Source organism: Acinetobacter sp. CFCC 11171, from assembly GCF_003268405.1.
Taxonomy (GTDB): domain Bacteria; phylum Pseudomonadota; class Gammaproteobacteria; order Pseudomonadales; family Moraxellaceae; genus Acinetobacter; species Acinetobacter amyesii.
In genome coordinates, this window is the sequence record NZ_LQXP01000020.1 from 1 (window position 1) to 57671 (window position 57671).

Here is a 57671-nt window from a genome sequence, read left to right on the forward strand (position 1 = left end):
ATTCTATAAATATTTTTTTGCAATAAAAAAGCCCACTTTTACAGTGGGCTTTAATGTGTTGACTTAACAACAAATCTTGGTAGGTATATCCAGACTCGAACTGGAGACCTCTACGATGTCAATGTTCTGGAAAAATTGAGAATATCAACAAAAGATTAATTAAAGTGAGATACAAGTTGTCTACAACGTAATTCCAAAAAAACAAATCTCTCATTTGAAAAAGATGAATTTCGTCTGCTCAGGCAAAAGCTTATATTTTTTCCATCATCATTCCCCCAAGTTTTGATGATAGGCATATAGGTATTTACTTCTCAGGAGCCGTTCATGTTCAAAGAAGAGCAGCAAATATTTGCACGAGATGGCGTAGTGATTCTGCGCGGTCTTTTTAAAGATTGGATAGATGTTTTGGAACAAGGCGTTGCCGTCAATGAACAAAACCCAGGTCAATGGTTTCGTGACTATACGCCGGGGCAAACAGAGGGCCGCTTTTGGGCGGACTACTGCAATTGGCAGAGAATTGAGGCTTTTGACCAATTTATTCGTAAGAGCCCCGCGGCCGATATTGTAAAAAACATTATGAATGCGCAAGCGGTACGTATGTTTCATGAGCATGTTTTGGTAAAAGGTACTGGCTCAGCAAAAGTGACACCTTGGCATCATGACGCGCCTTATTACCCTGTAAATGCAAAGCAAACCTTAAGCTTATGGATTCCGCTTGATCCGATTTCACGCGAGTCCAGTATTGAGTTTGTGGCGGGTTCACATCTCTGGGGCAAACACTTTAAAGCTCAGGGCTTTAATGGCGAATATTATGAACATGAAGGCGCTAAAGAAGAGATGCTGCCAGATATTGACGCTCACCGTGAGGACTACAGCATTCTCGGCTGGGAACTGGAACCCGGTGATGCGATTGCCTTTGACTTTCGGACTATACACGGCGCACCAGGCAATAGCTCGAAACAGCATGCACGCCGTGCGGTCTCTTTCCGCTGGTTAGGCGATGATGCCGTTTATGTCGATCGAGGCGGAAAAACCTCTCCACAATATCCGCATTTGATCGACAAATTACAGACGGGCGATGCCCTGCCTGAGGATGAATTTCCGTTCGTGGCTTGACCATTAATTTTTAAAGTTCCCTCCTGATACCAATGCTGACCCATTTTCAGCATTGGTTTTTTTATGCGCTTATGAACTTGCGAAAAATGTGTAAAAAACTTAAAAATAAATCTCATATATAACAAGATCAGCAAAAACATGAGCTATAACGGCAGCTGCCTATGCGGCGATGTCCAATTTCAGGTACTGCAAGACATCCATACCATTTATCATTGCCATTGCAGTTTATGCCGTAAACAAAGCGGTACGGGTGCAAATGCCGCATCACTTATCCACTGCAGCGCTTTTCAATGGCGCCAAGGCCAAGAACAGATTCAAAGCTATTATAAAGCTTCAGGTTTTACTTCTTACTTTTGTTCTCACTGCGGCTCTCCACTTCCAAATACTGTACGCAATACCGATTGGATCTGGATTCCACTCGGCCTATTAGCTCAAAGCCCTGCCATATCAACCCGCTTAAACTTTTGCCTCAGTTCTAAAACTGCATGGCAAATACCCTCTGAAGCGGATCAAAGCTTTGATCACTTGCCGAAAATGAGTGAACTCAATGCATTTTTTAAAAGACAGTTGAATCCACAATCAAAAAAGCCCTGAATCATTCAGGGCTTTTAGGTTGGACTGAAGCTTTATTCACTAAAATGAATTACGGTACGAATCGATTTTCCTTCGTGCATCAAATCAAAAGCTTCATTAATTTGTTCTAAGCTCATAGTGTGCGTGACAAATGGTTCGAGCCGAATCTCTCCTTTCATCGCATCTTCTACCATGCCTGGCAGCTGACTGCGGCCTTTTACCCCGCCAAAGGCTGTACCTTTCCACGTACGTCCCGTCACCAGCTGGAATGGGCGTGTTGAAATTTCCTGCCCTGCACCTGCGACACCAATAATCACAGACTGTCCCCAGCCACGATGTGCAGACTCAAGCGCCGAACGCATGACATGGGTATTGCCGATGCATTCAAAGGAATGATCCACCCCCCAGCCTGTCATTTCCACAATCACCTGCTGAATCGGCTGTTCATAGTCTTTAGGATTTAAAAAGTCTGTTGCGCCAAACTCTTCTGCAAGCTTGAACTTTTCAGGGTTGGTATCCACCACAATAATACGGCCTGCTTTGGCTTGGCGTGCACCTTGCACGACTGCCAGACCAATACCGCCTAAACCAAATACAGCAACTGTGTCTCCTTCTTGCACTTTCGCGGTGTTATGCACTGCGCCAATACCTGTTGTTACTCCACAGCCAAGCAGACAAACGTGTTCAGGATTCGCTTCAGGATTGATTTTTGCCAGTGAAACTTCGGCCACAACCGTATATTCAGAAAAGGTTGAACAGCCCATATAATGGTATATAGGTTCGCCATTATATGAAAAACGCGTTGTACCGTCCGGCATCACGCCTTTGCCCTGCGTTGCACGTACCGACACGCATAGGTTGGTTTTACCTGATTTACAGAACAAGCACTCGCCGCATTCTGCTGTATACAATGGAATGACGTGATCACCGGGTTTTACACTGGTCACGCCCTCACCGACTTCAACCACAATGCCCGCACCCTCATGCCCCAGCACCGCAGGGAAAATACCTTCAGGATCTGAACCTGACAGCGTAAAAGCATCGGTATGGCAAACACCAGTATGGGTAATTTTAACCAAGACTTCTCCTGCCTGCGGCGGAGCAACATCCAGTTCTACAATTTTCAGTGACTGGCCTGGACCAAATGCGACAGCTGCGCGTGATTTCATTTTGTACCCTTCTTTACCGAATGATTTACTGCCCAACCAATGTTTTAAAACTGCTTTTTTTGAACAATAAATCAAAATTACAAACTTAAATTTCTTGTGACTTTTATATGAAAATCACGCTGTGCAAGCAATTCGGTTTTTTTGATGCACTTGTTTTGCTTATATGATTTTCTCTTTTCTTTACCACTATCTATAGTCAATTCATCGAAACAGATGTCTAGGTATGAAACGGAAAAAGTTTCAGCACTGGGCTAAATACAGCGTACTTACACCAGCGTGCATGTAGGAAGGATGAATAATATGAAATTAAATAATTTGACTGTGGATACGGTTGTAGTGGGTGCAGGCCAAGCAGGAATTGCGATGAGTGAGCATTTAAATGCGCTAGGCATTTCTCACGTCGTTTTGGAAAAAAACCGTATTGCTGAAGCTTGGCGTACACGCCGCTGGGATTCATTAGTCGCAAATGGCCCTTGCTGGCATGACCGCTTTCCAAATATGGAATTTGACGCAGACCCTGACAGCTTTATTCATCATGACCAAGTCGCAGACTATTTCCAAAACTATGCAGAAAAGTTTAACTTGCCGATTCATACCGGTGTTGAAGTATTCAAAGTTTATAAAACCGATCAGCGCCTTGGGTTTACAGTAGAAACCTCCGAAGGCACGATTTATACGCAGCGCTTAGTATCAGCAACAGGCGCATTTCAAAAAGCAGTGATTCCTCCCGTCGCTCTGCAAAAACCTGAGTTTTACCAAATCCATTCAGACCAATACAAAAACCCGCAGCAGCTGCCTGAAGGTGCTGTTTTAGTGATTGGTTCAGGTTCTTCTGGTGTGCAGATTGCAGATGAAATCAACCGTTCTGGTAAAAAAGTTTATCTATCTATCGGTCAACATGAACGTCCGCCGCGTACTTACCGCAACCGTGACAATGTATGGTGGCTAGGCGTACTTGGCGGCTGGGACTTTATGCGTACAGATAAAGGGCCGCTCAAAGGTTTAGCCGTAAGCGGCGCGCATGGCGGTATAAATATTGATTTCCGCGCCTTAGCAAAACAAGGCATTACCCTATTGGGCATGACCGATTCATTTGACGGTCAAAAAATTCAATTCAAAGCTGACCTGAAACAAAACCTTGAATCTGGTGATGCTGCGCTGCATGCCTTTTACGACCAAGCAGATGAATATGTGCGTGCCAATGGCCTCGACCTGCCTGCTGAACCGCAAGCGCGTCAGCTGCTGCCTAACCCAGAATGCGTAACGCAGCCGATTTTAGAGCTGGATATGCAAGCCGCCAACATTACGAGCGTCATTTGGGCTTCAGGCTTCAGTTATGACTTTGACTGGCTGCAAGTCAATGCCTTTGATGAGCAAAAAAAACCGAAACATAAACGAGGCATTTCAGATGAGCGCGGGATCTATTTCCTTGGTTTGCCCTATTTGACTGGTCGCGGTTCAAGCTTTATTTGGGGCGTTTGGCATGATGCTAAATACATCGCTGAACACATTGATATTCAACGTAAATACCAAGAATACCAAACCGATAAAAATCTACTCAAAAACACCGCCTAATTTCTACCTTTATGCACACATGAATCTCTCTCCATTTATGTGTGCATTTTTCATTCAATCTCTGTTCAGTTTTGCTCTGACCATTTCAAAATTGAGGATATTATGACCACCATTTTAAAATCAAAAATTACAGATAAGTGTGCATGGATCGGGGCAGAGATTGCCGAAAAAACCGATTGGATCTACCACTTATCACCACATGTATTAAGCATTTTTGACCACAGCCTGCAAGTATTGGCGGCAAAAAAACTTAGCTGCGCCCAATTTTGTAAAATCGGATGTCGTCATTCAGGATGACGCTTTTTTAAAGGAAATTGCCTATATTTCTAATGAATTGGAAAACGGCTATGGTTTCATTGTGATTCGCGGTTTAGACCCAGAAAAATACAATGAACTTGAAATGAGCAATATTTACTATTTGATGGGTTTATACATGGGAAACAGCGTGACACAAAATGCACGCGGCGACCTCATTGGTTATGTCGAAAACATAGGTGATAAAAGCAAAAAAATGACCCGTGTTTATGAAACCAACAGCTATTTGCCCTACCATGCGGACTTAAGTGATGTCGTTGGTCTGCTCTCAATTCGTAAAGCTAAAACTGGCGGCCTCAGCAGCATTGTCAGCTCATCTACGGTTTATAACCGTATTTTAGAACAATATCCCGAATACTTAGGCTATTACTATCACCCAGCTTGGTATGACCATTTGGGAGAAACCGAACCTTCACTGAGTCCGATTTTCAGTTATTTTGACGGTAAATTGGCCTGCCGCTACTTACGCTATTATATTGAATTAGGTCATGACCGCAGAAACGTTCCACTGTCCCAAGTACAAATGGATGCCCTGAATATTTTTGATGAAATTAGCCATGATCCAAGCTTAAGGCTCGATATGATGTTAGAACCGGGCGATATTCAGTTCTGTAATAACTACTGTGTCATGCATTCGCGCACTTCATTTGAAGATTATGATGAAGCTGATAAGCGCCGCAAACTTTTACGCCTCTGGCTGCAAATGCCAAATGCGCGCAAGCTTGCGAAAGACTTCCCAGGTCGTAACGGCATACCGAAAGGTTTAGGCGAGGTAGCTTAATTTATAAAACTGAAAAGAGGCGTTGGTCGCCTCTTTTTTATTCCTTCATTTTAGTGTTAACAGCTTTGAAACTATTCTGCATATTCTTCTAATGATGGACCTAAAATCTAACAAATTAATGGCAGTGAATCATATCTAACTTGTCCCATTTAAATTGGTTCTAACTTCCGCATTTCGTATAATCGCCATTATGTTCAATCGATGATAAAAGGCTCGATTCATAGAATTATTCATTTAGAAGTTATAGGGGGTTCATCATAAAACCGTAAAATAAAGTCATTAAAATCAATTAATTGATATATCCCCCTCTGTTTGTAGAAGAAAATATTTACTTCTAAATATTCAGCTTTATAACATTTTGTTCTATCCATTTTTTTTATAAAATTTGGAAATTGCTTTTTAAATGGAAAATAGGGTCTAACGAAGTTCTGGCTCTTTAAACCATCAACTAAAAAATAATAACTATCTATCGAGGTATATGCTCCTGTAGATTTTCTTGAATGAGGCTTATAACCGAGATAACAAATTTCTCCGACTTTAAAGTTTCCTTGTTCATATTGTTTATCTACCATTTTTGATACAAAGATAGAAAATAAAATATTAAAAATTAATAATAATAAAAATAGTAAAAATCCTCCAATTAAAAGCACTCTTCTATGATAAAGATCCATTAAAAATCCCTTTCAAATTAGTTATTTCCCTAAAATAAACATAATACACGTTATAAGAAATCAATTTATTTTATCAATAAATTTCAAAACCTTACACAAATACAAAGAGCACTATTCTACTCAATGGTGCTTTTTCCATGGTTTTTACTGTTATAAGCCTAATTTTAATCAATATTCCACAGTTTTGTGTAATCCCATTCAAAGATAAAGCAAACAAAAGTGTCCAGATAAAATAGTAATCGATATCCAAGTAGTTATTGATATTGCAAACTCTCCCGAAACCATTTTAATTTGCGCAACAAAATTTAATGCAAATTTTCAGATAAAGTCTGATCCCGTACTTCGTGATATGAAGCTTTTCAAATACCTCCTGCCTCATTTCTGCTTGTTCGTAATTCATCATCGAACTCAATATTCAGCGATTGAAACAAAATTCACCAAACTTGATACGTCAATTCCACATGTATCCTGAACAGCACTGCAAAAACTAAATTTCAGGCAGATAAAAACACCGTATAAATTGCTTTATACGGTGTGAGTTTAATCGAAAGTATCTGACTTAGAAATTGTAATAGAACTGCAGATTCAACAGTTCATGTGTATCATCATCGCCGCCTTGCGCATACGAGCTACTCGGGCCGCCAATCAGGAAGTCATTTTTACCCATAATATATTCAGCCACAAAGCTCATGTTTTTATAATAAGCCGCTACTCCCAGTAAATTACGCGATGAATCGTCATAACCGTCTTCAGACTTCACATAACTGCTGTACATGGCATACGGCATAACCGCATCCAGTTTGCCTACATTCTTAAACTTATAGCTGACATCTGCGGTATAGAACATCCCCTCATTTGCCACCATAAAATTATCATCAAATGAACCCATTAAAGATGTTTTGGGCGTCAGCGGATCTTTGTTATCCATTTCATTTTTACCCAGTGTTAAGCCAAACCCCAGATTGTTATAGCTCACATTGCCAAATACCGCCCATGCTTGACGGTCACCCGTTTGGCCATTGGTTTTGTTTTCAATATCCGACTGCCAATACGATGCACCAATGTTCCCTTTCATCGGTTCCGGCAGACTTCGGATTTCCTGCTTTACACGGCCAATAAACATATTTTGTTCATCTAAATGTGTCAGGCTTGAATCTTCAGGTTTAACGAAGTTTGTAGTGTAACGGCTGGCATCTTCTGAATAAGGGCCGCTGTAGCTGCCGCCATCTCCAGTAAAGTAAGCCAATTCCACTTGCGTGCCTGTATCAAACTTGCCTTGGTATTTCAGCCCGACATTATGTACGTCTTCTAAGCCAATCTGTGTAATGACACCGCCATAATAGTTGCTTTCCCAAAAGCGCCCCGGCCCAAACGGCACAGGCTGCAAACCTGCTTGAATCAAATGACTGTCGTTAATGTTATAACCCACATAAGCATCGACCAATGTGGAAAAATCGCACAGCTTATTATATTGATAGCAGCGATACTCTAAATGACCAAAAATTTTCGGTGAAGTATAGTCCAAGTTGATACGCGCTGCATCGAAGGTCAACTTATGATCATTTTCCGTCCAGCTTTTGTCTTGGTATTTCACTCTTAAAAAACCTGAGAGTTTTAATTCCCCTAAGTCAGTTTTTGGATCCCCAATGGATAAATCTGCAGCTATAGCAGGTGTAGCCGCACACCCCAACAGCAACAATGAAACACAATAATTTAAAGCTTTCTTTTGCATTATTTAAATCTCTATACCTGTTGTTAAGTCAAGTGTGTACTGCGGGCTTTTTTGCAAAAGCCCCTGCAGCGCTTCGTTTTAAACGAAGCTAGGAAAATAGGAGAATGAAAATAGAGGATCGATCTATGCCTATTTCGGCATGTATTTCGCAATTTCTTCAGCGCTAGGCGCTTGCAAGTTGTACTTCACCAGCAGCTTGTCAAATTCACCAGACTGTTTCATGGCATCCAAACCTTGGGTGACTTTTTCCAGCATGGCTGTATCTCCCTTACGGATCGCAATACCGCCTAGAACTGGGAAAAATTGCTCTGTCGAACTGATTTGAACACGGCCTTTCAGCTTTTCTGCAGTGCTCATCGCTACACTGGTATCGTCATAATGCGCATCCACTGCTTTAGACAGCAGCGCCTGCACTGACTCAGGCGAGGTATCAAACTCACGTATGGTGATGGCCGCTTTACCCTTCGCTACACAGCTTTCTGCAGACATTTGGCGCAGCTGCTCAGGGAACATTGAGCCTTTTTGCGCAGAAATTGTTTTACCGCATAAATCATCACGGGTTTTCGGCTGATATTCAGAATCCGCCAATGCGAGCAAAGCCTCTGTCGTCATGTAATACGGAACCATATCCACTTTTTCTAAACGCTCTTTGGTGATGTATAAACCTGACATCACTAAATCAAATTTTTTCGCTTCCAAACCCGTAATCAAGTTAGAAAAACGGCTGTCGATAAAATTTGCTTGAGCATTTGAATGTGCAAAGATTTGATTGGCTACATCAATGTCAAAACCAGCAGGTTTGTCATTTTCCATATATTCAAATGGCGGGAATGTCATATCACTGCCTATCTGATAGGTCTGGCCTGCAGCTGCCGCATCAGAAGCCGATGCCGCTGATGATGCCGTATCCGCACTTTTACTGCATGCAGTTAACCCCCAAACCAAACATGCCGCTGCTACTAATGGTTTCACTTTTAACATTACACTCACTGCAATACTCCTTGAGTACTTTATGTACGTTTTAGAACTGTTATACGTGAGATTTTTCGAGATTGTAATTTTGAAATTCCTACGCAATACTCCAAAAAAAGCGATGCAAGCTTTTGATTAAACAGTAATAGACTTTTCTCATATTCTAAGCAGAGCAATATGATGAAAACAGAACAGCAAATTCGTATAGACCTCGCAGCAGCACTGCGTTTGAGTGCAAAATTAGGCATGCATGAGGCAGTCGCCAACCACTTCAGTGCCGCTGTTTCAGAGGACGGAAAATCTTTTTTACTAAATCCGAAATGGGTACATTTTTCTAAGGTAAAGGCCAGTGATTTAATCTTGGTCCATGCTGATGATGCAGGCAGTTTTGAAAAAGGCAAAATAGACTCAACCGCATGGGCCATTCATGGCCAAATTCATAAGCTGCGCCCTGATATTAAAGTCATCATGCATTTACACCCGATTTATGCAACTGCGCTTTCCTGCCTAAAAAATCCGACCTTGCTGCCGATTGAGCAAAACAGCGCACGCTACTTTAACCGTGTTTCTTATGATTCACATTATTCAGGCATGGCAGATCAGATCGCTGAAGGTCAGCGTCTTGCTCAGCTGCTGCAGACCAATACCCGACTGCTGATGGGCAACCACGGTGTACTGATCGGCTCACATGATATCGGCCTTGCTTTTGATGATATGTATACCTTTGAGCGCTCAAGTCAAATCCTGATTCATGCCTATTCCACTGGCCAAACCTTAAATATTTTGGATGATGCTGTGGCAGAAAAAACAGCGCAGGATTGGGAAAAAATTGAAGATTTCAGCATCGCACATTTCGAAGAAATGAAAGAAATTTTGGCAGCTGAAGATCCAAGCTTTATGGACTAAGAAAACTTAAACAATAAAAAAGAGCTTCAATTGAAGCTCTTTTTTTCACTCTCGTTCTAAATTCGTTAAGCCATTTCTAAACCGGCTTGTTGTACAAAGAAAGAGGCCCCCTTGGGCTTTTGCGGCATTTTCAAATGATTCGCTGTCATACGTACTTGCCCGCTTTCTTGTCCATAAACCAATTGCCCTTGGTGCACGCTTGGCAGCGGGTTATCTGACAATGCAACCGCATCTTCTGCTGCATATACCGTAATGAATAAATAACGCGGCAACTCAGTATTATTTGCACCAGATGCATGCAGCAAACGGGTATGCATGAAACAGACTGAGCCTGCAGGGCCTGTGCAAGACACAAATTTTTGGCACTGCTCCGCCTCGACTTCATCTTCCACTTTGCCTGTGAAACGGCCATCTTGCCAATGGTTATACAACTCGCCCTTTTGGCTGCCCGGAATCACCTGCAGCGGGCCATTGTCTTCTGTCACCTCACCCACCATCAATAACGCTGTGATCATGTCATCATTAGTATGCGGCGTGAATGGAAAATCTTGATGCCATTTCACAGTGGTCGCTGTATGCGGCAGTTTAGCATTTACTTTACTGTGGTGAAAACGGGTGCCGCTGCCTCCAATGAGCTCTCCAGCCATTTGCGCCATATTAGAATGAATGGCTGTTTCAAAATATGCATCTGAAATTTCCGTCGGAGAACTAACACGACGCAGTGCAGGATGTTCTGAGCTGTGATCCGCAGGATCGACATCAAAGCGCGAGCGTCCATCAATGGTTTCTCCATAAGCTTCTGCAAAGCCTCGGCTTTCGTCAATCCATGCTTCCAACTGCTGACGTAAACCCTGTAATTCCGCAGCATCTACGACATTTTCGACAACTAAAAAACCGTCACGGTGAAATTGTTCAATTTGGTTTTGATTTAACATTTGCTCATCCTATTCGCTTTTATTTATTCATGACTGCTGCAATGTCTTCTTCAGTCGGTGCTTTTAAGCCATATGCAGTCAAAATTTCTTCATATTCGCCTGAGGCTTTAATACGATTCAAACCTTCCTCAACGAGCTTATACGTTTCGGTATCACCTTTACGGATGCCAATACCTCCTACTGTCGGGAAGAATTGTTCTGTCGACGTAATCTTCACTTTGCCAGCTAAGCTAGTTTCAGCCGCTTTCATGACTGCGGCATCGTCATATTGGATTTCTACAGCATGCGCTAATAGCGCCTGCGTGGTTTGCGGCGATGTTTCAAACTCACGGATCATCAGCGCTTTCTTACCATTTGCTACACAATTTTTCGCTGAAATTTCATGTGCCTGAGTTGAGAACGCAGTACCTTTCATTACGCCCACTACAGCACCGCACAAATCATTTGGCCCTTTAGGTGCAAGCTTGGAATCATGACGCACCAGCAATGAAATATCTGTTTTGTAGTAAGGGATCATATCAATCTGTTCAAGACGCTCAGGCGTGATGTACATAGATGAAAATAAAATATCGTACTTTTCGCCTTTCAAACCAGGGATCAGATTCGCCCAGCGTGTATCCACCCAGTCGGCCTTATAGCTACCGTCAACTTCAGCAATCTTTTCCATGATTTCAACGCTGACACCGCTTGGCACGCCATCTTTCAAATACTCGTATGGAGGGAAAGTCAGGTCTGAACCTACAGTGACCAAACGTTTTTCTGCTACCGGCGCTGCCGAATCTGCAGTTGGTTCTGACTGTTTCGAGCAGCCAGCCAATAGTAAACCGCCAACGATAGCCCCAATGAACATTGATTTATTTTTCATACCCCATCCACCCAACTCTTTATGTTTATCTGTCATTTGAAGATAGAACAAACATATACAGAATCCGATTTGGATTTTTTTATGCAAAGCTTTATAAAAATAGAATTTAAAATTTAGCGATTAAAATATGAAAAAAGCAGCCAATAATGACTGCTTTCTTTAATTTAAATAGAAATACTACTTAGAGGTTTTATAAAAAGTTAATCCTTGGCAATAAATTTTTGGAACCGCTCATTATCAGACTGCATTAATGCTTCTGGTGTATCATTTAATACCACATGACCGTTTTCCATAAACATTACACGATCAGATACTTGAAAAGCAAAGCGCATTTCATGGGTCACAATAATCATGGTTAAGCCTTCTTGTGCCAATTCTTCAATCACTTTCAGCACTTCATTGACCAATTCAGGGTCTAATGCTGAAGTTGGTTCATCAAACAGAATAATCGACGGCTGCATGGCTAGCGCACGGGCAATCGCCACACGCTGCTGCTGACCACCTGAAAGCTGGTGCGGAAACTTATTGGCATGCCTTTTCATACCGACTTTTTCCAACATCGCTAAAGCCGTAATTTTGTTATCCAGCACCGTACCGCGCTTGTGATACAGCGGTGCAAGCATGACATTTTCCAAAATCGTTTTATGCGGAAACAGGTTAAAGCTTTGGAACACCATTCCGACATTTACAATTTGCTGTTTATATGCAGGCGATTCATCAGTTAATTCCTGATCTTTTAAGAAAGGCTGACCCAATAAATTGACTGTGCCTTTATTCAAGCTTTCTAAGCCATTTAAAGTACGGATAAATGTCGTTTTACCTGAACCCGATGGCCCAATAACGGAAATGACCTCACCCCATTTCACTTTTAAATCAATCCCTTTCAGGACTTCATGCTCACCATAGGCTTTATGAATATCAATAGCTTCCAATGCATATTCGCCATTGCGTTCAGTATTGATCTCTTTACGCGCACGCACAGAAGCTTGCGGCAGCTGCAGCAGCGGATCATTTTCTGCCAGCATCCCTGGTTTACGGTTCGTAATATCTATACGGCGTTCAAACCAGCCGAGCAACCAGCCAAAGACAGTCACGATCAGCACATAATAGAATGCTACGGCCAGCATGGTTTCCATCACCAAAAAGTTTTGGGTATATAAACGCTGACCGACCAATAAAATTTCAGTGAGTGAAATGACCGAAACCAAAGATGTGAGTTTTACAATGGAAACATATTCATTACCCAGTGCTGGAAGCGCAACACGAAAGGCTTGCGGAATCATCACTAAACGCTGAATGCCTGAATATTTCATGCCTAGCGCCTTACCCGCTTCAATTTGCCCCTTATGCACCGCTGTTAGACCGCCACGGTGAATCTCTGCAATATAAGCCGCTTCACTTAAAGTCATAGCAATCAGACCTGCAATAAATGGCGACGCCAAAAGCACACTCGAAGCTGGGAAAATTTGCGGCAGGTTATAAACAAAAACCAGCAGCACCAGCAGCGGTAAGCTTCTAAAGAACCAAATATAAAGATCACTCGACCATGCCAAAGGTTTGAATTTAGACTGTTTGCCCAACGCCAGTACAAAGCCCAATACAATGCCGACCACCCAAACCAATACGCTGAGTTCAATGACGGTCCAAGTTGCGGCCCAAAAGTTTTTATGTGAAAACAAACTGAATGTATAAGACCAATTAAAATCCATTCAATACCCCACTCGCATGATTCTGTTCTATTTCCTTTGTTATAGCGAACTTTGAGTGAATAAGTAATTTTGAAAAATTGAGGTCTTAATACAGAAATAATTAAGCAATAAAAAAGGCCAGATAACTGACCTTTTAAAAATTTGCACATCTACGGCATTTATAATAAACACTGTAGTTACCTTTTTATAATTATCTAAAAACAAATATAAATACAAGCTTTATTTTTAAATAACTTAAGCATTATAAATCAAAGCTGATTATACCCTTAAACTCATATAAAGCTTTTCTAAGAAAATATCACACTGCTGCAGCTGATCTATATCTACATATTCATTCGGTTTATGCGCTACAGCGATATCTCCCGGGCCACAAACCATCACAGGACAATGCAGCGCCCCTTGGAACAATCCGCCCTCAGTACCAAAGGAAATATTGCCTATAGAGGTTTCTTCTGGCAACAGGCTTTGAATAAACTGAACCGCCTCAATGGTTTTGGAGGTTTTCAGCCCTGGATATTGGTTGACTTCTTCAACCTCAATGTGACTGCGGAAGTCATCCTGTATTTGACTTAATATCTGCTCTTGAATAAGACTGCTGCTGTCCTCCGCCAAATGACGGATTTCATAATCCACCACACAGCTGTTCGGTACAATATTCAGCGCTGTCCCACCATTAATCTTACCCACATGCACCGTGCTGTAAGGAATATCATAGCCAGCGTCCTTATGTCCTTGTTGACGGAGGTTCTGCTGAATGGTTTGCAAAGAAGTCACCAGCTGGCTGGCCACATGGATCGCATTGACATAATTAGGCGCTAAAGCCGAATGCCCCTCTTCACCGCAGCAGCGGGCGCGGAATACCGTTTTGCCTTTATGCGCCAATGCCAACTGCATCATGGTCGGCTCACCAATCACACATAAGATAGGGGAAATAATCGTGGAAGCCAGTTGATCTAAAATCCCACGTACACCAATACAGCCTATTTCCTCATCATAAGAAATACACAAATGCAGCGGACGTTTGAGCTCTAATTTTGAAGCTTTCAACATGGCGATGATGGCACATGCTAAAAAGCCTTTCATATCCGCTGTTCCGCGGCCAATAATTCTTCCGTCTTTATGCGTCGCTTCAAAGGCTGGCGAATCCCACTGCTGCCCCTCTACCGGCACAACATCTGAGTGGCCAGACAAAAGAATACCCGCCTGATCACGCGGTCCCACACTGGCCAATAAATTAGCCTTGCTCTGTTCTGCATTAAAATTCAGTTCTGTAAAAATACCGTTTTGCTCAAATAATTTTTGAACATAAAAAATAAACGCTAAATTGCTTTTATAAGATGTTGTATCAAAAGAAATAAATTTATCTAACAGCTGTATGCTGTTTACATCAGTCACTATTTATGCCTCTTCCAGTACAGGCTTTGTCTTAATATGCGGATCAAAGAAATGCGCATCGCCCATACCGGGTATGTATTGATTGGATAGGAATGCACGGCAGCGGCTGATGAATGCCTGCGACACCGTATTCAGATTTGCATTTTTTGCAGTCGCCAAACCAATTTTCATCGGACGGTTATCGCCTGCTATACGCAAGCGGACGAGTCGTTTGCCGTCTAATGAATAATTATTTTTCGGGCGCACATTTAAAATGGTATAGCCCAGATTATTGGCTACCATCGAACGGACGACATCCACATGGCGCGAAGTATGCGCCACCAACGGGCTTAACTTATGCTTACGGAACAATGAAATAAAGTAATCATTACTGAAAGGCATATCTAAAAGCACCATCGGCAGTTCTGCCAGTTCTTCTAAAGTCACCGCCACATTTTTTGCTAGAGGATGCGCTTCACTGACCAAAACATGCGGCGGCAGCACGGCCAAAGGTTCGAAATTAATCAGGTCATGATCAATATTTAAATCATAAGTCAATGCGACATCCAATTCATTACGCGCCAACTGGCTCAACAAAATCTGCTGATCATCCTCACTTAGCTCCAAAGTGACATTTTTATATAAATTGGCAAAGCCATGAATGATTTCTGCATAAATCATGGGTGAAAATGCAGTAAAGCAGCCGAGCTTTAAGGGCCCACGGATAGAACCTGAAAAGTCAGCAGCCAAAGCATATAAGCTGCTGGCCTGACTTAAAATGAATTTGCATTCCTGCATGACTTTTTCGCCAATGCTGGTCAGCATTAAGCCTTTTGCATGCTGGCGAATAAATAGCTGTACTTGCAATTCAGATTCTATGTGGGCTATCGCCGCTGAAATAGAAGGTGAAGAAACGTGAATTTTTTCAGATGCAATAATAATGCTGCCGCTTTCAGCTGTCGCAACAAAATATTGCATTTGACGTAAAGAAATTCGATTTAACAATGCCGCGTCCTTTTCAGCGCAGGCTAAGCATTATTCATCGCCCGGTACACCATAACTTGGAGAGCTGGATGGATCTAAAGCCCGTGCAACATAATCCTCAACTTGCGGTTCATACACTTTCCAAAGCTGATACAAGTCCTCAATTGGAGTTTCAGACCAATCAACCCGAAGATTAATCACAGGCCATTCCAGTTTATCGACTACTAGAATACCTGCTGAATGAACTGGGCCAGCTTCGCCGCCTGCATCTAAACCAGCTTGCAGCGCTATAAGCAAACGCTCTGCCAAACTGCCGGATGCCTGATGAAAAGCATCAACCATGGCCTGAGGAACATCTTCATTTGCAAGCAGATTTCCCGCACCAACAGCATGCTCCCCTACGCACTGAGAATGAACACCTAAGGTATATTTGCCGCTAAATGCAGCAGGCTTTTCATCAAAATTTAAAACCGTCAGCTGTCGATACTCAATAAAGTCGGTATTTTTGACCAATTCAGCAATCGCATCGTCTGGCGCCAGATCATATTTGGTCATATCTAGCAAAATATTTGCCAAGTATGGATCTGTAATGTTCTGAGATGTTGCAACACCCACACCGGCCTTGGCTTGAATGCACCGCGATGCAACAGCTGGAGAAGAAGAGCTGATCGCTCCTCCAAATTGCCCCGTTTTATGACAGCGAGCAATAATTGAAAATGTCATAGGCTGCGTTGCTCCTTTTACTTAGTCAGGAATAACTGCAGTTGCATCAATTTCAACCAGCCATTCAGGACGGGCAAGTGCCGAAACGACAATACCTGTTGAAACTGGGAACACGCCTTTTAGCCATTTGCCAACGACACGGTAAACATCTTCACGGTAGCGCGGATCAATAATATAGATTGTGATTTTGCAAATATCTTCAAGTTCACCGCCAGCTTCTTCGAGCAGCATCTTAATGTTATACATGGCTTGTTCTGCTTGGCCCGCAGCATCGCCAATGCATACGCTTTCAGATGTATCTAGGTTTTGTCCAATTTGACCGCGTAAGAACACTGTGCTGCCGCGTGCGACAACTGCTTGGCATAAGTCATTATCTAAATTTTGTTCTGGGTAAGTTGCTTTTGTATTAAAAGTTCTAATGCGTGTATGTTTCATCTGAAGTGTCCTCTGTTTACTACAGTTTCAGTATGAATCAATCACTTGTGAAGGCAATTTCCCTTTTCCGTGTTAGTGCTTCAAGTTTTCCTTACTAGATATATTTTATTAATTAGCCATATAAGATGTATTTTAAATCTTGAATATTTTTATTTTATAAAATTCACCACTGCATGAAATTTTTATTTTTTTATGTGATACATGCAGTGATACAAGATGTAGTCTTTTAAGTCGTAAAGAATTTATAAACTGGCAATAAAAAAGCCTTAAATCAATAAGATTTAAGGCTTTTTTTAATTTTGGTGGGATGGCGTCAATTGAACTCAGCTCATAACCTATTCATTCTAAAGCTATTTTATTAAATAAAAAAAATCTTTGACCCAATTTTGACCCAAATTAGATTTAGTGCATTGAATCACTTTTAAAATCTTATTCAAATCCAAATTCAGGATTTGAAGTGGCGTACTGATTATACCAACATCGAACACGCTATAAAATGATATATTATAACATATCATTTCTTTGATTTTCTTTTTTGATGTATCATTCTTTTAGATATATTCAGGGACAAGGTAATGTTTAAAATTATTGATGATTTAAAAAATAAATTAGATCAGCATCGTCCCCTATCACCTGCGATAGTAAAAAATTTACAAGAAGACCTTATTGTACGATGGACTTATCATTCCAATGCTATTGAAGGCAATACACTTACTCTATTAGAAACCAAAGTTGTACTAGAAGGCATTACTGTCGGTGGAAAAGCTTTACGAGAGCACTTCGAGGCAATTAACCATAGAAATGCCATTTATTACGTTGAAGACATTATTAGAAAGGAAGAACCTTTTTCTGAATGGCAAATTCGCAATATCCATCAACTCATTTTAAAGAATATTGACGATGATAATGCTGGCCGATATCGCCAGCAAAACGTATTGATTTCAGGTGCTACAACTACACCACCCGACTATACCCTACTCAATGATAAAATGGCTCAATTGATTGATTGGTATAACAGTGAAGCACATGCACTTCACCCTATCGAACGTGCTGCAAAAGTACATGCTGACTTTGTTGGCATTCACCCATTTATCGATGGCAATGGACGTACCTCGCGCCTCTTAATGAATCTTGAATTATTAAAAGCTGGCTATCCACCTTGTGTCATTACTGTTGAAAATCGATTAGCTTATTATGAAGCTCTTGATCAATGGATGGCTTATGGGAAAACTGACGCATTTAACCACTTGGTTTCCGATGCGGTACTCGAAGGATTTAAACCGTATCAAGTTGTTTTAGGAATTTAGGGGGACTCTGTCTTTCAAAGCTTTGTGCAACAAAGCCCTTAGCTTTTAAAACTTTAGTAAATTAGCTCTATAACATAAAAAAACCGATGTATAAACATCGGTTTTTTAATTTTTTATTTAGTTATGCAGGCGTAGCTAGATTTGCGACTTTAAGTAAGCTCACTTGGTCCTGTTGTCTTTGCATAATAATTTTACCATTACGCACACTTAAAATAGCTTTTACTTGATTAGCAACAACTTCATAATCATTTTTAGCCGGCATAATTATAAAACTGGCAGGACGTCCGACCTCAATCCCGTATTGATCCCCTAAACATAAAGTCTTGGCTGAATTATCTGAAACAAAATCCAAGCAACGTTGTAAGTCTTCGTAACCCAGCATATGACAGATATGTAAGCCAGCATCCAGAATACGAATAATATTACCGTTTCCTACTGGATACCAAGGATCACGAATTGAATCCTGAGCAAAACAAATATTCATGCCTGCACGGTCAATTTCTGGTACACGGGTCAAACCTCGGCGCTTTGGATAGCTATCAAATCTTCCTTGCAAATGAATACTTTCTGTAGGGCACGAAATAAAGTTAATTTTAGAACGTTTTAGTAAGCGGAATAACTTGTAACAATAGGCATTGTCATAAGATCCCATCGCTGTAGTATGGCTAGCTGTTACACGTTCCCCCATACCTCGTACGTGTGCTTCATCTGCCAAAACTTCCAAAAAGCGAGATGCTGGATCATCAATCTCATCACAGTGTACATCCACCAGACAGTTATATTTTTCAGCTAAATCCATCAAGAAATGAACTGAACTTACACCTTTTTCACGGGTATATTCAAAATGTGGAATGCCACCAACTACATCAGCACCAAGCTTTACGGCTTCCTCCATTAAAGTACGACCATTTTTAAATGACTCAATACCTTCTTGTGGAAATGCTACAATCTGCAAATTCACTTTATCTTTGATTTCTTCTTTAACTTCAAGCATAGCTCGCATTGCAGTTAAGCTTGGATCAGTGACATCGACATGTGTACGCACATGTTGAATACCATGCTCAATGAGCATATCTAGCGTTTTTAAAGCACGTAGTTTAGTATCTTCAAAAGTGATCGTGGCTTTACGTTGCCCCCAACGTTCAATCCCTTCAAAGAGTGTACCTGACATATTCCACTCAGGCTCACCCGCAGTGAGTACAGCATCTAAATGAATGTGTGGATCAACTAAAGGAGCCATGACTAATTGTTGTTGTGCATCGATAGTATCTACATCAACTGTTTGAATGAGACTAGCCTGTTTTTCAATGGCTTCAAAGATGCCATTGTTGTAAGTAATACTAAATAGCCCTTCTTGTTGACGTAAAACTGCATTGATAATTTTCATGTTGGTTCCTTTTAAAATAATTAATGACTCATGTGCCAGATCAGTAATGCCATTGAAGCATTTAGACGGAAATTTGCCTCAGTTAAGACCTGATTTGTCAGTGATTCAATTTTTTGAATCCGTTGGTTTAAGGTGTTTCTATGGATACCAAGTCGTTTGGCTGTATCATTTAAGTTGCCATTTTCTTTAAGCCAGGCATCTAACGTTTCGAGTAGTACAAATGGATGCTTTTTATCGCTAATGAGAATACCCAAGGTTTCATGCATGAATTGCTGCAATACGCTTTTGTTCGGAATCGCTTTTAAAAGTTTTAGCACCCCCAAATCACGATATTGGCAAATACTATTTTTCATCTGCATTTCAAAAGCAATTTCCTGAGCTTGGGATGCTTCCCAAAATCCTCGTTGAAATGCCACTGCAGAATTCACTTCATTTGAGAACCCTGCAAAGACCTTAAGTTTATTATCAAGTTGACTCATTTGATCGATCACTTCTATGAGTGATTTTTTCCACGCATCGATATCATGATCATCAAGGTTGAGTACCAAACTAAACTGATCCCCCTGACGGATGACTGGAATTTTCTGCTTCCACTGTTTGGACCATTTTTCCAAGGCTTCATAACACTGTTGTTTAATTCTGAAAAAATAATTTTCATGCACAGCATTAGTATCGGTATGAAACAAGGCATGAATATTGTGTAAGCGCAGTACTGTAATCACATGACGTCCAAGTAAGTTAATTTTTAACTGTTTGGCACGAAGTTGAATTGTCTCTACCGATGGAAAATCCCCTGTCAGTAATTGAGAGATTACATCTTCACTCGATTTTTTGACTTGAGAAAACTGAACTAGCTGTGTACCAATCGCATGCGTAACTTCAACCATCTTCAAACTGTAAGGTTGCTCAATTAACGGTAAACCAAGCTCATTTGCGCGTGAAATAAGTTTAGGTGGAATTTCATGGATATATTCCTGACCTGTCATAATGACAAGCGCAGCTACATTTCGTTCATATGCCTGTTCAAGTAAACCTAAGAGATTATTTTCATCACGGGTATAGTTGATTCCCGTAACAAATACAATCTCTCCACCCTCAATCCATTCAGCGATTCCTTCATTTTCTGCTACATAGAACCAGCGGACAGGCCGATGAATATTTTCTGTTCCACCACATAATTTTAGTGGATAAAGTGAAGGTAGATTCAGGATATCTTGAACGGTCATATTCATCGCATTACTCCACTGCATCTACTTTATTTAAGACAGATGATTCCTGACGTAATGGGAATAAATAATTCAACACACTATAAGTGGTACATGCCACCACAATACCCACAATAGGTGCAATCCATGGTGATACATAGGCAACAATTGCGCCTGTGAAATAAGCAATCAAACCAATCCAGTTAAAATTAGGAATATTTGCTTCAGCTAATAATGGATATTTTCCTTTATGGCGAATCCAGTAATCCGCCATGATCACACCACCAAGTGGAGGAATAATTGCGCCAAGGAGTAATAAGAACGGAATCAATAGCTCATACATACCAGCAGCAGCTAAAATGATCCCCGCAACAGCAGCTACAAGCACCATGGTTTTACGGCGTTCACTTCTTACCATATGGCAAGCAGCAGTTGAAACACTATAGATTGCTGGGCCTTGGATCGTCCATAAGTTCAGGCAAAGCATCACTACTGCAGCAATAGATAACCCTTGTAAAACTAAGACCTCTACAATATCGGGTTGTTGATAAACGATTGCCATCCAAGCGCCAGCTAGGACCATTAGACCATTACCAATTACAAAGCTCACTAGACATGCCCAAATCGCGATTTTTCCGCTCTTGGACATGCGCGTCCAATTGGTAATTTGTGTTGCACCACTGGCAAAGGTACCAAATACCATGGTAATGGCTGTTGCGAATGTGAGTGTTTCTGTCGGTTGAACACTAGTTAAACCAGTCCATCCACCAATTTCTTTGGTCGCTAAGACAATAGAAGTAACGAGCAAAATAAACATTAAAGGAATCGATACACGGGATAGATATTCAAGTCCTTTAAAGCCGACAATTGCTGTAATGGAAAAACCGAGTCCAAATAGCACCATCAAAGGAATGAGTAAACTGTCAGAAAATCCTAATATTTTTCCAAGTGAAATCGCCAGAGTTGCTGTTCCCCAAGCAAACCAGCCTAATTCAGCAAAACCTAAAATAAAGTCTGATAATTTACTGCCCCAGTTGCCAAAGCAGAAACGTCCCATTAGAACTGTATTTAAGCCACTACGTGCAGAAATAAATCCCAAGGTCGCGGCATAAGCTCCTAATAGCAAGTTGCCTATGGCTACAATCCACAAAATATCAGTGAACTCAAAAGCTACCCCAATTTTTCCACCAGCAAACATAGTTCCTGTGAAAAAAGTAAAACTAAATAACACTAAGGCTATTGGGAAAAAGCCTTTACGTTGTGAAAGTGGTGTTTCTGTTAAAGGCGACTCTGCATGCACGCTCATATTCAACACTCCTACTATTCAATTAAAATCCTTGAGCGCTGTATTGCAAGAGCTATGCCAATTTTTTAATGCTTAAATTTATGTAGGTTAAATTGTTAAATGTGGGCAATTTGCACATATTTTTACTTTTCATGCAGAGTAAATGGGTAAACTACTGTGCTTTAATAACATTCAGTGATTTTATTTTGTGCATTTTAGAAACTGTAAATATTACAGAACATGCCGATATTAACAGAGATGGATCCGGAAATTTGAACAACTCCTATAAGTGATATTCTGCTCCCCAAATGATGTTATAAACCTCAATATATGGAGTATTTTATGGCACGTAGACCAAAAAGAAATCATTCAAACGACTTTAAGGCTAAGGTAGCACTTGCTGCGATCAAAGCAGAAAAAACACTTGCTGAATTGAGTTCTGAGTTTGATGTTCATCAAAACCAAATTATTGACTGGAAAAATCAATTAATCTCAGCTTCCTCGCAAGCTTTCGATCAATCAAAAGCTCCATCAGCCCCCCCATTGATCTTAAAAAGTTACATGCAAAAATCGGTGAGCAGGCATTAGAAATTGATTTTTTAGAAGGTGTGTTGAAGAAACTGGGCCGCTTCAACCACAAAAGTTAATCGATCACTCACTTCAGATTTCAGTATCTAAACAAGCTAAGTTACTGAAAGTCTCTCGTGGTTGTTATTATTATCGCCCAAAACCTGTTAGCTCATCAGATCTCAAGCTGATGCGATGTATTGATGAATTACATATGCAATATCCTTTTGCAGGCAGTCGTATGATGCGTGATTTGTTGAATCGTCAAGGGCATCATATAGGACGACGTCATATACGTACTTTAATGAAGAAAATGGGTATTCAGGTGTTATATTGCAAACCAAATTTAAGCCAGGCTAATCAAGCTCACCGTAAATATCCATATCGACTCAAAGGATTGGCCATTCAGCGCAGTAATCAAGTGTGGTCTACGGATATAACGTATATCCCTATGGCAAAAGGCTTTGTTTATTTATGTGCTGTGATTGATTGGCATAGCCGCAAGGTACTTGCGCATAGGGTATCGATTAGTATGGATGGTAAAGGTCGATGGGTTGATAATGTGATGGTTGAACGATTATGGCGGAGCGTTAAATATGAAGAGGTGTATCTCAAAGCTTATAGCAGTGTCACAGATGCGAAAAAGCAATTGAGTGCATATTTTGAGTTTTATAATTTGAAACGACCTCATTCGAGTCTAGACAAAATGACACCAAATGAATTTTACAATGATCAGCTACCCCAACAAAACAAGGTGGCTTAACTAGAGCGGAATATCACTTATAAATACGCTTTTAGTTGTTCAAACATGTGGGACCACCTCTGAATAGTGTGATCCGTCAATCAAGAAAAGAAAAATCTTTTCTTCCGATGATTCTGTGAAGAAAGAAGTAATTTACTTCGTAACATTAAATCCTGCTAAGAAATAGACATTGCCAATCTTATGTGGCATTACTACTCATGACTTTAAGCAATGAATTGATTTACTATTCATTTCGATGGTTGATTAAATGATCATTTATAAAAAATCGGACTTACACAAAATGAGTTACAGACTCTAATATCACCCTCACTTTAAGTGGCATAAGTTATATTACTGCTTTTATCAGACTTATGCTGCAATATATGAGTGTAGGACAGTAGGCTTTTTTACCTCTGTCGCTATATAGCCATAAGTAGTTATGGCACCCCAATCTTCAATTTTGAAAACTAGTTCTCAGCCCATTAAATAGCGTCATTATTTAGTTCTGCTGGTTAAATTCAATCCTAACCATAAGACCACCAATAGCATTTGTCCGACGTAACTCAACTTTTCCGTGATATAAATCGACAATTTGCTTAACAATCGATAAGCCGAGACCACTACCAATAATGACACTGTTCTGATTCACCCTATAGAATCTTTGGAAAATCAGCGGTATTTGTGCTTCATCCAAACCAATTCCATTATCCTCAATCTGCACAAAGCTATAATTTTTAACACAGCCACAACTGATTTTTATGACACACGGGCGTTCATAACTACGATAGATGATGGCATTCTCTAAAAGATTACGGAGCATAATTTCCAATTGATCCATTTGTGCCATGACCAGGGCCGACTCCAGTTGTAACTGTAATTCAATCTTTGCCTGACGAAGCTGAAAATCCATCATCGCAAGGGTACTTTGAATCACATTAACGAGATCAACCGAGCCTTGAGCTTGATGAGCATCGGGTTCAATCCGTGCCAAGGTTAGTAACTGCGTAATCATTCGCGAGGTTTTATCAATGCCAATCATGATGTCCTCAGTTGCTTCTCGCGCCTCCTCGGTAGAACGTGCGCTCTGCAAAACTTGTGCATGCAGGCGGATCGCAGCTAGAGGTGTACGTAACTCATGAGCTGCATTTGAGGTGAAACGTTTTTCACGTTGCAAACTTTCTGCAATTTCACTCAATAATGTATTTAATGAATTCACCAAAGGTTCGATTTCTTTGGGTACGACAAGATTAATAGGTTTTAAATGCTCAATCGACTGCTTTTCCAAGTTTTGACTGATGCTGAACACAGTAGAAAGATGGCTGCGTATGATCTGTAAAATCAGCCAGGACAGTAATGGTAAAAAAAATGCTGAAATCCCTATTAAAAATAACAACATATCTCTCTGAATATCCTGACGGATCGTCCAAACCTGTGCAATTTGTACTTGTATAGTGTGGGTGCTGTCCCAAACCGAATAACTGCGATAGGTTTTATTACGAATCTGAATCCAGCCAAAGTTGGCTTGCTGGACAAACGGATGTGTGCCAATGCCAACCGAACGATAAATCAACTTGCCATTACGATGCCAGATCTGGAATATAATCTGATTATAATGCTCCCCTTGAGCTTTCTCGATGACCGTATGATCCGGGATTCGCCCCGCCAGTGAACTTGAAGTAGTCGAAAGTAAAGCATGGGCTGTTTCAGCCAGTGATTTATCAAAAATATTATTCGCGGTACGCTGCATTCCCCAGTAAATACAACCTAAACTACCCACCCACACACTGGCGGTGATGACCATTAAAATAAATGATAGACGTCTGGTCAGTGAATAACTGCGAATGAAATTGGCCATTAATAATTTTCATCCATAATATAGCCAAAACCCTGCACTGTACGGACAATGTTTTTCCCAAGCTTGCGCCGTAAATTATGAATATAGACCTGGATCACATTACTGCTTACATCCGCATCATAGGCATAAAATGAGTTTTCTATGCTCTCCCGTGAAATAATCCGGCCACGGTTAAGGATAAAGAGTTCCAGCAAGTGAAATTCTTTCTGAGTTAATTCAACTTCAGTTTGATCTCTCAGTACCTGTTTGGTCGCTTTATTAACTGCAATATTGCCAATCTGAATCAAATCACTCACTTCACCTGAAATACGGCGCAATACCGCTTGAATCCGTGCAATGACTTCATACAAATCATATGGCTTAACTACAAAATCATCTGCTCCTGCATCCAAACCTGAAATACGCTCCTGAATTTTATCCTGAGCAGTCAGAATAATAACGCCTACTTTATTCTTTTTACGGCGCAGTGACTTTAAAACTTCCAATCCATTCCGGTCTGGCAAACCTAAATCAAGCAAAATAAACTGATAATCATAACTCGCCAAAAAATGATAGGCTTGCTCTGCTGTGGTGGCGATATCGACCACAAAATTTGCATGATCTAAGCCCCGTGCTGTCGCCTTAGCCAGTAAGGCATCGTCTTCAACTAACAATATTCTCACGTCTGAGCTACCTTCTCATTCTGCTACTTATAAGCCTATATTTATTTCTGTGAAAGCGGCAGGTACTCTGGCCCAAGAAAGACAGAACACCAACCGAATAATGATCATACAAGGCATTGATATATCAGCACTCTACTATTTTACTCTGCCTGATGATCCTCATGTAAAGGCCATAACTGATGCGAATTCAGCAATAGTAAACTCAAGCTTTCTGCATAATCAATTTTGGCTTGATCAATTCGACCGCGCGCATCAACCAGTTGCTGTGAATGAAGTAACAGTTCATTTAAACTCAATTCACCAAGCTTATATGCTTTTTGCATCAATCCATGTTGTTGCTGTAACTGTGCCAAATTCTGTTGAGCCTGCTCACTCCGTACAGTTGCCGACTCCATCTGCGTAAACCAGTATTGCGTTTCCTGACGCAAACGGTTTTCTACTCGTCCGATCTCAAAATTGGCCTTTTGAGCTTCCGCCATGGCCATACCAGAAGCTATACGCACTTGCCGACTGGCGAGTGGAATTGAAACGCTCACACTCATCAAGTTTTCAACGCCAGACTGTTCACGACTATAGCCCACTCCGACCGTAGGATTAGGTACCCGATTGAGTTGCTCTCTTTTGACTAATGCATCTTGCTGTGCTGCCTGTGTTTTAACCAGCTCAAGCTCATGGTTGGCAGACAAAACCTGCTGTATCCATTCAGTCTGTGTATATTCGAGTGGTCGAATTTTGATGACATCACTGCTCCAGTGTTCTGGAATATTTCCCTGATAATCACGTGACAATAACTGCTGTGCTTGATAGTAAGCTGTTTTAGCCTGCATATATTGCTCTTCGATTTGCCGCGATTCATTGCTAAGTAGCATCAGTTCCAGTCGTGGGGCATCTCCAGCACGAATACGCTGCTGGGTCATTTGCATATAGTGCTGTATTCTTGCTTGCTGTTCCTCTAAACGCGTCAATTGCAAAGCACTGCGCATATATGCAAACCACTGATTTAGCAAATTTTTGGCAACTTCATGTTTGGCATCTTCATATTTTAATTCCGCAATACTCATCCCTCGTTGCGCCAAATCCTGATCCAGCTCGTATTTGCCAGGCAAACGAATCTGCTTTTCAATACCAAAGCTCGGCTCATAACTATTGGACTTTGTTTGACCATCCTGGGCGTTGCTGTTACGAAGCTGCATGCCTGCACGCACGGTCCAGGGATGGCCCAGTTTTAGCCCCTGTCCTGCAAAATTGGCATAGTCCTGGTCCGAAACTGCCGATCGAACAGTTGGATGCTGTAACAAGCTCTGTTTGACCGCATCGAGTTGCGGCAAGACTTGATCCAAAGCGGGTTCCGCGGATACGACAGAAGTCATCATCACACAACAGCCCAAGCCCAGTAAACGTAAGGCTTTACCCAGCAAACGGGGTTGAGTCGCTATCTCTGGTTTCATTCGTTCACTTCTCCTTGACCAGCATAACCCGATGTTATGGTTGGTAATACCCAATAGAAACAGTCACTTGATTTAAATTTCTTTTGGATATGGGCTAAAACTAAAGGTACAGTTGCGAGGGGTAAAATCAACAGAATCAAATTACGCTCAGTTGCACCCCGAATTTTTTCTTGAATGTTGCGATAATGTTGGCGGCTGCCGAAACCTTGTGCCGGGATACAGGTACATCCTGTCACAATCTCGGGAATAAGCCATAAATGGCTCATTAATTCTTCCGCAATATCACTGGAGATGTTGATAGAGAGTTGGCACATTTCAGACATGAGTATCTCGCACTAAACCAAATTGTTTGAACAAGTTAGGAAGTAAAATCAGCGTCAGTAAGGTGCAGGAAATTAATCCCCCAATCACCACGATCGCCAATGGACGCTGAATTTCAGCACCTGGCCCAGTGGTAAAGAGCAAGGGAATTAAACCCAAAGCCGCGATACTTGCAGTCATCATTACTGGACGTAAACGTCGCATCGCCCCCTCACGAACCACTTCTTCAATTGCAACGCCGCGTGAAATGAGCTGGTTAAAATAACCGATCATCACCAAACCATTCAGTACGGCAATCCCCATTAATGCAATAAACCCAACAGAAGCAGGTACCGATAAATATTCACCGGTAATGGCTAAGGCTACGACTCCCCCAATTAAAGCAAAGGGAATATTCACAAAAACCAGTACTGCCTGACGAACAGACCCTAAAGTTGTAAAGAGCAGGAAGAAAATCATGGTCAACGCTGCAGGGACAACCAGCATCAGACGCGCTGCTGCACGTTGTTGATTTTCAAACTGTCCACCCCATTTCAATGAATAGCCGGCCGGTAATTTAACTTTCTGGGCAACCTGCTGTTTTGCTTCCTCGACAAAACCAACCAGATCCCGGTCACGCACATTGGCACGGACAACGGACATTCTTGAAGCATTTTCCCTGTCAATTTTGACGACGCCTTCAGTCTTGACCATTTCTGCTAAAGAGGACAACGGTACAGCCGCTGAGTTTGCAACAGGTAAATTCATGTTCGCGAGGGCAAAACTGGATTGTCCCAGACGTGGATCACCTTTCATCATCAATGGAACTGGTCGCCCCTGTTCAATAATCGAACTAATCTGCTGCCCTTCAATGAGCATTTTGAGTTGTGCCTGTATGCTCTGACTATCTAACTGATTGCGGACAGCCATATCACGACGAATACGTAATTCCTGATATTGCACCCCAGAATTTTCCAAAGTCATGACATCTTCACTGCCTTTGATCCCTTGTAGAACGGTAGAGATTTGCTTAGACAGCTGATTCAGCTGATCTAAATCGGTACCAAAAATTTTGACGGCCAAATCTCCACGTACACCCGATAACATTTCTGAAGTCCGCATTTCAATCGGCTGACTAAAGGTGAGATTGACCCCAGGAACATCGGCCAATACATGGCGAATTTTGGCTAAAATCTGCTCCTTACTTTGTCCCTGCCACTGATCTTGCGGTTTCAAAATGACAAAGCTATCGGTTTCATTTAAGCCCATAGGGTCAAGGCCCAGTTCATCCGAACCGGTTCTTGCCACAATGCGGGCCACTTCTGGAACTTGTTTTAGAATTCTTCTTTGAATGTCCAGATCAAGTGCAATCGAATTTTGCAGGCTGATCGATGGCATTTTTTCCAGCTGCAATATGGTGTCACCTTCATCCATGGTTGGCATAAAGGACTTACCAATGAGTGGAAAAATGAGTGCAGCAACCACCAAAGCACCTCCGGCCAAAGCATAAACACGTTTCGGATGGACCAAACTTGCATTTAACACCTTGCTATATGCCTGTTCCAGCTTAGCAACAATATACGGCGTGTGATGTGCTTGAGATTTTAAAAAATAGGAACACAGCACCGGAATAATCGTTAATGAAAAAATCAGTGAGCTCGACAATGCAAAGACAATGGTCAGTGCCACTGGAGAGAAAAGCTTCCCTTCCAGACCTTGCAACGTCATTAACGGAATGAAGACCAGCATAATAATGATCATTCCTGCAGTCACCGGCACCGCCACCTCACAAACTGCGCGATAAATGACATTCAGCGGGGGTAAAAACGAACGGTGTTTGGACTCGTGTGCATCTGCCAGTTGCATTTCGATATTTTCAACCACCACAACCGCCGCATCGACCAGCAAACCAATGGCAATGGTTAAACCACCCAATGACATCAGGTTGGCACTTAATCCAAACTGACGCATCATTAAGAAAGTACTCAACGCAGATAAAGGTAAAATCGCGGCAACCACCAAAGCGGCTCTTAAATTGCCTAAAAACAACAGCAATAAAATCAGGACCAATACAATCGCCTCGACCAAGGTTTTACTCACGGTATGAATGGCACGATTCACCAGTTCACCACGGTCATAAAAAGGCTTGATCGTAACGCCCGGGGGTAAGTTTTTCTCAATGTCATGCAAATGTTCACGCACACTTTGCACAACCTGACGTGCATTGGCGCCTTTTAAGGTGAGGACAATCCCTTCAACAGCTTCACCCTGACCATTTTCGGTTACCGCTCCGTAACGGGTAAGGGCACCGGTATGAACATCGGCGACATCCTTCACTTGCACCAGCGTCCCCTGATGATTGGAAACAATAATCTCACCCAGCTCTTGTAAATTGGTGACACGACTATCGCTACGAATCAGTAATGATTCTCCATTTTCATTCAGACGCCCTGCACCGTCACTTGCATTATTTAATTCAATTGCTTGTTTTAACTGATCAAGAGATAGACCTCTCGATGCCAGAGCATCCAGGTTAGGTGTCACTTCAAAGGTACGTGCCAAACCACCCAGGACATTGACATCCGCTACCCCTTCAATTTTTCTGAGCTGTGGACGGACGACCCGATCGAGCAAGGTTCGTTTTTCCATATCACTCATAGGACCATGTAAAGTGAACATAAAAGATTCACCTAATGGCGTCGTCATAGGCGCAATCCCGCCAGAGGCATTGCCAGGCAAAGCTGACATGACTCCAGTCAAACGCTCATTGACCTGTTGTCGGGCCCAATAAGGATCTGTCCCTTCTGCAAAATCCAGGGTAATGATTGCAATAGCATATTTAGATTGTGAACGTAGTACAGTTTGATGAGGGATTCCCAACATTTCCTGTTCTATCGGTACCACAATACGGCTTTCCACCTCTTCTGGCGTCATGCCAGGAGATTTCATCACAATTTGAACCTGTGTGCTTGATACATCGGGAAAGGCATCAATCGGCAATTTGGTAAATGCCAAATAACCCGCAACACTGATTGCCATACCCAATAACAGCATTAGGATTCGTTGACTCAGTGAAAATGCAATAATACGTTTTAACATGTGCCTAACCTCAATTCACCGCAGTGCTACTGCTGGCAGGTGGTGCCTGCTCTGCACCGAAACCTGACCAAACGGCTTTTAGACGTTCGACACCCCGCACAGCAACTTGAATTCCAGGTTTTAATGCATTTCCAATCACATGACTTTGCTGCTGGTTCGCCCCCACCAGTTCCACAGGCGTTGCCACGAAACCATTTTGATTCTTGATAAAAATGAAGTGCTTGTTATCTTTTAAAGTTAAGGCAGCACTCGGTATTACCCATGCGGTTTTTGTTGTCGGGTTATGGCTTTGAATATTCGCTTTAACAAACTGTTGTACTTTTAAACAGTTATCCTTGGCCTGCATTTGGACTAGAACATTTTGAGATTGCGTATTGCCTGAAAGTGCTGGTGCAATTTGTTGTACCTGCCCGGTAATTTCACACCCCTCAACTTTGACCAAATCGCCAATCTGGATATATTTGCTATCCGCTAAAGGGGCTTGCAGCATTAATTGCAAAGGTAGATCACTATTCACCAACTGGCCCAGTACTGCACCGGTTTCTACATACTGACCTGCAGATACCTGTAAACTTTCTACACTGCCTCTGGCTGGACTTTTGACATACACTACGGAATTCAGTCCCTGACTGCTACTTCCTCCCATAAACTGCAACATGCGTTGCTTGGCACTCAAATCAATATTCAGTCGTTGCACTACATTCTGGGCTTCCTGTACACGTTTTTCAGCAATAATCCCTTCAGCATATAAACTGCGTTCACGTGCCAAATTTTGGCTGGCCAATTGCAGTTGTGCACGAATTTGTAAAATTTCATTTTGAATCTGAATTAAATCAGGGCTATGAATGGCCAGTACAGGACTGTGTAAACCCACTTCTGCTAAAGGTTGCACTAGTACCTGTTGCACTATCCCCGCTACAGGACTGGTTAAAACCACTTTACTTTGAGGTGACCACTGCGCTTGCCCCTGCAAAGTCAGTGCGAATTGTACATCTCTTGTCGCTTGTCCTAAAGTTTGTAATTGAATACCTGCTTGTTGAATCTGTGTGGGCGAAATTAAAATCTGATTACCAGACACATCTATTGTTTCTGTTTCATTGGCGACTACATTTTGTGTCTTTGATTTTTCCGTTTTATTTTTATTTAGTAGTAAACTGCTGCCCCACCAAATTCCTAAAATCACCAAGGCCAATGTGCAAATACTGAGAAATATTTTATTATTTCGTAATACACCCACTTGTTGACTCACTGATCTACCCTCAAAAATATTTTCTCTCAGGATAAATTTAAGTTCTTAAGATCTAATTAAGTTTGGAAATCCAATTTTTTCAGGATCTAAAGGGTAATTTCCACTTAAGCATAATATCTCGGTTATTTCTAAAGAGCAGATGAAGGCGGAAAAAGAAAACCATATCCCCCCTTATCTCGATAAGCAATGAGTTTGCTTAAATCAATTCAAGAATATACTCAGCCACAAAGTTTCATCTGCGTTAAAGGGCCAGTTAATAAATATCCCTACAATGTCGTGAAAATACATTCATCTACTTTACTTTATAAATTTTAATCATTATTTTTTTAGAGCAAAATTAATCATGCACGATTTCAATCTGAATTAATTCAGATTGAAATCAATTATTTTTATTTTATCCTAAAAATTATTACGCTGGATTAAATCAAAACTATTAAATTAATATCGCTTATACTTTTAATAAATAGTAATTCTGCTACAATCTAACCATCTTACTTGGATAATTGAGACAATCTAAGTGATCATGGTTTTAGGAAGATTGCTCGCATTCTCAGCAATCTTGTTACAGATTGCTGTTTTTATACAGCCTTTGCTTCCAGAGAAATATCAAATTTCTCCTGTCTGTGAAACTATTGTCCATGCACTTCAATTAGATACTTCTTACCATAAGCATAGCTCAGATCATTCTACGCATAATCACTCTCATCAAGAGCTGGATTTAGCTAATCATGATACTGAAAAGCTTAATCATGCAAATCTTGAACAAAAAACTTCATCTAGCCATCATCACGATGCAAATCATCAATGTCAGTACTGTGTTGTTTACGCACATGTCGTTCCACTACCAGACATGGGTGTTAAAGAAGTAGTCGTGAGAATTCAAGTTCGGTTATTAGCTTTTAAAGAAGCTTTCTTTCATATCTTCTTTCTTTTAAAGCAATTATTTCTGATCCCTCAAGGTCGAGCACCTCCTTGTCTCTTTTGCTGTCTAAATTTATTGGCAATTCCTTATTGTTTTGAAATTTAATTAGTTGAAGAGACTAATCGCTATGTTATTACTTTTAAAAAATGCACGTATCTGTGTAGGCACACTCATATCAGAGCATATGCAATCTAGAGCATGCTTCGGATGTGGAGAGTTGCTATGACCTTAGGTTTTACGGCACTTGAGTTAGCACGTATTCAGTTTGCATTCACGGTGTCATTTCATATTATTTTCCCTGCGATTTCTATTGGGCTTGCAAGCTTTCTTGCAGTTTTAGAATGGCGATGGCTTAGAACAAACGACTCTATTTATCATGATTTATTCAAATTCTGGGTGAAAATATTTGCATTATCATTCGGTATGGGTGTCGTTTCTGGTGTCGTGATGAGTTATCAGTTTGGTACAAACTGGAGTGAATTTTCTCGATTTGCAGGAGGCGTTACAGGCCCGTTACTGAGCTACGAAGTTCTAAGTGCTTTCTTCTTAGAAGCAGGATTTTTAGGCATTATGCTTTTTGGATGGGGGCGTGTCGGTAAAAAAGCACACTTTTTTGCCACACTGATGGTCGCCATCGGTACATGTATTTCAATGTTCTGGATTTTGTCTTCAAACAGTTGGATGCAGACACCACAAGGCTTCACGATTGAAAATGGGGTTGTTGTACCTCAAGATTGGTTTGCTATTGTTTTTAACCCATCCTTTATCTATCGCTTATTCCATATGGCACTTGCAGCCTTTTTAGTAGCTGCTCTTCTTGTTGCTGCTACTGCTGCGTGGCACTTGCTCAAAGGCCGTAGAGATGCATTAGTCAAAACATCATTTTCAATGGCGCTTTGGTTAATCCTTATTTTAGCCCCCCTCCAAGTTTTTATTGGTGATGCCCATGGTTTAAATACCCTAAAACATCAACCAGCCAAACTTGCTGCTATGGAAGGCCATTGGGAAACGAACCATGAGCATGGGATGCCCTTATATTTATTTGGTATTCCTGATATGCAAGAAGAACGCACGAAATATGCGATTGCAATTCCACATTTAGGAAGCCTAATTTTGACCCATTCCATGAATGGGACGGTGAAAGGATTAAAAGATTTTGCACCTGAAGATCGTCCAAATTCAACAATCGTATTTTGGAGTTTCCGTATTATGGTTGGGCTAGGCATGCTTATGCTCTTCCTTGCAGTCACGGCCCTATGGCTCAGAAAAACAGGCAGCCTCTATGAGAGTAAGTGGTTTCATCGCTTTGCAATCCTAATGGGTCCTTCAGGCTTCATCGCGTTACTCGCAGGTTGGTTCACCACAGAAGTAGGACGTCAGCCATGGATTATCTATGGCGTTATGAGGACAAAAGATGCGCTTTCTCCAGTCTCAGCAGAACAGGTGGGATTAACCCTCATTATTTTTGTGATCGTGTATTTTATTGTCTTTGGTGTAGGTATTTATTACATGCTCAAACTCATGCATAAAGGACCTGAGTTTTTACATAACACACCAGAAGAAATCGGAGGCGTTGGCCATTTTAAAACACCAATGCGCCCCCTGAGTGCTATTGATGAAAAAATTGATGATCAGGATCAAGGAGCATCTTTATGATTGATTTATCTTTAATCTGGATTGTCATTATTGCAGTTGGTGTTTTTATTTACGTGCTACTTGATGGCTTTGATTTAGGTATCGGGATTTTATTCCCCTTTATTAAAAATCAGCAAGAGCGTGATGTGATGATGAACACCGTTGCTCCCGTTTGGGATGGTAATGAAACATGGATGGTTCTAGGTGGCGCTAGTCTTTTTGCGGCTTTCCCTATTGTCTATTCAGCGGTTCTGTCAGCCTTATATTTACCTATCATATTGATGGTAATAGCTTTGATTTTTAGAGGCGTAGCTTTTGAGTTTCGTTTCAAAGCCAATCGAACAAAGTACATTTGGGATAATGCATTCATTTGGGGCTCTATTGTTGCCAGTTTCTTACAAGGGGTGATCTTAGGAGCTTATATTCAGGGTATTGATATTGTTGATAATCGCTACGCTGGTGGTGGCTTTGATTGGTTAACACCCTTTTCATTATTTACAGGTTTGGGTGTTGTAGTCGTTTATGCAGCATTGGGATGTGGTTGGCTCATCATGAAGACTGATGACCTACTACAAAAGCATATGTATAAATTAATGCCCAAGCTTTTGATTGGCTTATTGGTTATTTTCATTGCTGTCAGCATCTATACGCCTATCGCACATCCACAAATTGCTGAGCGCTGGTTTAATCCCACTCAATTGATTTATTTCAGCCCAGTCCCTTTGCTTGTTCTAGTTTGTACCTTTTTAGCGGTGCGCTCATGTATTAAGCAAAATGAAGCGATGCCTTTTATCTATACATTAGGATTAGTTTTTTTAGCATATTCAGGCTTCTTGATCAGTATTTTTCCTTACATTATCCCGCCCTCAATTACCATTTGGGATGCTGCCGCACCTGCCAATAGTCAGCTATTCGCACTGATTGGAGCACTGATCTTAATTCCAATCATACTTGTCTATACCGCCCTATCATACTGGGTATTCAGAGATAAAGTTCGTATTGGGGATGACGGTTATCATTAAAGGAATTCCTAATGAAATTATCTAAATTTCAATGGTTCATCTTGTTATGGCTAGTCGGTTTCTTAAGTTTATTGGTCATTGCTATGAGCTTTAGATTCTTACTTCAACTTGCTTATTAGGTCCTTAGAAAGAAGAGGATATTTATGCATCTACTTCAACAGCACCATGTGAATTTTAATCATGATTTCCCATATATCGTTAATTTAACATTAGCTCAGGAAATTATAAGAGCGCGAAAAAAAATGAATATTTCTCAACAACAGTTAGCATCTAAACTTGGCATATCTCCAAGAACGCTAGAAAGTTGGGAAAGAGGTGTTCGGCATCCTTCAAGTTCGGCGCAGGCTTTAATCAAACTGTTTATAAAGTCACCTCAGTTTGTATTGGAAAATCTTGCTTGAAAACAATTAGCTAGATTTGTGAATAGCTTTTATTAGTAACTTATAAATCATTATGAACCGATACATGACCATAAAAAGTGGTCGTATCGGTTTGGAGAAATATTTATGGTAATTGTTATTACATCACAAAACCGGCGTCATATTACTCCCCATGCGGGAAAATGTCGGAAATTCTGGAAATATGAATTAAAAGATGGAGAAGTGACTGACAAGCAACTTATTGAAGTTGAAAAGGAGCAATCCTTTTCCCAGTCTGGTGAAGTACTCGAAAAACTGCTGCCTATGGATATATTCGTAACTACGGGAATGGGCGATCGATTACGAGAAAAACTCAGAAATATTGGTGTTCATGTCATGGTAACAGCAGAAATTGAACCAGAACAATTTATCTGCAGTTTAATTTCAACCAAATAAAAGTCTGGATAGAAGCTGTAATTTATCATGAACAAAATAAGAAAACCCTGCAGATGCAGGGTTTTCTTATTTAATTTATTATTGTGAAGTATAAGAACCATCAACAGTATATTGACTGCCGGTCACAAATGAAGCTTCATCAGATAATAGAAAAGCCACTACCTGAGCAACTTCTTCTGGCTTACCCAATCGACCAACTGGATGAAGTTTCACTAATTCTGATTCCTCAAATTCTCCAATTAATGGGGTTTGGATATAACCAGGGTGAACGGAATTAATACGTATACCTTGATCAGCATACTCTAATGAAGCAGTCTTTGTTAGACCAGTCACACCATGCTTCGCTGCAACATATCCTGAAATGTTCTTTGTCCCGACTAAACCTAAGATTGATGCGGTATTAACAATTGCTCCACCACCTGACTTAAGTATTGCTGGAATCTGATAATGCAGCCCATAGAAAACAGCATTCAAATTAATATCGATGACTCTACGCCAAGCGTCAATACTCAACTCAGCAATCGGATTGACTTCACCTAAAATACCCGCATTATTAAATGCTAAATGCAGAGCCCCAAAGCTTTCCACGGCAAACTCAACAGCTTGCTTCATTTCTTCTGGATGAGATGTATCTGTTTTATTAGCAACAGCATGGCCGCCAGCAGCTATAATTTCAGCTGCAACTTTCTCAGCCGCATCAAGATTAATATCTGAAACAACAACTTTTGCCCCTTGTTGAGCAAGAAGCAGCGCTGTACTTCGTCCAATACCCGAACCTGCACCTGTAACTAAAGCCACTTTATTATTAAAACGTGTTGACATTGTAAACCTCTCTTTTTTATAAAATGAGCATGTGAGCCATACTCGTGCTTGAAACGTTTTAGACCCTATTTCTGCACTTGAATTGCAAATTGAACTACATGACATTTTCCGTTATGTAACTTGCCTTCATGACGTTCTTGTTCTCCCACATAAAAATGATAAAGATGATCATTTTTAAATACTGAAAGAAACGACATTGGATCGTACAAATAGTTAATATCTTTCGGACCACCGGTTTGATAATCAATCTGCTCTTTAGAATAAAGCTCTCCAATAAACCAGCCATTGTTTGTCAATGCTTGACGTATCCCAGTGAGAACATTGAATTGAGTATTTTCGTCAAAATGCCCATACACACACATCACATTTTGATAACACTCTCTTGGCCATTCGACATCATTGAGATCAATATTTCTAAGTGTGAAGTCAAAACCAGCTTGCTGGGCTTTTGCAGATAAGTGTTGCAAAGCAACTTTTGAGTAATCCCATATTTCTGCTGAAAATGAATCATTTTGCTGTTTCGCTTTATTAGCCAAATAAAGGATATTCCTCCCCTCACCCTCTGCTATAGCAAGAGTTTTTCCCACAATTGGAATCTGATCTGCTATCTGTTGAATAAAATGATTGGGCGAAATGCCATACAGATCCTGTGTTTGCGAATAAAGATTATCCCAATGCTGATTCATATCTTTTCCCAATGATTGAAAAAATTAAGCTGTGAATTCTTTAAATGCTTCCAATGCATTAGCGGCATACATCAATGAAGGACCGCCCCCCATATAAACTGCAACACCAAGCACTTCCTCTAATTCTTGCAATGTCATTCCCATTTTGACTAGGGTTCTGACATGAAAACCGATACATCCATCACATCGTGCTGCAACACCAATCGCTAAGGCAATCAGTTCTTTTGTTTTAGGATCAATAACACCATCTCGCATTGCAACTTGTGACAATTGATTAAAACTTTTCATTAAATCAGGAGAATCCTGCGCTAATGTCTTTAAACTGCCTGAAATATTTTGAGTTAATTCTTTGTACTTCATGATTTTCTCACTTGAATGTCCATAAACCTAAGTTAGACTTAAAATAGAAATCTAGTTATTTCTCTACTGGATAACCCTGCTCTAGCCATGCTTGGAATCCACCCTGAACAGATTTCACCTGAGTAAATCCCATATTCTGTAAAGTATCTGTAGCCAGAGCTGATCGGCCACCCGTCCCACAAATCAAATAAATCGGCTGATCTTTAAGATGTTCTAGTGCTTGCAAGGTATCGCAATGATGGCTCGCCACAGGATGCTGGTGAATTCTCATTTCTAAAACACCACGAGGATAATTCACGGCTCGGTCTATCGCTGCCGCCTGAAATTCATCCGGTTCCCGAACATCAATCAGAATGGTTTTATGGTTTTTCATGGCTTCAAGTAAGTCTGCGACAGTCACTTCTTGAATTCGGTTTTTTGCCATTGAAATTAATTGTTCTGCTGTTTTCATTACTCTTTACCTCTTCCGATCTATAGAAATCTGGTCTCTGATTAAATATTCATGTCTTTAAAATGCAGTTTTTAAATTTGGCTCTTATCTCTTGCTTGTATTAAGTTATGATGACTGTAGAAATTAAATAAAATGCTACGCTTATGACAGTTATGGCAAAAATCTTTTGGATTTGACTATTCTTAACTAAAGGTATCAAACTTCGACCAATCAACATCCCAGCCATGCAAGCTAAAACGAAAGTCAGCGTGACCGAAACGGGGTATTGAAAACCATCTAAAATATGAGCTGAAATACTGACACCACCTATCAGGAAAATAATCATCAACGAGGTCGCAACAATACTGCGCATATCAAGATCAGTTACTTTACTCAGTGCTGGAACAATCACGAATCCCCCACCTACCCCAAGCAAACCAGTCAATAAACCTGCCACGACACCAATGGTGCCGAGAGACAATGCAGTTTTCATGTTCCAAATCAGACGACCAGTTGTTTGGTTAACTTTACACAGCACACCTGTATGGTCATTCACTTTTTTAAAAAAAATCCGGTAAGCAACCACGAGCATGACTAAACTGAATGCCACGTTAAGCCATACAGGAGAAATTATTCCTCCCAGATGCACACCATAACGTGCTGAAGGAATGCTAATCAGTGCAATCCAAAGTGCAGCCCGATAGCGTACTATCTTCTTAAATAAGCCTTCAAATGTTCCAACCAAGGCAGATAAAGTGACTGCAAGCAAGCCAACAGGTGCAGCTTGTGCGACCGTCCATCCTTGACTTGCCATCAGTGCGGGTACGGCCAGAATGCCGCCACCAGCACCGGTTAACCCAAGCAAACCACCGATGACCAGACCTTCAAGTATTAGCATCCACATCGCTACTGCCCCCTCTATTACCAAACCAATTAAACAAAACTTGTTGTTTAATCTTAAAATTTGCCTATTTGAAGTAATTCAGTGGAAGTTTTAAATAAGAAACACCATTCTCTTCGGGTTCAGGGAATTGTCCTGCTTTCATATTGATCTGTATCGAAGGTAAAATCAGTTTGGGCATACTTAAACCCGCATCGCGCTTATTACGCATTTCAACAAAATCATCTTTGGTCGTGCCATGGTGAATATGGATATTCTGATTTTTTTGAGTATGAATATCCGTTTCACACATATAGGTATCGCGCTTTTCTGGCAAATAATCATGGCAGAGAAATACACGTGTTTTCTCAGGCAATTGATATAAGCTTTGTATTGAATCAAAAAGAATTGATGCGCTTCCCTTCGGGAAATCACAGCGTGCCGTACCATAATCTGGCATAAACAAAGTATCGCCCACAAACACGGCATCACCGATGACATAACTTAAGCAGGCTGGAGTATGTCCAGGAGTGGGGATGTTATATGCTTCGATTGAACCAATTAGAAATTGCTCATGATCATCAAACAAATAATCAAATAATTGTTGGGTATTCCACTGTTTGATATCCAAATAATAGATCGCAGAAAAGGTCTCTTGTACCGCAGCAATTCTCTTGCTCATGGCGATTTTTCCGCCTAATTTGGTTTTGAGATATTGTGCAGCAGTTAGATGATCGGCATGAACATGGGTTTCTAAGACCCACCCGACTGTTAAACCCTGCGCTTTGACATAGGTAATGATCTGATCGGCATGTGTGGTAGAAGTTGTGGCTGATGCAGCATCATAGTCCAGCACACTGTCAATAATTGCGCATGACTTAGTGGCTGGATCACTCACCACATAACTGAACGTATTGGTATCTTCATGAAAAAAATCTTTTACAACAGGTGAATTTGACATGATTAAGCTCCTGTCCACTTACGATGAAGCAAGATGCCTGCAAACATTGAGACAATAAAATACAGAACCTGATAATGCCCAAGACCAATCAAGGTAAAACTGGGTGCAGGACATATCCCAGCAATCCCCCAACCAATACCAAATAAAAGGCTGCCCGAGATCAGTTTAAAATCAATTTTATGATTGCTAGGTAATTCAATTGGTTCATTAAATACGGTTTTAGGTGCCTGACTGCGTACCACCTTTTGAAAAGGAATAATTGCAATCATAATCGCCCCAATCATTACAAAAGCTAGGCTTGCATCCCAATCACCAAACAAATCTAAGAAGTTTAGAACTTTTTCTGGATTGGACATCCCTGAAAGCATCAAACCTATAGAAAATAAACCGCCGAAAATGAAAGCAAGAAAATTCTTCATTTAGAAAGCTCCTGTGACATGGCGAATCATATAAACCGTAACAAATCCAGCGAACATAAAACTCATGGTGGCTAGAATAGAACGTTTAGATAAGCGGCTGATTCCACAAATGCCATGACCACTGGTACAGCCTGAACCTAGGCGTGTCCCAAAACCCACCAATAGCCCAGCAATGATCATCATCAACGGACTGGCATTCAATTCAATTTCTGGCTGAACAAATCGCCCATAAATGAAAGGTATAATGATCAAACCTGACATAAACCAAATAGCAGGTGTCTTAAATATCGTTTGAGGGTTTAGAATTTGTGCAACTAATCCACTAATTCCAGCAATACGACCATGTACATATAGGTAGCCAACTACAGCTGCACCTAGCAATAATCCACCCATAAAGGAAATCAAATAGTCATACATACAATTCAAATCACGCCAAACAATATATTTATTAATATTATATAATTAAATAATATACAAGTATTACTTTATTTTTTTGTATAATAATAAGATGATTTTTAGGATACGCTTATGAAAACCAATGAATTAAAAATGAAAATAGATCTTTCAAAAGTCGACCTTGTCACTGATTGTCTAAAAGTCTTATCGAATCCTGATCGTCTTAAAATTTTATGTGTCTTAATTGATGGTGAGCTGAATGTTCAACAAATCGAAAAAACCGCTCAGGTATACCAACCAACATTGTCCCAACAACTAACGATACTCAGAAAAAGTAAAATGGTATCGACACGCCGCGAAGGCAAACAAATCTTTTATCAATTTAGTGATATGAGAATATTACAAATCATGCAGACCCTATACGGCTTATATTGTATGAATGACATGGACTCGGACTAGAAATGTTAACTCCCTAAAAATATTTCACATTTGGAATAACAGACACTTCTGCTAACTTTTCAAGCAAAAAAGTCTGTTACTTTTTTTCAAATCAATTATCTGAAGATTGCTCTAAGTTCTCCCACTCAGGAAATGGATTAACCATAAGTTTCCACTGCTTGTATTTAGGGTTTCAAGTAGTGCATCACGGTTAATCCAAGCAAGCATTAAGACATCTTTACTTTGTCCATCTTGGGCAATGGCAGTGATTAGTCCATCCTTGTTCCAGGGAATAGCATCAATAATGCTTTTCAGTTCATAACATTGCCCCATCTTTCCTTGTTCAATGTCTAGAAAAACTGTTGAACCTACCATTGCCATGATCCCTGAGCGACTGCATCGTGAGCATGTAAACTTTCAGCATGGATGACTTTGAAGTTAAATCCTGAAATACCTGAGTAGTTGACAAATGCGTGGTATAAGCGGCGTAAAGCATCTTCACAGAACATTAAATTTTGACCATTTGCTAATGCGAATGCTTGCTCATCTACGCGTTTGACAGCTGTCTGAACAGGTGTTGTCAAGGCTTGTTCTGCATGTGAAATGAATTGCCGAATTGGAATGGACTGTAAACAAGGGTCTAAGTTAAAACGTAGCTGAGCAAAACTTCTTTGGCTGTGTGGAGTTGCTACAATCGCATCTGTTGTACCTAACCACGCCATAATTTCATCGGTATTTTGTGGATTTATTTTTTTTGTATCAATGGCATCTTGAAAGCTTTTTTGAATGAGGTCACGTGCTAAAGCAGCAGAACAAGGACAGGTTGAGGAATAGGTGATTTCTATTGCTAATTCTGCTTCAAAAGTATGCTCACTTAACTTACAGGATAAGCTAAATGGATAACTTTTCCAGCCCGATAGTGCGCTGACTAAAGCAGGTTGTTCTAAATTAAACTCCGCTTGAATATCAAGGCGGGCTTGTTGAGAGAGCTCAGTATGGCTCGCTAAAAAATCTTGAAGCGCTTGATAAATTTTACTTAAAGTTAGGTCAGGTAGGGCATGGAGTTCCAGCAGTCGAGTATACAGTCTAGACATATGAATACCTTTAGCCTGAGGATCATCTAAGCTGACATAGGCATTCACTTTACTTGCGCACAGTGTATTTTGAATGTGAATAGGTAAGGCGATATTCTCCATTCCGACCCAATCGAGAGGATAGGCATGCATATTCAGAAAAGGTTCAGATGAGACATCTGGGAGCTGCAAGGCATTCATAATTGAAAGTAAGTGTTAAGTGTTATGTTATAACATAACACTTAATAGGTGTTATTTCTAGTATGCTTGTGATAAGAACTGATAAATAGTCGATTTTTATTTTACTGAGTTGAATTTCTACAATATCCAAATAAGATCAGAGAATGTCCTGTGAGTTGAAAATCATGCTTTGTTGCAATATCTAGAAGCAATTTTTCAATTTCTTCATTCTTAAACTCAATGATTTGGTTTGTTTCTTGACAGACAAGATGATCGTGCGAAGTATTTTGCTTTATCTCAAATACAGCATGATTGTGATCAAAGTTATGGCGTTGAATAATACCTGCCATTTCAAATTGAGTTAAGACTCTATAGACCGTTGCCAGTCCAACATCCTCATCTTGCTCCAATAGTTTTTTATAAATATCCTCGGCACTCAGATGGTGAGGAATTGAGTTTTCCAATATTTCTAAAATTTTTATTCGCGGAAGAGTGACTTTTAGTCCTGCTTTTCTCAGGTCTTGATTGCTAATTGCCATATGTGTAATCCGTATTTGATAAAGGTGGGAAGGATGAATCTTAATAAGTAAACATCATTCATTATTGATTGAGTCTCCAAATTGTTTGGGTCTGGGTATCTTCTAAAAGGATGCCACTTTTAAGCAATTTCTGTCGAATTTGATCTGCTAAAGCATATTGTTTATTGCTTCGTGCTGTATTTCTTGCCAGAATCGCTTCTTGGATTTCCTGCTCGGAAAGGGGTGAATCTTGTTCACTAGCTGAGTGCTTTAATATTTTCTCAGGATCATACTGAAAAATATTTAGAATATTGCCGATCCAAAGAAGTAACTGATAATTTTTAATAACGTTTTCTGGGCTCTCTTCTTTTAAGGCTATGTTTAACTGCTTCAATAAGTCAAAACAAATGACGAGTGCTTCAGGGGTGTTAAAGTCATCATTCATGGCTTGGTTAAATTTTTGTATAAAAGGATTACTGTTTAGTTCTGTTTTAATAGCATCATCTTTTGATGTGATAAAGGGTTGTGCGTGGTAAATTGCTTGATAGAATCGAGACAATACTTTTTGTGTATCTTTTAAAATATGATCAGAGAAATCAATAGGACTCCGATAATGAGAACTAATCATTAATAAGCGAATGACTTCAGGATGATAAGACTTGAATGCATCGCGGATGGTGAGAAAATTACCTAATGATTTCGACATTTTTTCTCCATTGACATTGATGAAGCCTGTATGCAACCAGTAATTCACATATTTTTCTCCAGTTGCAGCTTCACTCTACGCAATTTCATTTTCATGATGTGGGAAAATTAAATCACCCCCACCGCCATGAATATCAAAATGGTTGCCAAGATGACACATTGACATTGCCGAACATTCAATATGCCAACCTGGTCGCCCATTTCCCCAAGGCGATTGCCAAAAAGGTTCATTGGGTTTTGAAGCTTTCCAGAGTACAAAATCAAAAGGGTGACGCTTTTCAGTTTCTATGTTGATGCGTTGGCTAGCGCCTGCTTGCATATGTGCTAATTTTCGGCCAGATAATCGTCCATAGTCAGGATAGCTTTCAATGGAAAAATAAATATCACCATTTGATGTTTGATAGGCGTATTTTTTTTGGAATAAGGTTTGGATAATAGTTTGAATATCTTGAATAGAATCAGTTGCTTTAGGTTCTGCATCAGGAGAGAGGCAGCCTAAAGTCTGAAAATCTTTATGCATTGCTTGAATAAAGTGATCCGTCAATTCGCCGATGGATTCGTGGTTGTCTTGTGCTTTTTGAATAATCTTGTCATCGATATCCGTAATATTACGAATGTATTTTACTTTCCAGCCCTGTGATCTTAAAAAACGCACAATCAAATCAAATGCAATCATGGTTCTGGCATGTCCAATATGACAGTAGTCATAAACGGTGATTCCACAGACATAGAGCTTGATCTCGTTTGCTACGATGGGCTCAAAGTGCTCTTTTGAGCGAGTTTCAGCGTTATAAACATACAAATCAGACATTATTTTTTCCTTATTAACCCTCTATAAATTGCAAAAAATTATTAAATAAAATCTCATTCCGCCTACTTAAATTAAGAAGAACAGCTTTTAAATATATTTGTTATGTTATAACATAACAAATACTGAAGCAATCTCAATAAGATTGAGAGCTGTGATATTAGGGTATAAATGAGTAATGAAACATTTTTTAATTTTCGGGGTACTTTTTTGTCTTATCGCATGTAGTCAAAAACCAATACGGCATTTGGTTTCGCAACCCTACTCTTCGGAAGAAGATGACACATTCAAACATAAATCTGTGCAGTCTCGTCCAACACTTCAGAAAATTATACCTGCTTCTTATCAGAACTGGTTATCTCAACCTTTTAATAAAAATCAAGTTCATCGTTATCAATCTTTTTTAAAAAATCAAGACTTGCAGAATGTAGTGCCTGAATTTGAACTATTTCAAACAGCGCGAGATTGGCAAAACTGCCATGCATCTGAATATGAAATTCCACCGCAAGAAATTTGGAACAATATCGTACCGACTTTAAATATTTTGAAGGAATTAATTAATGACAATGTGATTGATGATTTTACAGTCACTTCTGTTTACCGTAACTATGCCTTAAATCGTTGTGCGAAAGGAGCAGATTCTTCCAGACATGTTTTTAATGCTGCACTCGATTTTAGGATTGGTCCAGAACAGCCAATACCAGAAGAACTTACAACGATTCAGCAAACAAAAACAAATTTGTGTCAATTTTGGGTCAAAAATGGTGATCGCTTGAATATGGGACTCGGAGTCTATGCTTCTGGTCAAATTCATATTGATAGTGCTGGATATCGCACATGGGGACCGGATCATAGAAGTACCTCATCTCCCTGTATCACCCAGCTTTTATCTAATCGAAATGATAAAGGAAATGTAGATGAGTGAATTAAAACTTAGTGCGATACAGCAAAGGGTATTAACAATTTTGCAAAATGAGCAGAAAGCAATAAGTGCTTATGCTTTATTAGAAAAGGTAAAACCTTATGGCTTGCAATCTCCAGTACAAATTTATCGTATTTTAAAAAAACTGTCAGGCTATGGCTTAATACTTAGACTTGATACATTGAATAAATATTTAGCGTATGAATTGAAAAATAAACAAAATTACTTACTCGTCACAATTTGTACAGAGTGTCAGACAGTTCAAATTCTTGATTCACCTCAGTTTACTCAAGTGATTGAACAGTCACTTGTTCATCAGGATTTTAGCTCTAAACATCATTGTTTAGAGCTATTAGGTCAATGTGCTTTATGTTTTTCCAAACGTAACAAGCCTTTTATTAAGATAAGTGAGAAAGCCAATGGATAATTTTTTAGCCACTCCAGCCAAATTACCTGTAACTGTGCTGTCGGGATTCCTCGGTGCAGGTAAGACGACGTTACTCAATCATATTTTAAATAACCGCGAAGGTCGTCGTATCGCGGTCATTGTTAATGATATGTCGGAGGTAAATATTGATGCTGCTTTAGTACGAGATGGTGGCGCAGAACTTTCCCGTACTGATGAAAAACTGGTAGAAATGAGTAATGGTTGTATCTGCTGTACTTTGCGGGAAGATTTACTGGTAGAAGTTCGTCGCCTTGCTCAAGAGTATCGTTTTGATCAATTAGTCATTGAGTCAACGGGAATTTCTGAGCCATTGCCCGTAGCCGAAACTTTTACTTTTGAAGATGAAAATGGTGTGTCACTGAATGAGTTTGCACGACTTGATACCATGGTGACTGTTGTAGATGCCTTTAATTTTTTAAAAGATTACAGCTCGTATGATAGTTTGCAACAACGCGGAGAGTCGTTGGGTGAACAAGATGAGCGTACTGTGGTTGACCTGTTGATTGATCAAATTGAGTTTTGTGATGTCATCATCTTAAATAAAGTAGATCTGATCAATGAGGATGATAAACAACGTTTATTTGCAATTCTAAATAAACTTAATCCACGAGCAAAAATTGAAATTTCTGAATTTGGTAAAGTCAATTTAGATAAAGTTTTAAATACAGGGCTTTTTGATTTTAATGAAGCCTCTCAAGCCCCAGGATGGCTGAAGGAATTGCGTGGGGAACATACACCTGAAACCGAAGAGTACGGAATTAAAAGTTTTGTGTATCGCGCAAGACGTCCATTTCATCCACAACGCTTTTATGATTTCATCAATTCCGAATGGAAAGGTGTGGTTCGTTCGAAAGGCTATTTTTGGTTGGCTTCAAACCCAGAGTTTGCTGCTTCTTGGTCACAAGCGGGTGCAATGGCTAGACATGGTGTTGCCGGCTATTGGTGGGCAACGGTTCCTGACGAGCATTGGCCAGAGGATCAGCAAAGCCGTGATGAAATCATCAGAAATTGGGATGAGCGTACTGGGGATGCACGACAGGAAATTGTAATGATTGGAATGGATATGGATGAACAGAGTTTAATCCAACAGTTTGACCAATGTTTACTGACGGATGAGGAAATGGCAGGAGGACCTGAGATACCGTCTTGGTAGTCAATCAGGTTTTGAGATTATTCGACCAATAAATAATCTCTTTGATAGGCAGTCTGATGTTTTAAAACGCCATAACACAGATGTATAAGCTTGCGCATTGCAGCACCTAAAGCACACATTTTATTTTTACCCTGGCTTAATAATCGTTGATATAAAGCTTCAATGTGTGGATTATATTTAATCGCTGTTAATGCCGACATATACAATACTGAGCGTATTTTACTGTCACCTGCTTTTGATAAGTGACTTTGCTTGTTGACTGAACTGCCAGACAACTGATGTACTGGAACCAAACCTACATATGCAGCAGCTTGACTTGCTTTTTCAAACTTGTGCGAATGAAATAACCCCAACAGTAATAAGCCTGATCGTTCACCGATTGAAGGAATAGTTTGCAGTAATTTCAAATCCTGTTTCAATGTTGGATCTTGATCTATGTGATCATTTATTAACTTATCAATATGTTCAAGTTGCTGATTTAAATACTCAATATTTTTTTCAAGTAATTTAATCACAACAACAGAGGTATGAGTGGACTGTGCCTTTTCAAGTCGATTCTTTTCCTGCAATAGACTACCTAGATAGACATCTCGTCTGCCTAGTAAAGCTTTTAATAATCTGACATTTTCAGGTTCAGGCTGCCATATGATTAACTTTGCGGTGTAACCATAACGTGAAAGAGCTTCACTATCAGCTTTATCCGTTTTATTTAGCATGGACATGCCTTTGGCAAAGGCTCTTACTCGTGAAGGATTAGCCACACAAACCTTTACACCTGCATCATATAGATAATATCCCAAATTCTCATGATAAACCGAAGTCGCTTCCATGATTGCTGTCACTTGATCAGGTTCAATTTTAAGAGTGATGAGCCATTTGAGCAGACTACCAAAGCCACTTTCTGTATTAGTAAATATTTTATTTTTTCTTTTTCCAGTCAAACCTTGAGGGAAAATGCAACAATCTATTTTGGTTTTACTGACATCAATACCTAGCATAATCATGGTGATATTCCTTGAGTTTAAGCTATGCTTTTTATCCCATTAACCATCATCTTACCTTGTGAATACAGCATCAAAGTGCTTAGTTACCGTTCAGAGTTGTATGAGGGATAAGGGCAAATTGTAGGTTTTATCTCAGGTTCAAATTTAAGATTTTAGCAGCATTCCAAACTCTACAATTTGCGTATAGTGGTAGCTAATCACTATATCAATCAAGATACAAGAAGCATTGCTGCGTAAGATAGCCATTTCTTGGATCTCCAAAGTTAACGTTACGTTATCTTTAGAGGGAAGTACTGTCCATTATTTTGGCTAGAATCAATAGGCCAATAGCCCTCAATCAAGAGCTATATAAATCAAGCCAGGCTTTCTTTTACAAATTGTGGATCAACAATAAATAATCGAATAAGCGATGTTGCTGCTCCTGAAGGTCTTCTAGTACCTTGTTCCCAAGATTCGAGTGTACGTCTCGAAACACCCAGAAGTTTGGCAAATTGCTCTTGTGTCAGTTGAGCCTTTCTACGAGCTAATGCTACATCGGTCTCAGTAATTACAGTTCTTTTAGCTGCATTATTAGCAAACATATCATCTATACCTTGCAAGATTTCAGCTTCAATATCTCTGGTTGCTTCAAAAGCTTCGAGTTCTTTTTCAGTCATTAAACGAGTCATTTAATTTCTCCACCAATGCTTGAAGAGTTTTTTTACTAAGCTGTACAGTTTGCTTTTTACTGTACAGGGTTACCAAATCTCTCCATTTGTTAAACGATTAAAGTAGATGACTCTGACACCACTACTTTTACCTCTCCCACCGCTCGTCCAACTAATTTTACGAATGCCACCTGAATTAGGCTCTACATCTCCTGCTTCAGGATTTAATGCCAAGAATGTTTTGAATTCTTCCTGAGTCCAATAAACAAGACAGTATTTAGTAAATAATGGGGTTTCACATATTGTATACATTACTTGTATTTATACTACCTTGTAGTAATTTATTCTATACGACTATGTAGTATTTTTAAGTATTAATTTTGAGTTTTTTGTTTTTAGTTCTTACATAATTCCAAAGCTAAAATTAGATGTAACTTATTGCTTTTTTTATTGAAATTTACTTCAGACACTAAAAAATCTTGTGTTTTCACATAAATTTCACTATCTGAGAACTATTTTAGGTGGAAAGTAATAGTTGAAAGTTTCTAAATTCTTAAAATACAGGGGTATAATTAAATGGCTATAGAATTTGTTTCCAAATCAAAGTTACCTACTGCATTTGGCGATTTTGAAATTATAGCATTTCAAGACCAAAGTACTGGTGAAGAACATATTGCTCTTGCCAAAGGCATGGGTACTATTTCTAATCAACCTGTACTCGTTAGAATTCATTCAGAGTGCTTAACAGGTGACGCTTTTGGATCACTCAAATGTGATTGTGGCCCCCAATTACATTCAACCATGAAAATGATTAATGATGCAGGTCAAGGTGTGATCTTATACTTGCGCCAAGAAGGTCGCGGCATAGGACTAACCAATAAAATTCGAGCTTACGCCCTTCAAGACCAAGGACATGATACTCTTGACGCCAATTTATTATTAAATTTACCAGCAGATGCTCGTAAATATGATATGTGTACCATTATGTTAGATTATTTAAAAATAAAGAATGTAAAACTCATTACAAATAATCCCCTTAAAATTAAATCTTTAACTGATTTAGGAATTAATGTTGTTGAACGTATTCCTTTAAAAGTTGGTTTAAATATCTTTAACAAAGCTTATCTTGAAACAAAGCAAAAACGCATGTCACATCTATATGATAATAGTGATTTTTAAAAAGCGATCACTTTTAGAAAAATATCCACGTATAAAGTTCCATCTCCCTTTCGGGAGAAGGACAAGATAAAATATTGTTTTATATTCAATTATGGTTTTTAAAGAAGATTTATGAAAGCTGCCTGACTATTCTTTATTTTGTCTCAGTATCTGTGCAAAAACCGTCACTTTTTCTAAAGTAGCATTCATTCCCTTATTAAAAAAAGTATCGACAAGCGCTGAGCCAATGATAATAAGATCTACTTTATTGGCTAGTGCTTTAACATGGCTTTCATTTTTGATCCCAAAGCCAATTGCAACTGGGATATTAAAAATAGGCTTGATTTCAGCAATCTTTTTCTCAATATTAGCCAAATTTAAGTCTCCTCCTGTTAAGCCATTTTCTGCAACATGATATAAAAATCCTGTCGCGCGTGCTGAAATTTGCTCTAACCTTTCAACTGGGGTCGTCGGCGCGGTCATTGCAATTAAATGCATATTTTTTTCATTTAATTGCACCTCAAATTTTTCTCGATATCCATATGGAGCATCTAAAATCAATATTCCATCTATAAGATTTTCTGTTTCGGCGATAAGTGTCTCAAAACCATATTGCATCATCGGATTTAAATAAGTCATGAAAATTATTGGTGTCTGGTCATCATGCAGCCTGATTACTTTTACCAACTCAATGGTCTGTTTTACCGTTTGACCTGCATCTAAAGCCCGAAGATGCGCTGCCTGAATGATCTCTCCATCTGCCACTGGATCAGAAAATGGAATACCCACTTCAATAATGTCAGCCCCTGCTTGACCCAATTGGCTTAGCAGACGACAACTTTCGGTAAAATTAGGATCTCCAGCAGTAAAATAACAGACCAGACCGCTTCGATTTTCCAGTTTCAATTGCTCTAATTTTTGATCTAGACGGTTCATGCTGTAGCTCCTGCAAGATATTTTTTGACCGTGTTTAAGTCTTTGTCTCCTCTGCCACTTAAATTGACAATAATGATCTGTTCTGGCTGCATTTCTTGAGCAAGTTGAATCGCATACGCAATCGCATGAGAACTCTCAAGAGCAGGAATAATACCCTCCTGTTGGCTTAAAAGCTGAAAGGCATTTACTGCTTCTTGATCGGTGATCGCCGTATATGTAACACGTCCTGTTTCAAACAGAATGCCATGCTCAGGGCCAATACCAGGATAATCTAAGCCGGCCGATATAGAGTGTCCTTCTAAAATCTGCCCATCTAAATCTTGTAATAAATAGGTTAAATTGCCATGCAGCACACCGACCTGACCTTTGCAAATAGAAGCGGCATGTTCATCGCTATTTATTCCTTTTCCACCTGCCTCAACGCCAAACATTTTGACATTCAGGTCTTCTAGAAAAGGATGCATCAACCCTAATGCATTTGATCCCCCACCAACGCAAGCAACTAGAGCATCAGGCAGTTTATTTTCTTTCAGGAGTATTTGGTTTCTGGCTTCTAGACCAATAATTTTCTGAAATTCTCTGACCATCGTCGGATATGGGTGAGGGCCTGCGCCAGTACCCAACAGGTAATAGGTTGTATCCACATGACGAATCCAGTCACGTAATGCTTCGTTCATGGCATCTTTTAAAGTCCCACGACCCTTTTGAACACTTCTGACTTCAGCACCGAGTAATTTCATGCGTTCAACATTCATTTGTTGGCGCTGAATATCTGTTTCTCCCATAAAAATGGTACATTTCATCTTAAATAGCGCGCAAACCGTTGCTGTTGCAACACCATGTTGCCCAGCACCCGTTTCTGCAATGATTCTGGTTTTCCCCATAAATTTAGCTAATAAGATTTGTCCTACACAATTATTGATCTTATGCGCACCCGTATGGTTCAAATCTTCTCGCTTGAAATATATTCGAGCGCCGCCTGCATAAGCTGTTAGGTTTTTTGCATAAAAAAGAGGACTAGGACGACCAACGAAGTCCGTTAAAATCTGCTGATATTCAGCCCAAAATTCAGGTTTGTCCCGAACAGTATTAAAGGCTTGCTCTAATTCTTGAAGTGCTGGCATTAAGCTCTCTGGCATGTAGCATCCGCCAAATTTACCAAAAAATCCCAAGTCATCAGGACCATTACCTGTATAAGGGGTTGTCATCTCATATCTCTTTTACTATCAAAACTCGTTCGATCTTAAAATATTTTCATTTTTCTGATAATTGATATATTTTGAGCTTATGGTATTAGAAAATTTTACAACATGAAACGCAGAACATTACCTCCTCTTAATGCTTTAAAAGCTTTCGAAGCTGTCGCCAGAAATAAAAGTTTCAGCTTAGCTGCCGAAGAATTATGTGTCACCCATAGTGCGATTAGCCATCAAATAAAGCAGTTAGAAGAATGGTTGGATAAAAAATTGTTTATTAGACATTCCTCGACCATCTCTCTGACGGCGGATGCCGAAGAATTATCGCTCGTTTGTACGCAGCTTTTTAATCGTTTAGAACAATGCGTCTTTGAGTTAACAAATAAAACTTCAGAAGTAGAAGTTGTCATAGGCGCTTCTCATAGTTTTATGGCAAATTGGCTGATTCCTCGATTAGAAAAGCTCGAAGTCATTTATCCCAATATCCATATCAAATTAATGACATGTAATGACTTAAAATTGTTAGAAAAAGAGAAGGTTGACATATTTATCAATAGCGTCAGTGAGCATCATCTACTTCCAAACTTTTTGAATAAATATCTGTTATTTCCCGATAACATGGGTCCTATTTGTAATCGTGAAATAAATCTTCTTCATTCCGTAAATGATCTTTTAAACTATCCATTACTTCATACCCACTCAAATAAAAGTGCATGGCATACATGGTTTGATCAGTTTCAAATAAGCTTTTGCCCAAAATCCAATGACCGTTATTTTGATAGTCTGAATTTAATGATAGAAGCTGCCGTGTCTGGGTTAGGAATTGCCATAGCACCTCAAATTCTAGTAGAAAAAGAAATGTTAAATGGAAAGATCATTGCCCCTTTTGGTTTTATCTATTGTGACTATAATTTTTATGCAATGGTCAGAAAAAATAACGAAAATCGTGATGTTATGAATATCATTGATTGGTTAATGGCCGAAGAAAAAAGTTAAACATTTAATCTTTGATTTGAAAAGTTCTATTCAATTGCTCATCTATAACGTCTATTTCACATTCTGTTCACGCTGTGCTGCCTAAGGTATAAACATACACTTCATACGGACACTGATGATGAGACTTGTAAAAACACTAATTGCTACAGCCTTATCCTTGCCGCTTCTGTTGTTAGCCGGATGTAAAAGTATTCCCAGTTATTCAGCCGATTACGTCCAATCCAGAAACGGTATTCAGGGGATAGCGCTGGATCAGGCTAAAGCTCAGGATATCGGCCTCCGCTTTACCTCAGCTTTTAATACTTTGGGCACACCAGAATTTGTGGAAAGAGCCGGATCGCTGTATGCCGACCAGCTGTTTATTAACGATACCCTATCGCAATTTTCATCCCGTCAAAATCTACTCGAGCACTTTCAAGGTATGAACAAACGGGTCAGCAAGGTCAGCGTCAAGCTGTTAAACGCTTCTTATCATCAGGACTCTGCCTACGTGCACTGGCATATGACCTATGATTTTAAAATGTTCGGCACGACCCGCAGTATGGACTCTTACGGTATCAGTGAAATCAAGATCAACGAAAACAACAAGATTATTTTCCAGCAGGATTTCTGGGACCCTGCGAACGGCCTGTACCGTTCCCTGCCTTATGTTGGAGGGGTCTACTCATGGCTACTGCCTTTCAAAAAATAGCGATTAGTACAGCGTTAGTGATGGGATGTAGCTTCTGTCCATGGGCACAGGCACAAAGCCTGAATCAATGCGGCAATGGTCCGCTAATGGTGGGTCAAAAACAGGTCGGTATGGCCAGTTATTTTGCCGAAAACTGTAGCCAGTCCTGGGAAAAACAAAATATACATATGGACTTTTCCTATACACAGAATATTCCGGAATGGGCATTTAAGCGTGCGGCCACACATTTACTGAAACGTAATGTTAAAGACGCAAAAATACTTGCTCTATTCAACCCAATCACCGATTTGTATCGTCCGGTCAGATCAGGCGACCTGTACCGTTTAAAATACAACCATGCTACACAGACCCTGAGCTTATCTTTGAACCAGCAAAGTTTAGGGCAGCTTAAACATCCTCTGGCACAACAATATTTTAATATATGGCTGGGTCCCCAGCCATTTAGTGCTAAATTAAAACAGCAATTATTAAATTAGTATCTGCCGCTATGTCGAAACATTTTATCCTGATGGTTGAAGACCATTATGAACTGGCCTCTACCCTATGCGAGTTTCTGGAAGAACATGGCTTTGTGGTCGATCATGCCCGCAATCTGAGTGCTGCTAGACAATTACTGAAACAGCAACGCTACCATATCTTGCTACTAGACATTAATTTGCCTGATGGTTCTGGTTATGAATTGTGCGAGTGGTTACGCAATGAAGAAGGGTTGGACTTACCTGTCTTGATGCTTACCGCTCGGGATACCTTGGATGATAAACTCAAAGGCTTCAATTCCGGCACGGATGATTATCTGGTCAAGCCCTTTGACTTTAACGAGCTGGTGGTTCGGGTCAAGGCCCTGATCAAACGTTCTCTGGGTGAAGTATCTAGCAGTCGTCTGCAAATTCATGACCTAATTTTGGACCCAGCAACACAGCAGCTAACTCGAGCTGGGCAGAACATTGAATTGCCTCCTATTCAGTTTAAACTTTTGAAGCTACTGATGCGTCACTCTCCTAAAGTACTGACCAAACAGGAAATTATGATGGAGCTTTGGGGTGACGAAGAGCCAGAAAGTGATGCTCTGCGCAGTCATATCTATAATTTACGCAAAATGGTCGATAAACCCTTTGAACAAAAGCTGATTCACACCATATCCGGGATTGGTTTAAAGATTGCTTTCGAAGATGAAGCCTAATTTAGGTACACAACGACAATCAGTCCAGTGGTCATTGCCAGGTCAACATTCTGATGAGTGCCAAGATAATATTGCCTGTCAAACAGCTCCACACGCCAACCTAGCTGTTTGCATAGCTTTTGCACCAATTGCAATCCAATGCCATGCCCTTTGATTTCCAGTTGTAGCTGCTGGCCAGACAGTTCCTGAACCTTAGAATTGTTAGGTAAAGGCATGCCGACCCCATTGTCAGCAATCAGCACTTTATTTTTTTCCAGAATCACATCAATTTCTGTGCCCTGTGAATAGTTCAGCGCATTGCGCAGAATATTACCAAACACCATTTTGGTCATGGATGGGTAAAGTTTACGCGGCTGTTCATCGAGGTCTTTTTGCAGGTCAATCTGCATGCCTTTGTTATGACTGACACTCTCTAGATCCTGCACCAGATTGTCCAGACATTCTGAAAGCATGGTCGGTTCAGCAGTTAAAGTATTGGTGGTATTGCGGGCAATGGCCAGCAAGGTATCGACCAGCAGCTGCATGTCTTCAATGGTGTTATGCAGGCGGGTAAAGGACTTGTTGTCGCCATAGCGTGCCTGACACAGCTGCACATTGCCTTTTAAAATGGTCAGTGGCGTGCGCAGCTCATGGCTAACATCTCCGGTAAATTCACGCTCACGCTGAATAAATTCGCTTAATACCTGATGATATTTTTCCAGCGCCTGCTTGAGGTATTCAGCTTCCAGATTGGAGTCGGTGCGGATGTCCTGAAAAGGCGAAGCCTGATTTTTCTGATGTTCCCAGTCGATATGTTCCAGCGCATTGGCCAACCGGGTAATCGGGGAAAAATAACGTCGGGCCGACGGTTCCACCACCACAATACGCTATATAGCACAAACAGGCTGACCATCAGCGGTGCCAGACCAAACAGCCAGACCAGCTTGTTGACGTTGCTTTCGCCAAACACCAGCAGCACATGCTGTCCGTCTTTTTCACCATACACGGTCATGCGCTCCTTGCCATCGACAAAATGCCGGTTCACCCCTTGCTCAAGCTGCATGTGGCGAAATTGGACTGGCGGCACATCGCTCCAGCGGTAACCATACAGATTTTTGGTGTCGGGCAGTTCAGCAGCCGGATTACGTTCCAGCCGCTGCCAGTAGTGTGACATTTCCTGTTCTAGCGCAGTTCTGAGCAGGGAACCCTTGATTACCCAAGCACTACAGCCAATCCCGATCACCACAGACAGGGCAATGAATCCGATTTGCAGCCAGTAATAGCGGTTAAACACCTCACCCAGAGGATGATCGTGTTTGTCCCTGAACAGCTTTAACATTGGTGCATTCCCCGCTGGCCCATCCGATTCGCCATTCAATTATACGGTTTTCTTTTTAAACAGAAAGTGACCGATCACCCACTCGCGTCCATGCTCATAACCGAACAGCTCGGCACAGGCCATAAAGAAAATCCGCCAGCGTTGCCACCAGATGGCGGCATCTGCACCATAGGTCTGTTCAAACAGGGGCTGCAGCTCGACCTGTTTCCGGTCCATGTTCTCCAGCCAGGCATTTGCGGTGCGTTCATATTGGGTGCCTGCCCATTGCCAGTGCTGTTCCAGCTGCAAATGCTGCTGGAAATGCAGGAAGGTTGAGGCTGCAGGCATCAGACCGCCACTAAAGAAATATTTTGACATCCAGTCAAATTCATTTTTCACTTCAAACGGATAATGCAGGAAACGGTGACAGAAAATATGGCACCACAGCAAGCCATCTGCTTTCAGCCAGGTGCTAATATTTTCAAACAGTTTTTGGTAATTACGTACATGTTCAAACATTTCCACCGAAACCACACGGTCGAAAGAAGCGGCTTCCAGTTGCAGTACATTGACGTCGCAGGTAATCACGGTCAGGTTATCCAGTTTTTTCAGATTGGCCTGTTCTTGAATGTACTGGCGCTGGGTCGAGGAGTTCGACACCACAGTAATGCGAGCCTTGGGATAATGTTCCGCCATGTACAAACTGAAAGAACCCCAGCCACAGCCTATTTCCAGAATATCCTGTCCATCCTGCAACTGTGCACGCTGGCAATAGCTGGCCAGTGCCGCTTCTTCCGCCTGATCCAGTGTGGTATGAGTATGTTCAAACAGGCTGGCGCTGTATTTCAGACGTTTGCCCAGTACTGCCTGGAAAAATGCGGTGGGCAGTTCATAGTGCTGCTCATTGGCTTTGTCGGTCTCGATGGCAATCTCGCTGTTTTTTAGCATATGCAGCACATCCATATAGCGCTGTGCCGCCAGTGCCGGGTCGAAGCGTCCTTCCTGTGCCAGGCGTTTTTTGCTTAAAGTACG

At 40.4% G+C, this 57671-nt stretch carries 56 protein-coding genes and 4 pseudogenes (1 of these 60 running past the window's edge); 21 read left to right on the forward strand and 39 right to left on the reverse strand.

The features are described from left to right. Positions 1-324: 324 nt before the first annotated feature. Complete coding sequence (locus AVJ20_RS10575; protein ID WP_111885191.1) at positions 325-1116, forward strand: phytanoyl-CoA dioxygenase family protein; 792 nt, start codon at positions 325-327, stop codon at positions 1114-1116. 138 nt (positions 1117-1254) lie between these two features. After that, positions 1255-1710 (forward strand): GFA family protein, encoded by a 456-nt coding sequence (locus tag AVJ20_RS10580; protein WP_111885192.1) that lies wholly within the window; start codon positions 1255-1257, stop codon positions 1708-1710. A 32-nt stretch (positions 1711-1742) separates the two neighbouring features. On the opposite strand, the gene AVJ20_RS10585 is transcribed toward AVJ20_RS10580, so the two are convergent. Further along, positions 1743-2858: an S-(hydroxymethyl)glutathione dehydrogenase/class III alcohol dehydrogenase gene (locus AVJ20_RS10585; protein WP_111885193.1), complete on the reverse strand. Its 1116-nt coding sequence runs from the start codon at positions 2856-2858 to the stop codon at positions 1743-1745. 300 nt (positions 2859-3158) lie between these two features. Here AVJ20_RS10585 and AVJ20_RS10590 point away from each other — a divergent pair, with 300 nt between their 5' ends. Both AVJ20_RS10590 and AVJ20_RS10595 read left to right on the forward strand, forming a co-directional pair. Continuing rightward, on the forward strand, positions 3159-4433 hold the full coding sequence (locus tag AVJ20_RS10590; RefSeq protein WP_111885194.1) for a flavin-containing monooxygenase: 1275 nt from the start codon (positions 3159-3161) through the stop codon (positions 4431-4433). A gap of 214 nt (positions 4434-4647) precedes the next feature. Further along, positions 4648-5529 carry a TauD/TfdA family dioxygenase gene (locus tag AVJ20_RS10595; protein ID WP_228157201.1) on the forward strand — a complete coding sequence of 294 codons (882 nt, stop codon included), beginning with the start codon at positions 4648-4650 and terminating at the stop codon, positions 5527-5529. A 230-nt stretch (positions 5530-5759) separates the two neighbouring features. Here AVJ20_RS10595 and AVJ20_RS10600 read toward each other — a convergent pair whose 3' ends face one another. From AVJ20_RS10600 to AVJ20_RS10610, 3 genes are all read right to left on the reverse strand, one after another. Further along, positions 5760-6200: a hypothetical protein gene (locus tag AVJ20_RS10600; protein ID WP_111885195.1), complete on the reverse strand. Its 441-nt coding sequence runs from the start codon at positions 6198-6200 to the stop codon at positions 5760-5762. A 559-nt stretch (positions 6201-6759) separates the two neighbouring features. Beyond that, positions 6760-7932 (reverse strand): hypothetical protein, encoded by a 1173-nt coding sequence (locus AVJ20_RS10605; RefSeq protein WP_111885196.1) that lies wholly within the window; start codon positions 7930-7932, stop codon positions 6760-6762. 129 nt (positions 7933-8061) lie between these two features. Then, a complete protein-coding gene (locus AVJ20_RS10610; protein ID WP_111885197.1) occupies positions 8062-8913 on the reverse strand; it encodes an ABC transporter substrate-binding protein in 852 nt (283 codons plus the stop codon). A 168-nt stretch (positions 8914-9081) separates the two neighbouring features. Between AVJ20_RS10610 and AVJ20_RS10615 the strand changes: the two genes are divergently transcribed. Further along, a complete protein-coding gene (locus tag AVJ20_RS10615) occupies positions 9082-9810 on the forward strand; it encodes a class II aldolase and adducin N-terminal domain-containing protein (RefSeq protein WP_249682337.1) in 729 nt (242 codons plus the stop codon). Positions 9811-9875: 65 nt separating this feature from the next. Here AVJ20_RS10615 and AVJ20_RS10620 read toward each other — a convergent pair whose 3' ends face one another. The 7 genes from AVJ20_RS10620 to AVJ20_RS10650 all read right to left on the reverse strand — a co-directional run bounded on the left by AVJ20_RS10620 (position 9876) and on the right by AVJ20_RS10650 (position 16835). Then, positions 9876-10745, reverse strand: coding sequence for a phytanoyl-CoA dioxygenase family protein (locus AVJ20_RS10620; RefSeq protein WP_111885198.1), 870 nt, complete (start codon positions 10743-10745; stop codon positions 9876-9878). 19 nt (positions 10746-10764) lie between these two features. Next, complete coding sequence (locus AVJ20_RS10625; protein ID WP_111885234.1) at positions 10765-11610, reverse strand: transporter substrate-binding domain-containing protein; 846 nt, start codon at positions 11608-11610, stop codon at positions 10765-10767. 200 nt (positions 11611-11810) lie between these two features. Beyond that, positions 11811-13319 (reverse strand): amino acid ABC transporter permease/ATP-binding protein, encoded by a 1509-nt coding sequence (locus AVJ20_RS18930; protein WP_111885199.1) that lies wholly within the window; start codon positions 13317-13319, stop codon positions 11811-11813. A gap of 258 nt (positions 13320-13577) precedes the next feature. Beyond that, positions 13578-14714 carry an acetylornithine deacetylase gene (argE, locus tag AVJ20_RS10635; RefSeq protein WP_171319262.1) on the reverse strand — a complete coding sequence of 379 codons (1137 nt, stop codon included), beginning with the start codon at positions 14712-14714 and terminating at the stop codon, positions 13578-13580. Positions 14715-14717: 3 nt separating this feature from the next. Further along, on the reverse strand, positions 14718-15698 hold the full coding sequence (locus AVJ20_RS10640; RefSeq protein ID WP_111885201.1) for a LysR family transcriptional regulator: 981 nt from the start codon (positions 15696-15698) through the stop codon (positions 14718-14720). 30 nt (positions 15699-15728) lie between these two features. Further along, a complete protein-coding gene (locus AVJ20_RS10645) occupies positions 15729-16400 on the reverse strand; it encodes a DUF1028 domain-containing protein (protein ID WP_078190011.1) in 672 nt (223 codons plus the stop codon). 21 nt (positions 16401-16421) lie between these two features. Further along, the gene (locus AVJ20_RS10650) at positions 16422-16835 is read right to left on the reverse strand and encodes a RidA family protein (RefSeq protein WP_078190012.1); all 414 of its coding nucleotides are present in this window, start codon (positions 16833-16835) and stop codon (positions 16422-16424) included. A gap of 575 nt (positions 16836-17410) precedes the next feature. Here AVJ20_RS10650 and AVJ20_RS10655 point away from each other — a divergent pair. Beyond that, positions 17411-18142: a Fic family protein gene (locus tag AVJ20_RS10655; RefSeq protein ID WP_111885202.1), complete on the forward strand. Its 732-nt coding sequence runs from the start codon at positions 17411-17413 to the stop codon at positions 18140-18142. A 121-nt stretch (positions 18143-18263) separates the two neighbouring features. Here the strand turns inward: AVJ20_RS10655 and codA are convergent, their stop codons facing one another. The 3 genes from codA to codB are packed head-to-tail and all read right to left on the reverse strand — an operon-like array spanning position 18264 to position 22040. Then, positions 18264-19529, reverse strand: coding sequence for a cytosine deaminase (gene codA, locus AVJ20_RS10660; protein WP_111885203.1), 1266 nt, complete (start codon positions 19527-19529; stop codon positions 18264-18266). 20 nt (positions 19530-19549) lie between these two features. After that, positions 19550-20761, reverse strand: coding sequence for a PucR family transcriptional regulator (locus AVJ20_RS10665; RefSeq protein ID WP_111885235.1), 1212 nt, complete (start codon positions 20759-20761; stop codon positions 19550-19552). A gap of 4 nt (positions 20762-20765) precedes the next feature. Then, positions 20766-22040: a cytosine permease gene (gene codB, locus AVJ20_RS10670; RefSeq protein ID WP_111885204.1), complete on the reverse strand. Its 1275-nt coding sequence runs from the start codon at positions 22038-22040 to the stop codon at positions 20766-20768. Between the two features lie 309 nt (positions 22041-22349). Between codB and AVJ20_RS10675 the strand changes: the two are divergent. Further along, a pseudogene (locus AVJ20_RS10675) lies at positions 22350-23349 on the forward strand (IS3 family transposase). 478 nt (positions 23350-23827) lie between these two features. On the opposite strand, the gene AVJ20_RS10680 reads toward AVJ20_RS10675, so the two are convergent. The 6 genes from AVJ20_RS10680 to AVJ20_RS10705 form a co-directional block, all read right to left on the reverse strand. Next, entirely contained in the window at positions 23828-25183 is a 1356-nt protein-coding gene (locus AVJ20_RS10680) for an ATP-binding protein (RefSeq protein WP_111885205.1), read from the reverse strand. After that, positions 25183-25845, reverse strand: a complete 663-nt coding sequence (locus AVJ20_RS10685; protein ID WP_086194903.1) for a response regulator — start codon at positions 25843-25845, stop codon at positions 25183-25185. Before AVJ20_RS10685 ends, AVJ20_RS10680 begins: the two co-directional genes overlap by 1 nt. A gap of 140 nt (positions 25846-25985) precedes the next feature. Next, the gene (locus AVJ20_RS10690) at positions 25986-27293 is read right to left on the reverse strand and encodes a TolC family protein (RefSeq protein WP_104442406.1); all 1308 of its coding nucleotides are present in this window, start codon (positions 27291-27293) and stop codon (positions 25986-25988) included. Beyond that, positions 27290-27616, reverse strand: a complete 327-nt coding sequence (locus AVJ20_RS10695) for a DUF3240 family protein (RefSeq protein WP_016165445.1) — start codon at positions 27614-27616, stop codon at positions 27290-27292. Before AVJ20_RS10695 ends, AVJ20_RS10690 begins: the two co-directional genes overlap by 4 nt. Then, positions 27609-30692 carry an efflux RND transporter permease subunit gene (locus AVJ20_RS10700; RefSeq protein WP_111885206.1) on the reverse strand — a complete coding sequence of 1028 codons (3084 nt, stop codon included), beginning with the start codon at positions 30690-30692 and terminating at the stop codon, positions 27609-27611. The genes AVJ20_RS10695 and AVJ20_RS10700 overlap by 8 nt, the downstream gene beginning before the upstream one ends. 10 nt (positions 30693-30702) lie before the next feature. Then, positions 30703-31941: an efflux RND transporter periplasmic adaptor subunit gene (locus tag AVJ20_RS10705; protein WP_111885207.1), complete on the reverse strand. Its 1239-nt coding sequence runs from the start codon at positions 31939-31941 to the stop codon at positions 30703-30705. A 523-nt stretch (positions 31942-32464) separates the two neighbouring features. Between AVJ20_RS10705 and AVJ20_RS10710 the strand changes: the two genes are divergently transcribed. From AVJ20_RS10710 to AVJ20_RS10730, 5 genes are all read left to right on the forward strand, one after another. Beyond that, positions 32465-32968 (forward strand): DUF2946 domain-containing protein, encoded by a 504-nt coding sequence (locus AVJ20_RS10710; RefSeq protein ID WP_111885208.1) that lies wholly within the window; start codon positions 32465-32467, stop codon positions 32966-32968. 117 nt (positions 32969-33085) lie between these two features. Continuing rightward, a complete protein-coding gene (locus AVJ20_RS10715; RefSeq protein WP_111885209.1) occupies positions 33086-34519 on the forward strand; it encodes a cytochrome ubiquinol oxidase subunit I in 1434 nt (477 codons plus the stop codon). Next, positions 34516-35520: a cytochrome d ubiquinol oxidase subunit II gene (cydB, locus tag AVJ20_RS10720; protein WP_111885210.1), complete on the forward strand. Its 1005-nt coding sequence runs from the start codon at positions 34516-34518 to the stop codon at positions 35518-35520. The genes AVJ20_RS10715 and cydB overlap by 4 nt, the downstream gene beginning before the upstream one ends. A 143-nt stretch (positions 35521-35663) precedes the next feature. Further along, positions 35664-35921, forward strand: a complete 258-nt coding sequence (locus tag AVJ20_RS10725) for a helix-turn-helix domain-containing protein (RefSeq protein WP_034586664.1) — start codon at positions 35664-35666, stop codon at positions 35919-35921. 105 nt (positions 35922-36026) lie between these two features. After that, positions 36027-36335 carry a NifB/NifX family molybdenum-iron cluster-binding protein gene (locus AVJ20_RS10730; protein WP_002009598.1) on the forward strand — a complete coding sequence of 103 codons (309 nt, stop codon included), beginning with the start codon at positions 36027-36029 and terminating at the stop codon, positions 36333-36335. A 78-nt stretch (positions 36336-36413) separates the two neighbouring features. Here the strand turns inward: AVJ20_RS10730 and AVJ20_RS10735 are convergent, their stop codons facing one another. From AVJ20_RS10735 to AVJ20_RS10770, 8 genes are all read right to left on the reverse strand, one after another. Further along, positions 36414-37157 (reverse strand): SDR family NAD(P)-dependent oxidoreductase, encoded by a 744-nt coding sequence (locus tag AVJ20_RS10735; RefSeq protein WP_111885211.1) that lies wholly within the window; start codon positions 37155-37157, stop codon positions 36414-36416. 65 nt (positions 37158-37222) lie between these two features. Continuing rightward, entirely contained in the window at positions 37223-37843 is a 621-nt protein-coding gene (locus AVJ20_RS10740) for a methyltransferase domain-containing protein (RefSeq protein ID WP_111885212.1), read from the reverse strand. Positions 37844-37867: 24 nt separating this feature from the next. After that, positions 37868-38203: a carboxymuconolactone decarboxylase family protein gene (locus tag AVJ20_RS10745; protein WP_004988488.1), complete on the reverse strand. Its 336-nt coding sequence runs from the start codon at positions 38201-38203 to the stop codon at positions 37868-37870. A 55-nt stretch (positions 38204-38258) separates the two neighbouring features. Beyond that, a complete protein-coding gene (locus AVJ20_RS10750; protein WP_004859470.1) occupies positions 38259-38654 on the reverse strand; it encodes a rhodanese-like domain-containing protein in 396 nt (131 codons plus the stop codon). Between the two features lie 100 nt (positions 38655-38754). Next, complete coding sequence (locus AVJ20_RS10755) at positions 38755-39537, reverse strand: sulfite exporter TauE/SafE family protein (protein WP_111885213.1); 783 nt, start codon at positions 39535-39537, stop codon at positions 38755-38757. Positions 39538-39601: 64 nt separating this feature from the next. Then, positions 39602-40474, reverse strand: a complete 873-nt coding sequence (locus AVJ20_RS10760) for an MBL fold metallo-hydrolase (RefSeq protein WP_111885214.1) — start codon at positions 40472-40474, stop codon at positions 39602-39604. Positions 40475-40476: 2 nt separating this feature from the next. After that, positions 40477-40893 (reverse strand): DUF6691 family protein, encoded by a 417-nt coding sequence (locus tag AVJ20_RS10765; protein ID WP_000787781.1) that lies wholly within the window; start codon positions 40891-40893, stop codon positions 40477-40479. After that, a complete protein-coding gene (locus tag AVJ20_RS10770; protein WP_111861124.1) occupies positions 40894-41310 on the reverse strand; it encodes a YeeE/YedE family protein in 417 nt (138 codons plus the stop codon). It abuts the gene before it with no gap. 111 nt (positions 41311-41421) lie between these two features. On the opposite strand from AVJ20_RS10770, the gene AVJ20_RS10775 reads away from it, so the two are divergent. Beyond that, positions 41422-41748 (forward strand): ArsR/SmtB family transcription factor, encoded by a 327-nt coding sequence (locus AVJ20_RS10775; RefSeq protein ID WP_111861125.1) that lies wholly within the window; start codon positions 41422-41424, stop codon positions 41746-41748. A 111-nt stretch (positions 41749-41859) separates the two neighbouring features. Here AVJ20_RS10775 and AVJ20_RS10780 read toward each other — a convergent pair whose 3' ends face one another. The 4 genes and pseudogenes from AVJ20_RS10780 to cysS all read right to left on the reverse strand — a co-directional run bounded on the left by AVJ20_RS10780 (position 41860) and on the right by cysS (position 45014). Further along, a complete protein-coding gene (locus AVJ20_RS10780) occupies positions 41860-42102 on the reverse strand; it encodes a hypothetical protein (protein ID WP_228157202.1) in 243 nt (80 codons plus the stop codon). Further along, positions 42096-43001 (reverse strand): GTP cyclohydrolase FolE2, encoded by a 906-nt coding sequence (gene folE2, locus AVJ20_RS10785; protein WP_111885215.1) that lies wholly within the window; start codon positions 42999-43001, stop codon positions 42096-42098. Before folE2 ends, AVJ20_RS10780 begins: the two co-directional genes overlap by 7 nt. A 101-nt stretch (positions 43002-43102) precedes the next feature. Then, on the reverse strand, positions 43103-43519 hold the full coding sequence (gene fur / locus AVJ20_RS10790) for a ferric iron uptake transcriptional regulator (protein ID WP_034583428.1): 417 nt from the start codon (positions 43517-43519) through the stop codon (positions 43103-43105). 61 nt (positions 43520-43580) lie between these two features. After that, a pseudogene (gene cysS, locus AVJ20_RS10795) lies at positions 43581-45014 on the reverse strand (cysteine--tRNA ligase). A gap of 175 nt (positions 45015-45189) precedes the next feature. Here cysS and AVJ20_RS10800 point away from each other — a divergent pair. From AVJ20_RS10800 to zigA, 3 genes are read left to right on the forward strand one after another with little or no spacing between them, the layout of a single operon-like run. Further along, positions 45190-45936 (forward strand): D-Ala-D-Ala carboxypeptidase family metallohydrolase, encoded by a 747-nt coding sequence (locus tag AVJ20_RS10800; protein WP_111885216.1) that lies wholly within the window; start codon positions 45190-45192, stop codon positions 45934-45936. Then, entirely contained in the window at positions 45929-46360 is a 432-nt protein-coding gene (locus tag AVJ20_RS10805) for a Fur family transcriptional regulator (protein WP_111885217.1), read from the forward strand. Before AVJ20_RS10800 ends, AVJ20_RS10805 begins: the two co-directional genes overlap by 8 nt. Beyond that, the gene (gene zigA, locus AVJ20_RS10810; RefSeq protein ID WP_111885218.1) at positions 46353-47534 is read left to right on the forward strand and encodes a zinc metallochaperone GTPase ZigA; all 1182 of its coding nucleotides are present in this window, start codon (positions 46353-46355) and stop codon (positions 47532-47534) included. The genes AVJ20_RS10805 and zigA overlap by 8 nt, the downstream gene beginning before the upstream one ends. A gap of 17 nt (positions 47535-47551) precedes the next feature. Here the strand turns inward: zigA and AVJ20_RS10815 are convergent, their stop codons facing one another. The 3 genes and pseudogenes from AVJ20_RS10815 to AVJ20_RS18935 form a co-directional block, all read right to left on the reverse strand. Beyond that, complete coding sequence (locus tag AVJ20_RS10815) at positions 47552-48538, reverse strand: IS110 family transposase (RefSeq protein ID WP_111885219.1); 987 nt, start codon at positions 48536-48538, stop codon at positions 47552-47554. A gap of 353 nt (positions 48539-48891) precedes the next feature. Further along, positions 48892-49206 carry a helix-turn-helix domain-containing protein gene (locus tag AVJ20_RS10820; protein WP_111885220.1) on the reverse strand — a complete coding sequence of 105 codons (315 nt, stop codon included), beginning with the start codon at positions 49204-49206 and terminating at the stop codon, positions 48892-48894. Beyond that, positions 49187-49497 (reverse strand): annotated as a pseudogene (locus tag AVJ20_RS18935) (transcriptional regulator). The gene AVJ20_RS10820 and the pseudogene AVJ20_RS18935 overlap by 20 nt, the downstream one beginning before the upstream one ends. 264 nt (positions 49498-49761) lie before the next feature. Here AVJ20_RS18935 and ribA point away from each other — a divergent pair. Beyond that, entirely contained in the window at positions 49762-50364 is a 603-nt protein-coding gene (gene ribA / locus AVJ20_RS10830) for a GTP cyclohydrolase II (RefSeq protein ID WP_004976959.1), read from the forward strand. Between the two features lie 126 nt (positions 50365-50490). Here ribA and trpA read toward each other — a convergent pair whose 3' ends face one another. Further along, entirely contained in the window at positions 50491-51279 is a 789-nt protein-coding gene (trpA, locus tag AVJ20_RS10835; protein ID WP_111885221.1) for a tryptophan synthase subunit alpha, read from the reverse strand. Then, entirely contained in the window at positions 51276-52487 is a 1212-nt protein-coding gene (gene trpB / locus AVJ20_RS10840) for a tryptophan synthase subunit beta (protein ID WP_111885222.1), read from the reverse strand. Before trpB ends, trpA begins: the two co-directional genes overlap by 4 nt. A 102-nt stretch (positions 52488-52589) precedes the next feature. Here trpB and AVJ20_RS10845 point away from each other — a divergent pair, with 102 nt between their 5' ends. From AVJ20_RS10845 to AVJ20_RS10860, 4 genes are all read left to right on the forward strand, one after another. Beyond that, positions 52590-53471: a LysR family transcriptional regulator gene (locus AVJ20_RS10845; protein ID WP_111885223.1), complete on the forward strand. Its 882-nt coding sequence runs from the start codon at positions 52590-52592 to the stop codon at positions 53469-53471. A 118-nt stretch (positions 53472-53589) separates the two neighbouring features. Continuing rightward, the gene (locus AVJ20_RS10850; protein WP_171319264.1) at positions 53590-54162 is read left to right on the forward strand and encodes a nuclear transport factor 2 family protein; all 573 of its coding nucleotides are present in this window, start codon (positions 53590-53592) and stop codon (positions 54160-54162) included. Beyond that, positions 54138-54638: a chalcone isomerase family protein gene (locus tag AVJ20_RS10855; RefSeq protein ID WP_111885225.1), complete on the forward strand. Its 501-nt coding sequence runs from the start codon at positions 54138-54140 to the stop codon at positions 54636-54638. The genes AVJ20_RS10850 and AVJ20_RS10855 overlap by 25 nt, the downstream gene beginning before the upstream one ends. Positions 54639-54649: 11 nt before the next feature. Further along, positions 54650-55342, forward strand: coding sequence for a response regulator transcription factor (locus tag AVJ20_RS10860; protein ID WP_111885226.1), 693 nt, complete (start codon positions 54650-54652; stop codon positions 55340-55342). On the opposite strand, the pseudogene AVJ20_RS10865 reads toward AVJ20_RS10860, so the two are convergent. Then, a pseudogene (locus tag AVJ20_RS10865) lies at positions 55339-56660 on the reverse strand (sensor histidine kinase). The gene AVJ20_RS10860 and the pseudogene AVJ20_RS10865 overlap by 4 nt on opposite strands. Positions 56661-56699: 39 nt before the next feature. Continuing rightward, positions 56700-57671: the 3' portion of an SAM-dependent methyltransferase gene (locus AVJ20_RS10870; RefSeq protein ID WP_111885227.1), read on the reverse strand. The gene runs 78 nt beyond the window's last position; 972 of the gene's 1050 nt are visible here — the last part of the coding sequence; its start codon lies beyond the right edge, outside the window; its stop codon occupies positions 56700-56702.

What these genes read in the sequence shown, in the direction of transcription:
- AVJ20_RS10585 (WP_111885193.1), bottom strand. Translation starts at nt 2,858, where the DNA reads ATGAAATCACGCGCAGCTGTCGCATTTGGTCCAGGCCAGTCACTGAAA.
- AVJ20_RS10610 (WP_111885197.1), bottom strand. Translation starts at nt 8,913, where the DNA reads ATGTTAAAAGTGAAACCATTAGTAGCAGCGGCATGTTTGGTTTGGGGG.
- AVJ20_RS10755 (WP_111885213.1), bottom strand. Translation starts at nt 39,537, where the DNA reads ATGTGGATGCTAATACTTGAAGGTCTGGTCATCGGTGGTTTGCTTGGG.
- AVJ20_RS10690 (WP_104442406.1), bottom strand. Translation starts at nt 27,293, where the DNA reads ATGAAACCAGAGATAGCGACTCAACCCCGTTTGCTGGGTAAAGCCTTA.
- AVJ20_RS10800 (WP_111885216.1), top strand. Translation starts at nt 45,190, where the DNA reads ATGAAACATTTTTTAATTTTCGGGGTACTTTTTTGTCTTATCGCATGT.
- AVJ20_RS10655 (WP_111885202.1), top strand. Translation starts at nt 17,411, where the DNA reads ATGTTTAAAATTATTGATGATTTAAAAAATAAATTAGATCAGCATCGT.
- zigA (WP_111885218.1), top strand. Translation starts at nt 46,353, where the DNA reads ATGGATAATTTTTTAGCCACTCCAGCCAAATTACCTGTAACTGTGCTG.
- AVJ20_RS10745 (WP_004988488.1), bottom strand. Translation starts at nt 38,203, where the DNA reads ATGAAGTACAAAGAATTAACTCAAAATATTTCAGGCAGTTTAAAGACA.
- AVJ20_RS10575 (WP_111885191.1), top strand. Translation starts at nt 325, where the DNA reads ATGTTCAAAGAAGAGCAGCAAATATTTGCACGAGATGGCGTAGTGATT.
- AVJ20_RS10740 (WP_111885212.1), bottom strand. Translation starts at nt 37,843, where the DNA reads ATGAATCAGCATTGGGATAATCTTTATTCGCAAACACAGGATCTGTAT.
- AVJ20_RS10805 (WP_111885217.1), top strand. Translation starts at nt 45,929, where the DNA reads ATGAGTGAATTAAAACTTAGTGCGATACAGCAAAGGGTATTAACAATT.
- trpB (WP_111885222.1), bottom strand. Translation starts at nt 52,487, where the DNA reads ATGACAACCCCTTATACAGGTAATGGTCCTGATGACTTGGGATTTTTT.
- AVJ20_RS18930 (WP_111885199.1), bottom strand. Translation starts at nt 13,319, where the DNA reads ATGGATTTTAATTGGTCTTATACATTCAGTTTGTTTTCACATAAAAAC.
- AVJ20_RS10700 (WP_111885206.1), bottom strand. Translation starts at nt 30,692, where the DNA reads ATGTTAAAACGTATTATTGCATTTTCACTGAGTCAACGAATCCTAATG.
- AVJ20_RS10715 (WP_111885209.1), top strand. Translation starts at nt 33,086, where the DNA reads ATGACCTTAGGTTTTACGGCACTTGAGTTAGCACGTATTCAGTTTGCA.
- AVJ20_RS10760 (WP_111885214.1), bottom strand. Translation starts at nt 40,474, where the DNA reads ATGTCAAATTCACCTGTTGTAAAAGATTTTTTTCATGAAGATACCAAT.
- cydB (WP_111885210.1), top strand. Translation starts at nt 34,516, where the DNA reads ATGATTGATTTATCTTTAATCTGGATTGTCATTATTGCAGTTGGTGTT.
- AVJ20_RS10620 (WP_111885198.1), bottom strand. Translation starts at nt 10,745, where the DNA reads ATGTTAAATCAAAACCAAATTGAACAATTTCACCGTGACGGTTTTTTA.
- folE2 (WP_111885215.1), bottom strand. Translation starts at nt 43,001, where the DNA reads ATGAATGCCTTGCAGCTCCCAGATGTCTCATCTGAACCTTTTCTGAAT.
- AVJ20_RS10605 (WP_111885196.1), bottom strand. Translation starts at nt 7,932, where the DNA reads ATGCAAAAGAAAGCTTTAAATTATTGTGTTTCATTGTTGCTGTTGGGG.
- AVJ20_RS10650 (WP_078190012.1), bottom strand. Translation starts at nt 16,835, where the DNA reads ATGAAACATACACGCATTAGAACTTTTAATACAAAAGCAACTTACCCA.
- AVJ20_RS10820 (WP_111885220.1), bottom strand. Translation starts at nt 49,206, where the DNA reads ATGACTCGTTTAATGACTGAAAAAGAACTCGAAGCTTTTGAAGCAACC.
- AVJ20_RS10600 (WP_111885195.1), bottom strand. Translation starts at nt 6,200, where the DNA reads ATGGATCTTTATCATAGAAGAGTGCTTTTAATTGGAGGATTTTTACTA.
- AVJ20_RS10850 (WP_171319264.1), top strand. Translation starts at nt 53,590, where the DNA reads ATGAGACTTGTAAAAACACTAATTGCTACAGCCTTATCCTTGCCGCTT.
- AVJ20_RS10590 (WP_111885194.1), top strand. Translation starts at nt 3,159, where the DNA reads ATGAAATTAAATAATTTGACTGTGGATACGGTTGTAGTGGGTGCAGGC.
- AVJ20_RS10860 (WP_111885226.1), top strand. Translation starts at nt 54,650, where the DNA reads ATGTCGAAACATTTTATCCTGATGGTTGAAGACCATTATGAACTGGCC.
- trpA (WP_111885221.1), bottom strand. Translation starts at nt 51,279, where the DNA reads ATGAACCGTCTAGATCAAAAATTAGAGCAATTGAAACTGGAAAATCGA.
- AVJ20_RS10775 (WP_111861125.1), top strand. Translation starts at nt 41,422, where the DNA reads ATGAAAACCAATGAATTAAAAATGAAAATAGATCTTTCAAAAGTCGAC.
- codA (WP_111885203.1), bottom strand. Translation starts at nt 19,529, where the DNA reads ATGAAAATTATCAATGCAGTTTTACGTCAACAAGAAGGGCTATTTAGT.
- AVJ20_RS10645 (WP_078190011.1), bottom strand. Translation starts at nt 16,400, where the DNA reads ATGACATTTTCAATTATTGCTCGCTGTCATAAAACGGGGCAATTTGGA.
- AVJ20_RS10665 (WP_111885235.1), bottom strand. Translation starts at nt 20,761, where the DNA reads ATGAATATGACCGTTCAAGATATCCTGAATCTACCTTCACTTTATCCA.
- AVJ20_RS10735 (WP_111885211.1), bottom strand. Translation starts at nt 37,157, where the DNA reads ATGTCAACACGTTTTAATAATAAAGTGGCTTTAGTTACAGGTGCAGGT.
- AVJ20_RS10815 (WP_111885219.1), bottom strand. Translation starts at nt 48,538, where the DNA reads ATGATTATGCTAGGTATTGATGTCAGTAAAACCAAAATAGATTGTTGC.
- codB (WP_111885204.1), bottom strand. Translation starts at nt 22,040, where the DNA reads ATGAGCGTGCATGCAGAGTCGCCTTTAACAGAAACACCACTTTCACAA.
- AVJ20_RS10710 (WP_111885208.1), top strand. Translation starts at nt 32,465, where the DNA reads ATGGTTTTAGGAAGATTGCTCGCATTCTCAGCAATCTTGTTACAGATT.
- AVJ20_RS10730 (WP_002009598.1), top strand. Translation starts at nt 36,027, where the DNA reads ATGGTAATTGTTATTACATCACAAAACCGGCGTCATATTACTCCCCAT.
- AVJ20_RS10855 (WP_111885225.1), top strand. Translation starts at nt 54,138, where the DNA reads ATGGCTACTGCCTTTCAAAAAATAGCGATTAGTACAGCGTTAGTGATG.
- ribA (WP_004976959.1), top strand. Translation starts at nt 49,762, where the DNA reads ATGGCTATAGAATTTGTTTCCAAATCAAAGTTACCTACTGCATTTGGC.
- fur (WP_034583428.1), bottom strand. Translation starts at nt 43,519, where the DNA reads ATGGCAATTAGCAATCAAGACCTGAGAAAAGCAGGACTAAAAGTCACT.
- AVJ20_RS10780 (WP_228157202.1), bottom strand. Translation starts at nt 42,102, where the DNA reads ATGGTAGGTTCAACAGTTTTTCTAGACATTGAACAAGGAAAGATGGGG.
- AVJ20_RS10750 (WP_004859470.1), bottom strand. Translation starts at nt 38,654, where the DNA reads ATGAAAACAGCAGAACAATTAATTTCAATGGCAAAAAACCGAATTCAA.
- AVJ20_RS10845 (WP_111885223.1), top strand. Translation starts at nt 52,590, where the DNA reads ATGAAACGCAGAACATTACCTCCTCTTAATGCTTTAAAAGCTTTCGAA.
- AVJ20_RS10615 (WP_249682337.1), top strand. Translation starts at nt 9,082, where the DNA reads ATGATGAAAACAGAACAGCAAATTCGTATAGACCTCGCAGCAGCACTG.
- AVJ20_RS10680 (WP_111885205.1), bottom strand. Translation starts at nt 25,183, where the DNA reads ATGGCCAATTTCATTCGCAGTTATTCACTGACCAGACGTCTATCATTT.
- AVJ20_RS10695 (WP_016165445.1), bottom strand. Translation starts at nt 27,616, where the DNA reads ATGTCTGAAATGTGCCAACTCTCTATCAACATCTCCAGTGATATTGCG.
- AVJ20_RS10765 (WP_000787781.1), bottom strand. Translation starts at nt 40,893, where the DNA reads ATGAAGAATTTTCTTGCTTTCATTTTCGGCGGTTTATTTTCTATAGGT.
- AVJ20_RS10580 (WP_111885192.1), top strand. Translation starts at nt 1,255, where the DNA reads ATGAGCTATAACGGCAGCTGCCTATGCGGCGATGTCCAATTTCAGGTA.
- AVJ20_RS10770 (WP_111861124.1), bottom strand. Translation starts at nt 41,310, where the DNA reads ATGTATGACTATTTGATTTCCTTTATGGGTGGATTATTGCTAGGTGCA.
- AVJ20_RS10725 (WP_034586664.1), top strand. Translation starts at nt 35,664, where the DNA reads ATGCATCTACTTCAACAGCACCATGTGAATTTTAATCATGATTTCCCA.
- AVJ20_RS10625 (WP_111885234.1), bottom strand. Translation starts at nt 11,610, where the DNA reads ATGAAAAATAAATCAATGTTCATTGGGGCTATCGTTGGCGGTTTACTA.